This is a genomic window from Comamonas sp. A23, assembly GCF_004522605.1.
Lineage (GTDB): Bacteria > Pseudomonadota > Gammaproteobacteria > Burkholderiales > Burkholderiaceae_C > Comamonas > Comamonas thiooxydans.
The window spans coordinates 1-57,234 of sequence record NZ_RSDT01000011.1 but is presented as its reverse complement, the minus strand read 5'-3'; the positions used below and the strand labels follow the sequence as shown (position 1 = coordinate 57,234).

50 protein-coding genes and 1 pseudogene (1 of these 51 only partly in view) are annotated in these 57,234 nt (G+C 57.5%); 25 read left to right on the top strand and 26 right to left on the bottom strand.

Features of this window, described 5'->3' with window-relative positions:
- Positions 1-849 carry the 5' end (the start) of an alanine--tRNA ligase gene (gene alaS, locus EIC84_RS20835; RefSeq protein ID WP_003064872.1) on the bottom strand. Its footprint begins 1,776 nt before the window's first position, so 849 of the gene's 2,625 nt are visible here — the first part of the coding sequence; its start codon is at positions 847-849; the stop codon falls past the left edge of the window.
- A 210-nt stretch (positions 850-1,059) separates the two neighbouring features.
- On the opposite strand from alaS, the gene EIC84_RS20830 reads away from it, so the two are divergent.
- The gene (locus EIC84_RS20830) at positions 1,060-1,353 is read left to right on the top strand and encodes a hypothetical protein (RefSeq protein WP_003064870.1); all 294 of its coding nucleotides are present in this window, start codon (positions 1,060-1,062) and stop codon (positions 1,351-1,353) included.
- A gap of 52 nt (positions 1,354-1,405) precedes the next feature.
- On the opposite strand, the gene EIC84_RS20825 is transcribed toward EIC84_RS20830, so the two are convergent.
- A complete protein-coding gene (locus EIC84_RS20825) occupies positions 1,406-1,804 on the bottom strand; it encodes a DUF4259 domain-containing protein (RefSeq protein WP_003064869.1) in 399 nt (132 codons plus the stop codon).
- 103 nt (positions 1,805-1,907) lie between these two features.
- Positions 1,908-2,381: an SsrA-binding protein SmpB gene (gene smpB / locus EIC84_RS20820; RefSeq protein WP_003054725.1), complete on the bottom strand. Its 474-nt coding sequence runs from the start codon at positions 2,379-2,381 to the stop codon at positions 1,908-1,910.
- 159 nt (positions 2,382-2,540) lie between these two features.
- Here smpB and EIC84_RS20815 point away from each other — a divergent pair, with 159 nt between their 5' ends.
- Together EIC84_RS20815 and EIC84_RS20810 are read left to right on the top strand one after the other, a co-directional pair.
- Positions 2,541-2,993 carry a type II toxin-antitoxin system RatA family toxin gene (locus EIC84_RS20815; protein ID WP_003064868.1) on the top strand — a complete coding sequence of 151 codons (453 nt, stop codon included), beginning with the start codon at positions 2,541-2,543 and terminating at the stop codon, positions 2,991-2,993.
- Positions 2,986-3,348 carry an RnfH family protein gene (locus tag EIC84_RS20810; protein ID WP_003064866.1) on the top strand — a complete coding sequence of 121 codons (363 nt, stop codon included), beginning with the start codon at positions 2,986-2,988 and terminating at the stop codon, positions 3,346-3,348. The genes EIC84_RS20815 and EIC84_RS20810 overlap by 8 nt, the downstream gene beginning before the upstream one ends.
- Positions 3,349-3,429: 81 nt before the next feature.
- Here EIC84_RS20810 and EIC84_RS20805 read toward each other — a convergent pair whose 3' ends face one another.
- Positions 3,430-3,939, bottom strand: a complete 510-nt coding sequence (locus EIC84_RS20805; RefSeq protein ID WP_003064864.1) for a DUF4124 domain-containing protein — start codon at positions 3,937-3,939, stop codon at positions 3,430-3,432.
- A 97-nt stretch (positions 3,940-4,036) separates the two neighbouring features.
- On the opposite strand from EIC84_RS20805, the gene guaB reads away from it, so the two are divergent.
- The 4 genes from guaB to guaA all read left to right on the top strand — a co-directional run bounded on the left by guaB (position 4,037) and on the right by guaA (position 7,969).
- The gene (gene guaB / locus EIC84_RS20800) at positions 4,037-5,512 is read left to right on the top strand and encodes an IMP dehydrogenase (RefSeq protein WP_003064862.1); all 1,476 of its coding nucleotides are present in this window, start codon (positions 4,037-4,039) and stop codon (positions 5,510-5,512) included.
- Between the two features lie 97 nt (positions 5,513-5,609).
- Positions 5,610-5,882 (top strand): type II toxin-antitoxin system Phd/YefM family antitoxin, encoded by a 273-nt coding sequence (locus EIC84_RS20795; RefSeq protein WP_034355606.1) that lies wholly within the window; start codon positions 5,610-5,612, stop codon positions 5,880-5,882.
- Complete coding sequence (locus tag EIC84_RS20790; protein ID WP_003064858.1) at positions 5,879-6,319, top strand: type II toxin-antitoxin system VapC family toxin; 441 nt, start codon at positions 5,879-5,881, stop codon at positions 6,317-6,319. The genes EIC84_RS20795 and EIC84_RS20790 overlap by 4 nt, the downstream gene beginning before the upstream one ends.
- Positions 6,320-6,352: 33 nt before the next feature.
- Positions 6,353-7,969, top strand: coding sequence for a glutamine-hydrolyzing GMP synthase (gene guaA / locus EIC84_RS20785; protein WP_003064855.1), 1,617 nt, complete (start codon positions 6,353-6,355; stop codon positions 7,967-7,969).
- 702 nt (positions 7,970-8,671) lie between these two features.
- Here guaA and EIC84_RS20775 read toward each other — a convergent pair.
- The 4 genes from EIC84_RS20775 to pobA form a co-directional block, all read right to left on the bottom strand.
- Positions 8,672-9,664, bottom strand: coding sequence for a tripartite tricarboxylate transporter substrate binding protein (locus EIC84_RS20775; RefSeq protein ID WP_003064853.1), 993 nt, complete (start codon positions 9,662-9,664; stop codon positions 8,672-8,674).
- Positions 9,665-9,840: 176 nt separating this feature from the next.
- Positions 9,841-10,680, bottom strand: a complete 840-nt coding sequence (locus EIC84_RS20770) for a class III extradiol dioxygenase subunit beta (RefSeq protein ID WP_003064850.1) — start codon at positions 10,678-10,680, stop codon at positions 9,841-9,843.
- The gene (ligA, locus tag EIC84_RS20765) at positions 10,673-11,089 is read right to left on the bottom strand and encodes a protocatechuate 4,5-dioxygenase subunit alpha (RefSeq protein ID WP_003064848.1); all 417 of its coding nucleotides are present in this window, start codon (positions 11,087-11,089) and stop codon (positions 10,673-10,675) included. The genes EIC84_RS20770 and ligA overlap by 8 nt, the downstream gene beginning before the upstream one ends.
- Positions 11,086-12,303: a 4-hydroxybenzoate 3-monooxygenase gene (pobA, locus tag EIC84_RS20760; RefSeq protein WP_050788957.1), complete on the bottom strand. Its 1,218-nt coding sequence runs from the start codon at positions 12,301-12,303 to the stop codon at positions 11,086-11,088. Before pobA ends, ligA begins: the two co-directional genes overlap by 4 nt.
- A gap of 126 nt (positions 12,304-12,429) precedes the next feature.
- On the opposite strand from pobA, the gene EIC84_RS20755 reads away from it, so the two are divergent.
- Positions 12,430-13,359 carry a LysR substrate-binding domain-containing protein gene (locus EIC84_RS20755; RefSeq protein ID WP_003064842.1) on the top strand — a complete coding sequence of 310 codons (930 nt, stop codon included), beginning with the start codon at positions 12,430-12,432 and terminating at the stop codon, positions 13,357-13,359.
- Here the strand turns inward: EIC84_RS20755 and EIC84_RS26620 are convergent.
- Positions 13,356-13,595: a LysR family transcriptional regulator gene (locus EIC84_RS26620; protein WP_337459470.1), complete on the bottom strand. Its 240-nt coding sequence runs from the start codon at positions 13,593-13,595 to the stop codon at positions 13,356-13,358. The two genes, EIC84_RS20755 and EIC84_RS26620, sit on opposite strands and share 4 nt — an antisense overlap.
- Positions 13,596-13,792: 197 nt before the next feature.
- Positions 13,793-15,064, bottom strand: a complete 1,272-nt coding sequence (locus EIC84_RS20745) for a phospholipase D family protein (RefSeq protein WP_003064840.1) — start codon at positions 15,062-15,064, stop codon at positions 13,793-13,795.
- A 285-nt stretch (positions 15,065-15,349) separates the two neighbouring features.
- Between EIC84_RS20745 and EIC84_RS20740 the strand changes: the two genes are divergently transcribed.
- The gene (locus tag EIC84_RS20740) at positions 15,350-15,604 is read left to right on the top strand and encodes a hypothetical protein (protein WP_034361966.1); all 255 of its coding nucleotides are present in this window, start codon (positions 15,350-15,352) and stop codon (positions 15,602-15,604) included.
- Between the two features lie 430 nt (positions 15,605-16,034).
- On the opposite strand, the gene EIC84_RS20735 is transcribed toward EIC84_RS20740, so the two are convergent.
- The gene (locus EIC84_RS20735; RefSeq protein ID WP_003064834.1) at positions 16,035-16,835 is read right to left on the bottom strand and encodes an anti-sigma factor domain-containing protein; all 801 of its coding nucleotides are present in this window, start codon (positions 16,833-16,835) and stop codon (positions 16,035-16,037) included.
- A gap of 18 nt (positions 16,836-16,853) precedes the next feature.
- A complete protein-coding gene (locus EIC84_RS20730; protein ID WP_003064832.1) occupies positions 16,854-17,429 on the bottom strand; it encodes an RNA polymerase sigma factor in 576 nt (191 codons plus the stop codon).
- A 236-nt stretch (positions 17,430-17,665) separates the two neighbouring features.
- On the opposite strand from EIC84_RS20730, the gene EIC84_RS20725 reads away from it, so the two are divergent.
- A complete protein-coding gene (locus EIC84_RS20725) occupies positions 17,666-18,259 on the top strand; it encodes a ferritin-like domain-containing protein (RefSeq protein ID WP_003064831.1) in 594 nt (197 codons plus the stop codon).
- Positions 18,260-18,331: 72 nt separating this feature from the next.
- A complete protein-coding gene (locus EIC84_RS20720; protein ID WP_050788962.1) occupies positions 18,332-18,883 on the top strand; it encodes a DUF3455 domain-containing protein in 552 nt (183 codons plus the stop codon).
- A gap of 172 nt (positions 18,884-19,055) precedes the next feature.
- Here the strand turns inward: EIC84_RS20720 and EIC84_RS20715 are convergent, their stop codons facing one another.
- Positions 19,056-19,454 carry a YkvA family protein gene (locus EIC84_RS20715; protein WP_003064827.1) on the bottom strand — a complete coding sequence of 133 codons (399 nt, stop codon included), beginning with the start codon at positions 19,452-19,454 and terminating at the stop codon, positions 19,056-19,058.
- A 567-nt stretch (positions 19,455-20,021) separates the two neighbouring features.
- On the bottom strand, positions 20,022-21,227 hold the full coding sequence (locus EIC84_RS20705; RefSeq protein ID WP_003064825.1) for a hypothetical protein: 1,206 nt from the start codon (positions 21,225-21,227) through the stop codon (positions 20,022-20,024).
- A gap of 610 nt (positions 21,228-21,837) precedes the next feature.
- On the opposite strand from EIC84_RS20705, the gene EIC84_RS20700 reads away from it, so the two are divergent.
- Positions 21,838-23,994, top strand: a complete 2,157-nt coding sequence (locus tag EIC84_RS20700; protein ID WP_003064823.1) for a hypothetical protein — start codon at positions 21,838-21,840, stop codon at positions 23,992-23,994.
- Between the two features lie 720 nt (positions 23,995-24,714).
- On the opposite strand, the gene EIC84_RS20690 is transcribed toward EIC84_RS20700, so the two are convergent.
- Positions 24,715-36,087 (bottom strand): hemagglutinin repeat-containing protein, encoded by an 11,373-nt coding sequence (locus EIC84_RS20690; protein WP_134737339.1) that lies wholly within the window; start codon positions 36,085-36,087, stop codon positions 24,715-24,717.
- 9 nt (positions 36,088-36,096) lie between these two features.
- On the bottom strand, positions 36,097-37,740 hold the full coding sequence (locus tag EIC84_RS20685) for a ShlB/FhaC/HecB family hemolysin secretion/activation protein (protein ID WP_003064023.1): 1,644 nt from the start codon (positions 37,738-37,740) through the stop codon (positions 36,097-36,099).
- A gap of 823 nt (positions 37,741-38,563) precedes the next feature.
- Between EIC84_RS20685 and EIC84_RS20680 the strand changes: the two genes are divergently transcribed.
- Entirely contained in the window at positions 38,564-39,088 is a 525-nt protein-coding gene (locus EIC84_RS20680) for an isoprenylcysteine carboxylmethyltransferase family protein (RefSeq protein ID WP_237704428.1), read from the top strand.
- 715 nt (positions 39,089-39,803) lie between these two features.
- On the opposite strand, the gene EIC84_RS20675 is transcribed toward EIC84_RS20680, so the two are convergent.
- Positions 39,804-40,022, bottom strand: a complete 219-nt coding sequence (locus EIC84_RS20675) for a hypothetical protein (RefSeq protein WP_003064031.1) — start codon at positions 40,020-40,022, stop codon at positions 39,804-39,806.
- A gap of 285 nt (positions 40,023-40,307) precedes the next feature.
- Between EIC84_RS20675 and EIC84_RS20670 the strand changes: the two genes are divergently transcribed.
- Positions 40,308-40,490: a hypothetical protein gene (locus EIC84_RS20670; protein WP_003064035.1), complete on the top strand. Its 183-nt coding sequence runs from the start codon at positions 40,308-40,310 to the stop codon at positions 40,488-40,490.
- Between the two features lie 202 nt (positions 40,491-40,692).
- Positions 40,693-41,445, top strand: coding sequence for an SDR family oxidoreductase (locus EIC84_RS20665; protein WP_003064039.1), 753 nt, complete (start codon positions 40,693-40,695; stop codon positions 41,443-41,445).
- 174 nt (positions 41,446-41,619) lie between these two features.
- On the opposite strand, the gene EIC84_RS20660 is transcribed toward EIC84_RS20665, so the two are convergent.
- From EIC84_RS20660 to EIC84_RS20650, 3 genes are all read right to left on the bottom strand, one after another.
- Positions 41,620-41,799, bottom strand: coding sequence for a hypothetical protein (locus EIC84_RS20660; RefSeq protein WP_100086394.1), 180 nt, complete (start codon positions 41,797-41,799; stop codon positions 41,620-41,622).
- Between the two features lie 470 nt (positions 41,800-42,269).
- Positions 42,270-42,578 (bottom strand): hypothetical protein, encoded by a 309-nt coding sequence (locus EIC84_RS26035; protein ID WP_160162806.1) that lies wholly within the window; start codon positions 42,576-42,578, stop codon positions 42,270-42,272.
- Positions 42,579-42,807: 229 nt separating this feature from the next.
- Positions 42,808-43,671 (bottom strand): DMT family transporter, encoded by an 864-nt coding sequence (locus EIC84_RS20650; RefSeq protein WP_003064048.1) that lies wholly within the window; start codon positions 43,669-43,671, stop codon positions 42,808-42,810.
- Between the two features lie 397 nt (positions 43,672-44,068).
- Here EIC84_RS20650 and EIC84_RS20645 point away from each other — a divergent pair, with 397 nt between their 5' ends.
- The 4 genes from EIC84_RS20645 (at position 44,069) to EIC84_RS20630 (ending at position 47,125) form a co-directional block, all read left to right on the top strand.
- A complete protein-coding gene (locus EIC84_RS20645) occupies positions 44,069-44,320 on the top strand; it encodes a hypothetical protein (protein WP_003064051.1) in 252 nt (83 codons plus the stop codon).
- A gap of 339 nt (positions 44,321-44,659) precedes the next feature.
- Positions 44,660-45,862 (top strand): diguanylate cyclase, encoded by a 1,203-nt coding sequence (locus EIC84_RS20640; RefSeq protein WP_003064055.1) that lies wholly within the window; start codon positions 44,660-44,662, stop codon positions 45,860-45,862.
- A gap of 257 nt (positions 45,863-46,119) precedes the next feature.
- Positions 46,120-46,647, top strand: a complete 528-nt coding sequence (locus EIC84_RS20635) for an NUDIX hydrolase (RefSeq protein WP_003064057.1) — start codon at positions 46,120-46,122, stop codon at positions 46,645-46,647.
- 64 nt (positions 46,648-46,711) lie between these two features.
- Positions 46,712-47,125 (top strand): GNAT family N-acetyltransferase, encoded by a 414-nt coding sequence (locus tag EIC84_RS20630; RefSeq protein WP_003064060.1) that lies wholly within the window; start codon positions 46,712-46,714, stop codon positions 47,123-47,125.
- 161 nt (positions 47,126-47,286) lie between these two features.
- Here EIC84_RS20630 and EIC84_RS20625 read toward each other — a convergent pair whose 3' ends face one another.
- Positions 47,287-48,024, bottom strand: a complete 738-nt coding sequence (locus EIC84_RS20625) for a siderophore-interacting protein (RefSeq protein WP_003064063.1) — start codon at positions 48,022-48,024, stop codon at positions 47,287-47,289.
- Positions 48,017-48,253 carry a hypothetical protein gene (locus EIC84_RS20620; RefSeq protein WP_003064066.1) on the bottom strand — a complete coding sequence of 79 codons (237 nt, stop codon included), beginning with the start codon at positions 48,251-48,253 and terminating at the stop codon, positions 48,017-48,019. Before EIC84_RS20620 ends, EIC84_RS20625 begins: the two co-directional genes overlap by 8 nt.
- Positions 48,254-48,339: 86 nt before the next feature.
- Between EIC84_RS20620 and EIC84_RS20615 the strand changes: the two genes are divergently transcribed.
- Positions 48,340-48,969, top strand: coding sequence for a TetR/AcrR family transcriptional regulator (locus EIC84_RS20615; protein ID WP_179626208.1), 630 nt, complete (start codon positions 48,340-48,342; stop codon positions 48,967-48,969).
- An 89-nt stretch (positions 48,970-49,058) separates the two neighbouring features.
- On the top strand, positions 49,059-49,484 hold the full coding sequence (locus EIC84_RS20610; protein ID WP_003064073.1) for an NUDIX domain-containing protein: 426 nt from the start codon (positions 49,059-49,061) through the stop codon (positions 49,482-49,484).
- Between the two features lie 190 nt (positions 49,485-49,674).
- Here EIC84_RS20610 and EIC84_RS20605 read toward each other — a convergent pair whose 3' ends face one another.
- From EIC84_RS20605 to EIC84_RS20595, 3 genes are all read right to left on the bottom strand, one after another.
- Positions 49,675-51,192 (bottom strand): PepSY domain-containing protein, encoded by a 1,518-nt coding sequence (locus EIC84_RS20605; protein ID WP_003064076.1) that lies wholly within the window; start codon positions 51,190-51,192, stop codon positions 49,675-49,677.
- A gap of 11 nt (positions 51,193-51,203) precedes the next feature.
- Positions 51,204-53,390 (bottom strand): TonB-dependent siderophore receptor, encoded by a 2,187-nt coding sequence (locus EIC84_RS20600; protein ID WP_034361804.1) that lies wholly within the window; start codon positions 53,388-53,390, stop codon positions 51,204-51,206.
- A gap of 90 nt (positions 53,391-53,480) precedes the next feature.
- The gene (locus EIC84_RS20595) at positions 53,481-53,840 is read right to left on the bottom strand and encodes a DUF2946 family protein (protein ID WP_034361806.1); all 360 of its coding nucleotides are present in this window, start codon (positions 53,838-53,840) and stop codon (positions 53,481-53,483) included.
- Between the two features lie 132 nt (positions 53,841-53,972).
- On the opposite strand from EIC84_RS20595, the gene EIC84_RS20590 reads away from it, so the two are divergent.
- The 4 genes from EIC84_RS20590 to EIC84_RS20575 all read left to right on the top strand — a co-directional run bounded on the left by EIC84_RS20590 (position 53,973) and on the right by EIC84_RS20575 (position 56,771).
- Positions 53,973-54,785, top strand: a complete 813-nt coding sequence (locus tag EIC84_RS20590) for a hypothetical protein (protein WP_003064085.1) — start codon at positions 53,973-53,975, stop codon at positions 54,783-54,785.
- A 210-nt stretch (positions 54,786-54,995) separates the two neighbouring features.
- A complete protein-coding gene (locus EIC84_RS20585; RefSeq protein WP_231879666.1) occupies positions 54,996-55,163 on the top strand; it encodes a DUF6500 family protein in 168 nt (55 codons plus the stop codon).
- A 187-nt stretch (positions 55,164-55,350) separates the two neighbouring features.
- Entirely contained in the window at positions 55,351-55,767 is a 417-nt protein-coding gene (locus tag EIC84_RS20580) for a GNAT family N-acetyltransferase (protein WP_003064091.1), read from the top strand.
- A gap of 92 nt (positions 55,768-55,859) precedes the next feature.
- Positions 55,860-56,771, top strand: a complete 912-nt coding sequence (locus tag EIC84_RS20575) for a polysaccharide deacetylase family protein (RefSeq protein WP_003064093.1) — start codon at positions 55,860-55,862, stop codon at positions 56,769-56,771.
- 203 nt (positions 56,772-56,974) lie between these two features.
- Here EIC84_RS20575 and EIC84_RS20570 read toward each other — a convergent pair.
- Positions 56,975-57,234: pseudogene (locus EIC84_RS20570) on the bottom strand (hypothetical protein); the annotation flags it as partial.

The window sequence follows — 57,234 nt, the reverse complement described above, 5'->3', positions numbered from 1 at the left end:
CTTCAGCGAAGGAGTGCTCAGATCTTCAGTGTGGGTTTCACGGCCGGCAGCCTTGATCAATGCCTGGAACAGGTCGATCTCGTAGTTGCTGTGCACATGCTGCAGGATGGCAGCCAGGCGCTCCAGGCCCATGCCGGTATCCACGCAAGGTGCGGGCAGCTTCACCACGGAGCCGTCTTCCTTCATGTCGAACTGCATGAACACGTGGTTCCAGATCTCGATGAAGCGGTCGCCGTCTTCTTCCGGGCTGCCGGGAGGGCCGCCGGCAATGTGCTCGCCGTGGTCGTAGAAGATTTCGGAGCAGGGGCCGCAGGGGCCTGTGTCGGCCATCATCCAGAAGTTGTCGCTCTTGTACTTGCCGCCCTTGTTGTCGCCGATGCGGATGATGCGCTCGGCAGGCAGGCCGATGACGTTCTTCCAGATGTCATAGGCTTCGTCGTCTTCGTGATAGACCGTGGCCAGCAGCTTCTCGGCGGGCAGGCCGAAAACCTTGGTCAGCAGCTCCCAGCCCCACTCGATGGACTCCTTCTTGAAGTAGTCGCCGAAGGACCAGTTGCCCAGCATTTCGAAGAACGTGTGGTGGCGCGCGGTGTAGCCCACGTTTTCCAGGTCGTTGTGCTTGCCGCCGGCGCGCAGGCAGGCCTGCACCGAAGTTGCGCGGTTGTAGGGGCGCTTGTCCGTGCCCAGGAACACGTCCTTGAACTGCACCATGCCGGAGTTGGTGAACATCAGCGTCGGATCGTTGCCGGGAACCAGCGAGCTGGACGCGACAACCGTGTGGCCCTTGGAAGCGTAGAAATCCAGGAACGTCTTGCGGATGTCCGCAACGGAAAAAGTGGGTGTACTCATGGTGTTTGGTATGAAGACGCCTGCATGACGCCTGCGATCAGTACGGCCCGGCGCTGCTTTTTCAGGAGCTGCGCAGACAGGCAAATCAGCCGAACATTATAGGTTTGCGGCTACATACCCGCGCGGCCTTGTGCCGATAACAGCGATCATGAATTTTCATGCGTTGCATTAATGTCTTCATCATCGGCTTGCGGATAATCGGCAACCACTATGAGCGACACACCCCAAACCGAGACCTCCAAGCCCGCTGCCCCTGCCAAAAACCGCCTGGTGGTCTGGCTCATCGCCCTGCCCGTGATCATCTTTGGCGCGCTCATGCTCATCGGCCAGTTCATGGACGATCCGCTCAGCAAACAGCGCTGGACGGAAGCAGAAACCATCAAGATCTGCTGGAAACAGACGGCCAAGCCCGAGGCCGAGCGCAAGACCCAGGAGTTCAAAACCCCTCAGGACTGCGAACGCCTGGAGTTCGACTTCAAGACCCGCTACGGCGAAAACCCTTGAGGCAGCCGCGATGCGGCAAGCCCGGAGCAGGCGTCCTGGGTGACTGAGGGGCTTACTCTTCGCCCCAGTCTTCGTCCGCGCCCTCTTCCTCTTCTGCTGCAGCCAGCGCGATCATGCGATCGAAGGTCTCGATGATCGCGATGCGGCGGTCCTGCTTGTAGCCCTCCTCGGGCTCAAGCTCGTCGATACTCTGGTCCCAGGCCTGCAGATAAGTGGCTTTCCATTGCTCCAGCGTCTGCAGATCCGGCCACAGCGGATGCATGCCGCCCTCGGCCATGGCGCACAGCAGCTCGATGCGGCAGGGAACCAGATCGGACTCAGACTCGCCTGCCTGCAAGGCCTCGGGCGAGTCCAGGGCCTCAGCAATTTCATCGATGAGCTGGCCGGTGATATCGGCCAGCCAGTCCAATGCGGTGTCGTTATCGAAATTGCCGTGCGACCAAGTGCCCATGACCAAACTCCTTGCTGCGATATGTCGGTAAAGCAAGGCCCAACATAGCGGGCCTTGATGTCAGAACTGTGTCAGTGCGGAAGATCGATCCAGGCGCGGCAGGTCAACGGTTGCGGTTTTTCATGGCGCGCTCCACCTCACGCTTGCCTTCGCGGTCCTTGATCACATCGCGCTTGTCATGCTCGGCCTTGCCCTTGGCCAGGGCGATCTCGCATTTCACGTAACCGTTCTTCCAATGCAGATTGATGGGCACCAGGGTATAGCCCTTTTGCTCCACCTTGCCGACAAGGCGCTTGATCTCGTCCTTTTTCAAGAGCAGCTTCTTGATCCGTGCCGAGTCGGGATTGACGTGTGTGGAAGCCGTCTTGAGCGGGTTGATCTGGCAGCCCAGCAGGAACAGCTCGCCGTCCTTGATCAGCACATAGCCATCGGTGAGCTGCACCTTGCCGCTGCGCAGGGCCTTGACCTCCCAGCCGTGCAGCACCATGCCGGCTTCGTGGCGCTCCTCGAAGAAATAGTTGAAAGCTGCTTTTTTATTGTCGGCAATGCGCGACGATGTTTCTGGTTTCTTGGCCATGGAATATTAGTTGCAGGCGGACCGGAGATGAAAGCTCTCCCTACAATACTGGATTGCCGTCTCGCCTCTGAGCGATGATTTTAGTTTCGCATCGCGCCTCTGGGTGCATTGGCCTAGGCCAATTCCCTGCTCTTGCGCCCTGCTGATTGCTCTTTGTTCATGAAAAACGTCAACAAGTCCGTCCTCATCTGGTACAGCCCCGAAGAAATGTTTGCCCTCGTGACGGACGTGGCCCACTATGCCGACTTTCTGCCCTGGTGCGATCATGCCAAGATTCTGGAGCAGGACGACACAGGCATGACAGCCGAGGTGGGTATTGCGTTCAGCGGACTGCGCAAGTCTTTCGTGACGCGCAACACGAACAGTAGCATGGATGACGGTGGCAAGCAGGTCAGCATGCGTCTGGTCAAGGGACCTTTCTCGCGTCTTGAAGGCCACTGGCGCTTTCATCCTGTAGGCGACGGCACGCAACGCGCCTGCAAGGTCGAGCTGCAGCTGGACTACGGCTTCGAGAACGGTGCCGTAGCCGCCATCATCGGCCCGGTCTTCGACCGCATCGCAGGCTCCATGGTCGACGCCTTCATCAAGCGAGCCGAACAAATCTATGGCTGATGCTCTGCCCGAGGTGATCGACATCACGGTCTGCATATCGCCCTGCTCCGGCACCGTGCAGGAAGCCTTGTTGCAGCTTCCCGCAGGCAGCACCGTCCAGCAAGCGCTGGACGCAGTGACCGCTTCAACAGCCTTGCCGGACCTGCAACTGCCCGAACCCTTGACCGGCATGGTCGGTATTTGGGGCAAGGTCGCGAATCCGGGCCAGGTTCTCAAACATGGCGATCGTCTGGAGGTCTATCGACCACTGACCGTGGACCCCAAGGTTGCCCGACGCGAACGCTTTGCCCGCCAGGGCGCGCGCGGCGCCGGACTTTTCAAGCGTCAGAGAGACGGAGCCAAGGCGGGCTACTAGTAGCCAACAGCCAGCAGGACAAAAAAAGCGCCTTCGGAAGGCGCTTTTCTTATCGAGATTCTCCGGCGAAGACTCCGGTGACTATTGCGCCGGCTCGGCCATCGGCCCGCAATCGGAAGCAATCACGGCATCGGCGCGCTTGATCTCGGCATCGCGCGCGGCCTCATCCATGAAGCCACGCTCGCCCTTGGCATTCACATGAGAGAGCAAGCGGCCTGACGCCAGGGTTGCCTTGGCCTGCCTGGCACGATTGCAGTTGTCCTGGCGCTGCCTTTCCTTCTGCAGCTTGTCGGCCTGGGCCTTGGCTGCTTCCTGCTCCTGCATCTTGCGCTTTTGCTCTTCCAGCCCTTTGTCCACACCGACACCGGCGTCTGCCACGGGCTTGGTCGCGCCGACCTCCGGCACCGCAGAAGGTGCTGCGGGCCTGGCACCGCCGGGGCTGCGCAAAACATTCTTGGCTGGGATATCGGCCGGCGGAGCCCTGTCGCTGAACACCTTGCGCCCCTGACCATCAATCCATTGCCACTGTGCAATTGCGGGGACCGTGCAGCAGGCAATGGCTGCAAACAAAGCGAACTTGATGGCGTGCATGGAGTCAATAAGTCTTGGACTGGCGTTGGGGATTCTGGGTCACGAGCCCACATTGTGCGGCAAGTCACAGGTACAATCTTTCTTTTGGAGCCATCACATGCGCCTTCTCGGAAAAGCACTGACCTTTGACGACGTCCTGCTCGTTCCCGCCTACTCCGAAGTCCTGCCCAAGGACGTTTCCCTCGCCACCCAATTCACTCGCAATATCCGCCTGAACCTGCCCCTGGTGTCTGCCGCCATGGACACGGTCACAGAAGCGCGTCTGGCCATCGCCATTGCGCAAGAAGGCGGTATCGGCGTGATCCACAAGAACATGACAGCCGAGCAACAAGCCGCTGAAGTGTCCAAGGTCAAGCGCCACGAATCCGGTGTGGTGCACGACCCTGTGGTCATCACCCCCGAACACACCGTGCTGCAAGTGCTGCAGCTGTCGGAAGAACGCGGCATTTCGGGCTTCCCCGTGTGCGACGGCGGCAAGGTGGTCGGCATCGTGACCAGCCGCGATCTGCGCTTCGAGACCCGCTACGACGTCAAGGTCAGCCAGATCATGACGCCCCGCGAAAAGCTGATCACCGTCAATGAAAAAGACGGCACCAGCCCCGCCGAAGCCAAGGCACTGCTGAACAAGCACAAGCTCGAACGAATCCTGGTGGTGAACGACGCCTTTGAACTCAAGGGCCTGATCACTGTCAAGGACATCAACAAGCAAACCACCTTCCCCAATGCCGCGCGTGACGCATCGGGCCGCCTTCGCGTGGCTGCCGCTGTCGGCGTGGGCGCTGGTACCGAAGAGCGCGTGGAACTGCTGGTCAAGGCCGGCGTGGACGCGATCGTGGTGGACACGGCTCACGGCCACTCCAAGGGCGTGATCGATCGCGTGCGCTGGGTCAAGCAAAACTACCCCCAGGTGGACGTCATCGGCGGCAATATTGCCACCGGCGCTGCCGCCCTGGCTCTGGTGGAAGCCGGTGCCGACGCGGTCAAGGTCGGTATCGGCCCCGGCTCCATCTGCACCACCCGTATCGTGGCCGGTGTGGGCGTGCCCCAGATCATGGCCATCTCCAATGTGGCCGACGCCCTGAAGGGCACCGGCGTGCCCCTGATCGGTGACGGCGGCATCCGCTTCTCCGGCGATATCTCCAAGGCTCTGGCCGCTGGCGCATCCACCATCATGATGGGCGGCATGTTTGCCGGCACCGAGGAAGCTCCTGGCGAAGTGATTCTGTACCAGGGCCGCTCGTACAAGAGCTACCGCGGCATGGGCTCCATCGGTGCCATGCAGCAAGGCTCTGCCGACCGCTACTTCCAGGAATCCTCCACCGGCAACCCCAATGCCGACAAGCTGGTTCCCGAAGGCATCGAAGGCCGCGTCCCCTACAAGGGCTCCATGGTCTCCATCGTCTATCAGATGGCTGGCGGCGTGCGCGCCTCCATGGGCTACTGCGGTTGCGCCACGATCTCCGAGATGAACGAAAAGGCCGAGTTTGTGGAAATCACCGCAGCCGGCATCCGCGAATCTCACGTGCACGACGTGCAGATCACCAAGGAAGCGCCCAACTACCGCGCTGACTAAGCAAGTCCCTTGAAATCTGACCAGATTGAAAAATCTGGTCAGAATGCTAAAATCTGGCCTGAACTACTGGTTCTAGCCAGATTTTTTGTTTTCCGCCATGCAATCTATCGGTATCTACGAAGCCAAAAGCCGCTTTTCCGCCCTGGTCGAAATGGTCGAGCAAGGCGAAGAAGTTCGCATCACGCGCCATGGCAAAGAGGTCGTGCGCATGCTGCCCATGCGCCGCAAGCCAGTGATCACCGATGAGCAGATTGCCCGCGAGCTGGAGCAGATCTCGGCCCTGCAGCAGACAGTGAAAGCTCAAGCAGCCACAAACCCGGCGGCGAACAGCATCACCGGTTTGCGCCACACAGGACGGAGCCAGGCATGAGCGCCACCGCTTTTGTGCTCGATGCATCCGTCACCGCTGCCTGGTTGCTGCCTGACGACGCCAGCGAGCACACCAGACGCCTCTACACCCGTATCCGCCGCGATGAAGTGGACCCGCAAGCCCCCAACCTCTGGCAGTGGGAATGCGGCAACCTGATTGCATCGGGCGTGAATAATGGCCGTATCCCGCAGACTTCGGTCGAAGGCCTGTGGGGAGTACTGGAAGCCATTCGCCACCGCGTGGAGCTGCACGACCTGGCTCCTGCACAGCACAAGGCCGTGCTGGATGTGGCGCTGGACACCGGCCTGCCCACCTACGATGCCGCATACCTTTGGCTGGCGCAGTCGCTGCGCCTGCCACTGGCCACATTCGATGCAGCCCAGATCGCGGCCGCCCGCAAAAGCGGCGTCACTGTCTGGGCTCCCGAAGATTTCTAATCCCTTTTTGCCACCCTCTTGCCCTTGATCACCATGCAACACGACAAGATTCTTATTCTGGACTTCGGCTCCCAGGTCACGCAGCTGATTGCTCGCCGCGTGCGCGAAGCCAATGTCTACTGCGAAGTTCACCCCTGCGATGTGAGCAGCGACTGGGTGCGCGAGTTTGCCGCCGACGGCAAGCTCAAGGGCATCATCCTGTCCGGCAGCCATGCCTCCGTCTACGAAGTGGACGACCGCGCTCCCGACGCCGTGTTCGAGCTGAACCTGCCCGTGCTGGGTATTTGCTACGGCATGCAGACCATGGCCACCCAGCTGGGCGGCAAGGTCGAAGGCTCCAACACCCGTGAATTCGGTTACGCCGAAGTGCGCGCCCATGGCCACACCAAGCTGCTGGAAGGCATCGAAGACTTCGCCACGGCCGAAGGCCACGGCATGCTCAAGGTCTGGATGAGCCACGGCGACAAGGTCACCGAGCTGCCTCCGGGCTTCAAGGTCATGGCCTCCACACCCTCCTGCCCCATCGCCGGCATGGCCGACGAAGCACGTCGCTACTACGCCGTGCAGTTCCACCCCGAAGTCACGCACACCGTGCAGGGCCAGGCACTGCTCAACCGCTTTGTGCTCGACATCTGCGGCACGCAAGCTGACTGGATCATGGGCGACTACATCGAAGAAGCCGTGGCCAAGATCCGCGAGCAGGTAGGCGACGAAGAAGTGATCCTGGGCCTGTCCGGCGGCGTTGATTCGTCGGTGGCTGCAGCCCTGATCCACCGCGCCATCGGCGACCAGCTGACCTGCGTGTTCGTCGATCACGGTCTGCTGCGCCTGAACGAAGGCGATATGGTCATGGACATGTTCGAAGGCAAGCTGCACGCCAAGGTCGTGCGCGTCGATGCCTCGGCTCTGTTCCTGGGCGAGCTGGCCGGCGTGTCCGAGCCCGAGCAAAAGCGCAAGATCATCGGCCGCCTGTTCGTGGACGTATTCAAGGCAGAGGCCGAAAAGCTCAAGGCTGCCAACGCCGGCTCCAAGGGCGCCACTTTCCTGGCCCAGGGCACCATCTACCCCGACGTGATCGAGTCGGGCGGTGCCAAGAGCAAGAAGGCCGTCACCATCAAGAGCCACCACAACGTCGGCGGCCTGCCCGAGCAACTGGGCCTGAAGCTGCTGGAGCCCCTGCGCGATCTGTTCAAGGACGAAGTGCGCGAACTGGGCGTGGCCCTGGGCCTGCCCCGCGGCATGGTCTACCGCCATCCCTTCCCCGGCCCCGGCCTGGGCGTACGCATTCTGGGCGAAGTGAAGAAGGAATATGCCGACCTGCTGCGCCGCGCAGATGCCATCTTCATCGAAGAGCTGAACAACTGGATCGACGAAAAGACCGGCAAGAGCTGGTACGACCTGACCAGCCAGGCCTTTACCGTGTTCCTGCCCGTCAAGAGCGTGGGCGTGATGGGCGACGGCCGCACCTACGACTACGTCGTGGCCCTGCGCGCCGTGGTCACCAGTGACTTCATGACTGCCGACTGGGCCGAGCTGCCCTACGGCCTGCTCAAGAAGGTCTCCGGCCGCATCATCAACGAAGTGCGCGGCATCAACCGCGTCACCTATGACGTGAGCACCAAGCCACCAGCAACCATCGAGTGGGAATAAAGCGCTGGCGTGAACTGACACGCAAGCTTTAGACCTTTTCTCATGCAAGCCCGCGATATCGCGGGCTTTTTTCATTTCTATCTAGCTCTATCTGGAACTAGCCGGTCTTACGAAGTCGGCGGGTTTCGATGGCACTTTGCATGGCACCGAGCATCGCCAATACCATCCGCCTCGTCGATACCATCAGCCCTGCCTTCTGCAGTTGATGGCATCAAAATCACCTAAGTATTTGATTTTAAAAAATACCACGCACAAAAACGCGCTTGTTTGCTGGTGGTCTCGCGCATATGCCCGCGAACAGTCGCCGCAGGAGCGCGGGCAATACGAGTTTGCAGAGCAAGAGGCCAAGGCTCGAAAAGTTGGACTTTGGCGAGAGGCCGAGCCAATCGCGCCATGGGATTGGCGCAAAGCCTTATGCGTGCCTCGGCACAACCTAAGTCCGTAAACAACCCATTGCTGTCGTTTGAACTATGCCGCTCTATGCTTGCTATGCAGCGGTTGCTGTCCATCGGGCTCTTTAAATGAATGACTGCTCTATACCTATGAGTGGTCATTTAAGTCATTGATTTTTTTGAGCAAGCATGAGCGATGCAACATCAAAAACCGACGCATCCCACACGAAGCTGCTATACAGAGCAACGCTAGGCCTTATTGGCTTTTTCAGCTTTCCAAAGCCTTTAAAGCCAGATCGCCTGCCAACATTTATTCTGCGCGGATGCCCTGGCGCTTGACCACTTCGCCAAAGCGCTGGTGATCCTGCCGGATTTGGGTACGCAGCCGTTCTGGAGACAGCACCTGAACTTCGGCCCCTAGAGCATGGATTTGAGAAGTGACCGCAGGCGTTTGCACAATGCGATTGATTTCTTGGTTCAGGCGCTGGACGATAGGCTGAGGGGTTCCTGCTGGCAGGTAGAACGCATGGCTGGTGCCAGCATCAAAGCCCTTGAGACCTAGCTCATCCAGCGTTGGCGTTTGGGCAAACAGGCTGGAACGCTTGAGGCTACCCACGGCGATCAGCTTGAGTTTCTTGCTCTGAATATGGCTAATGGCAATGCCCGGGTCAAAGAAGACGTCGACCTGTCCTGCGAGCACGTCCTGCAGCACATTGGCAGCTCCCCGGTAGGGCACATGCAGCAGGTTGATCTTGGCCTGCTCCTTAAGCATTTCGCCGGCGATATGGGGAGCCGTTCCGTTTCCGGGCGAGCCATAGCTCAGGTGGCCTGGGTTGGCTCTCGCATAAGTGACCAACTCATCGAAACTGTTGAAGGGCGCATTGGCGCGTGCAACCAAAAACAGCTCTATGCGCGCTGCTGCGGCAACGGGGGTCAAGTCCTTTTCCGTGTCGTAAGGAAGCTTGCGATAGACATGGGGATTTATAGAGATAGCACTGCCCGAAGAGGCTAGCAGCGTATAGCCGTCGGCGGCAGACTTGGCTGCGGCATCGGCGCCCAGGCTACCGCCAGCGCCCGACCGGTTGTCGATCACAAAAGGCTGGCCCAGGGCCTGTGCCAGGGGCACGGTAATCGCCCTAGCGACCACATCGGGCGAACTTCCCGGCGGGAAGTTGACAATAACCCGTACAGGCTTTTGCGGCCAAGCACCGACGTTGGATGCCATGGCCGGCGAGGTCAGTGCGGCCATGGCAGCAAGCGCTACGAGAATCGGGCGGCATGTGAGTTTGAAGTGGATGAACATGGTTTGTCTCCTTGTTGTTTGAAATTCAGTGATCGCAGCGGTGCTTAGAGTTGTGTGAGCAGGCCCTCGCTGTTAAGGGGAACACCTACTCAGTACCCAAGTGCCCAAAACTAGCTCCCCACTGAGGGACATCGAGCAGACTGTCCCCCTCCAGCCCTGCAGACAGCTCAAGGGAGTCATTCGTTTTCCAGCACCACGAGTCCATAAGCGGTGTTGGAGACGGGCACGTGGTAGAAGCGGTGCAAGGTCTTGACTCGGGCGTCGAGGCAGCCGCGCATGACCAGCCACATGATGGCTTCCACCCCTTCCGAGCCCGTCTCGCGCAGCATCTCGGCAACGCCGATTTCTGCAACCCGCTCGGGCTCGTGTACGAAGAGGTCCAGCCAGTGCTGGTCATAAGCCGCGTTGATCAGGCCGGCACGCTCTCCCTGCAATTGGTGCGATAGCCCGCCTGTGCCGATGACGGCGACCTTGAGGCCGCTGGCATGGCTTTCTATAGCGGCGCGCAAGGCCTTGCCTAGCGCATGGCAGCGCGCGGCTGTGGGCAGCGGGTGCTGTATCACATTCACGCACAACGGAATCACCCTGCAGGGCCAGACCGAAGGCTGGTCGTAGAGAATCGACAAGGGCACGGTCAGACCGTGGTCTACGCTCATCTCGCTGACCAGGGTGAGGTCGAAGTTCTGGGCGATCAGGGACTCGGCGATATGCCAGGCCAACTCGGGAGCGCCCTGGACCTCGGGCACGGGCCGGGGGCCATAGCCTTCGTCATGCGGGGCGAACTTCTCGCCCACACCCAGCGCAAAGGTCGGCGTCAGCCTCAGGTCGAAGCAGGATGCATGGTCGTTGTAGACGATGATGCAAACATCGGGCCGGGTCTTCGCTATCCAGTCGCGCGCGGCCTGCATGCCCTCAAACACAGGCTGCCAGTAGGGCTCGTGGCATTTGCCATGGTCGACGGCCGCGCCAATGGCTGGCACATGCGATGTGCCCACGCCTCCAATGATCTCAGCCATGGCAAGCCTCCTTGCGGCTGCGCCAGCCTTCTATGCGCCGGCCTCCGCCGAGCATCATCTGGCGGAATTCCTCCACGCTCATGCCCGTGCCGGACATGGCCGCTCCCGCGTGCTGCATGCTCCATCCATCGAAGATGGCCAGCTTGAATAGGTAGTAGATATTGCCGCCCAGGCTCAACATGGCCAGCCAGTCGCGAGAGCGCACGGCGGTCAGTTGTTCATCGGACAGGGCATGGCCTGCAAGATATTGCTCGGGATCTTGGCGAAAGCGCTCACGGTTGTGTTTGTCGTCCAGGGACTTGCAAAACATGTTGAGCCTCAGGCCCAGGCGGTGTTGGGCACCGTCGAAGACATAGGTGCCAGGGATGTCGGCCAGGGCAGCCTTTGTCTCCATAAGTTGCTCCTTCATGAGCCTTCTCCTTTCGCTTTAGTTGCAGCTACGCCTGAGGTTTCCTCGAACGGCAGGCCTGCGTATTGCTCGGCCAAGGCCAACTGGGCCGAGGGGTTGGCGCGCAGGTATTCGAGCTCGTACTCCTGGGCGCGCTGGTCGAAGGCCGAGCTGTCCGGAAAGCGGTGCAGCAGATTGGTCAGATACCAGGAGGTGCGCACCGAGGCCCAGACGCGGCGCAGCGCCATGTCGCTGTAGCCGTCTATGAGCTCGGCCGAGCCCGTGGCATAGAAGCTGGCCAGGGCCCTGGACAGGTAAAACACATCGGAGACGGCGAGGTTCAGCCCCTTGGCGCCCGTGGGCGGCACGATGTGGGCCGCATCGCCGGCCAGGAACAGGCTGCCATGGCGCATAGGCTCAGCCACGTAGCTGCGCAAGGGGGCAATCGATTTTTCGATGGACGGGCCGGTGACGATGCGCTCGGCCATCTCCTTGGGATAGCGGGCCTTTAGTTCTTCCCAAAAGCGCTCGTCCGACCAGTCTTCCAGGCGCGTGTCCAGGGGCACTTGTATGTAATAGCGGCTCAGCATGGGGTTGCGCATGGAGGCCAGCGCAAAGCCACGCGGGTGATTTGCGTAGACGATGTCGTCCAGCGGCGGCGTCTCCGACAGAATGCCCAGCCAGCCAAACGGATAGACCTTCTCGAACTCACGCAGCACATCGGCGGGGATGGTCTTGCGCGAGACGCCGTGAAAGCCGTCACAGCCCGCGATGAACTCGCAGTCCAAGCGTTGTGCGCGGCCTTTGTGCTCGAAGGTGACGAAAGGCGCCTGGCCGTCCACATCGTGCAAGCTTACATTCATGGCCTCATGCAGTATGCGCGCCGAGCGCGCATCGCTGGCCGCATGCAAGTCCTCCTGAATCTGGGTCTGGCCGTAGGCCATGAAGCGCTTGCCCAGGTGCTTGTGCACATCGATGAAGAAGCTCTCCTGGCCGGCCCAGGCGATTTTCATGCCGTCGTGCAAATGGCCTTCTTTGTCCATGCGCTCGCCCAGACCGCAACTGCGCAGCAGATCGACCGTTCCCTGTTCGAGCACGCCTGCGCGTATGCGTGCCTCAACCTGGGCGCGACTGCGGTGCTCCAGCACCACGCTGTCCACGCCGGCCTGGTACAGCAAATGGGATAAAAGTAATCCGGCGGGTCCGCCTCCAATGATTGCAACCTGTGTTTTCACTTTGAAACTTCTGAATTAAATGAGATGGCGAAAAGTGTTTTTGCGTAGTCGATGGTAGGGACAAGCGCTGCGCCGGATAAGCCAGGAGAGGCTTATAGTGATCAGGTTTTCTTATCGGTAAAGGCCATGACGCTGCAACAGTTGAGAGTTTTTCTGGCCGTGGTGGAGTGCGGCGGCTTCAGGGCGGCTTCGCGCCAGTTGGATATTTCACAGGCCGGGATCACGACCAGCCTCAAGGCGCTGGAAGCCACGCTGGGCGTGCAACTGCTGCGCCGTTCGGTGCAGGGCGTTGCGCTGACGGCCGAGGGCGAGAGGCTGCTGCCGCGCGCCAAGCTCATTACGCGCGAGGCCTACAAGGCCGAGGAGGATGCGCGCCAGGCCCTCACTTCCGAGGGCGGCAGCCTGGCCATTGGCCTGGGGCCCACGCCTACGGCGGTTTTGCTGCATCTGGTGGTTCCCGAGTTCCACCGACGCTTTCCCTCAGTGCAGCTGCGCTTGTTCAGCGGCTTTTATGAGCAGTTGCTGCCCGAGTTACAGCAGTCGCGCATACAACTGGCGGTCACCGCCGTGCCCGATGCAGGAGTGGCCGCGGGCTTTGAAGTGCGCAAGCTGTTTCGCAGCGCCCTGGTGGTGATAGCCAGGCGCGGTCACCCCCTAGCCGGGGCATGCCGTCTCAAAGCCTTGCAAGGCCAGGAATGGGTGCTGCTGGGCCCGCCCGGCGGCCCCGGGGGCACAGTGCTGCGCTTTCATGCCGAGCAAGGCCTGCCCATGCCGCGGGTGGCCGCCACCTGCGAGTCTTTCTCCCACCTCACGCCCCTGCTCCGAGGCACGGACTGGCTGGCCATGGTGCCCGTGGTCATGATGGACAACAATTTGCTGGGCAACGATGTCGTGGCCCTGCCCATAGAGGAGTCGTCGCCAACCTTCGACAACTGCCTGATCTACCGCAGCGACAGCCCGCTAAGCGCCAGCGCGGATACTTTCGCCGGCATGTGCCAGTCATTTTCCCGGGTACTGGCACGCGGGGCCAGCGATGCGGTGATAGGGATAACCTAGCTACATGTATGGGCCTCGGCCAGTTGGTTGTACTCGCTGCAGCTTGTCCAACGTCCACTGCAGTAGTGTTTGGAATGTTCAGTGAGCGGCGGCTGTGACATGTTCAACCGCTTGGCAGCACGGTCGAAATGCAGTTCCTCGGCAACGATGAGAAATAGCCTGAAGCCGACTTCTGACCACCTAAGTCGGCTTTGCAGCGGTCGCTGCCGGTCGTAATCAATACGTTTGGCGGCCACTTTCGCGACAGAAGCCGACACTGCCCCTACTATCGGGCCGTATCCCGAATCGCATCGTTCGCGAATGCAGATGCCGTCATGATCAGCTTGAAAACGCCTGGTCCGATCGACAAGCACAGCGAAGATGAACCGAACTTCTTGCCTTTTAGAAATCAATCAGGGCAGTCGCACAACTGATACCACTACGCAGCGGCAGGTCAGTGGATCTGTCGAACTCTGGATCCCAAGTAGCGCAGCACTTTTGTCGTTCGGCTATTAAGGATGGGGAGTTCTTCCTTGTTGCACCAGCCGATGAGTTCCTGAACGTTGGCCTTACCGAAAGCCTTAATCTTGCCGTCGCCATTGACCGCATCAGCCATCCTGTCTACTACGTCCCCACGCCCGAACACCAAATGCGCAAGCGCTTCTCTAGCGCGTTCGGGGTCGTTGCTATTGATGAACTCATCTCTCCAAGTTTCTTTCCCGCCGCGATAGAAGCGGAGGCGGTCGCCGAAACTGTGCAGAGTGGATAGGGCGTCAAACAGTTCATCGTCCGAGGCCGCGAGAATTGTCTCCTTTGACTTGAATACGCGCTGCAGGCGTGGATAGGTCTCGCCGACGATGGTGTTCTCGAAGTAAGGCCATGGTATGGATGACCACTCGTCAATGAGTGGTCGCAGGATGGTTCGCTGCTCCTCGACGGTTCGGTAGGGGGACTTCTGCCAAGACTCCCCGGTGGCGTGTTTTTGCCGAATGAAGCTCATGAAGGAGTCAACCTCGAGACGGAGTGGAACGTCCTGCTCGCTGACCTTCCTATAGCCGCTCGCTGCGTATGCATCTCGCACAATGTTGAATGCCGACACGCACTCTTGGTAGGACTTTCGAAAGCTTGAACGAAAGAGAGAATCGGACCTGGGCTTTGGCTGTCCGCGGGCGATGTTGTTCGGTGCGGTCTTGCCGAGCAACTCTGCGACCTCGTCAGCAAGCAATTCTGCAGCGTTGCTGTGCTGCTCGTACTTGCGGTACAACATCCTGTACTGTGCCAACATTTCGCCTGTGGGAACGTCGGCGCTTTCCCAGTAGTCTTGGAATATCGCTGCGAGCTCAGGCAAACGTTCGTCACTATCGTCAAGTCCCACAACGATTTCTTGATTCGCTGTGATGGCCGCTCTTGTTAGGTTGGCCGATCCCACCAAGGCCTTGTCATCGCCGAAAAGATAGAGTTTTGGATGGAATGAACGCGCCGTATAGACGCGAAGTTGGACATTCGGGTGGCTCATCGCCCACTCGACAGCAGCAGGACAGGTCGGAAAGCCCAGTCTTACCACCAGCCAAACCTTGCAGCCGTGGTCTAGAAGTTGTTGGACAACATTGGTTTCAGTGAAGAACGCTACGGCAATGAAGACGTCACAACCCTGAACATCTCGCCGAGTAAGTTCGTTGATCAGGAAGTCCCTGTGCGCCGTCCGATTGGCAAATAGGTTATCCATCTTGGTGCCTCCCTTGAATGTAGTGGGCGCGACTCTACATGTACGCAAGTCGATCCTAACTATTGTTGCTCGTCGGTCCACGACGTTGGAGTGGAACGACTAGCTGCCGGTTAGGCCAGCGGGGCTCAACGGCTGCTCTTGGCAGGAGCGGTCGCCTAAGACCTGAAGCGCGAACGACTCAATCCTGCCTTTAGCGTTCGCGGGAGACAAAGCACTCAAGGGCTGCTGCTGGCCGTTCCCAGTCATACGCGCCGGAGCTGCACCCTCCTCTGAGACAATCGCGCGATGACCGATGAATCACCGATCCACACAGTCCACAAGCGCGTTTGCCACACGTTCCTGAGGCACTGGAAGGCCCATAACAACGCCTACCCCAAGCTGATCAAGATGCCGCCCGAAGAGCTGCGGCAGTTCAACATCGTCAACTCCTTCGGTAAGCCTGATGAACTCTGGGGCGTCCCAATAGAAGTCGACCCCAACACCACGGGCGTGATGATTGCGGTCGATGGGACTGAAATGCCTTTGGTCGAAGGCTACTGATCAAGCACCAGACGCAAAGACGGATATCGCCTTCTGCGGCCAAGGTGGCGTCCTGGCCAGCAGTGATCTCCGAGCCGCGAACCAGGATGGAGCTGTCCGCCCCGCCCTTGACGCCGAACTTGCCCGCATCGTTGCCCACACTGACATTGACTCCCACGGCCTGGCCGTCATGGTGGGCGCTGTTGCGCAGGTCGCTGGTGGTGAGCACCCCTGCGGTGCTAACCTGCTCCAGCGCCGTCTGGTTACTGGCGATGGCGGCGCTCTTGAAGTCGGGCTTGTGCACTTCGGGCCGGGCCCGACAAGCGTGGTTCGCTCCCCTACTCCTTCCTGAGCGAAGAGCACAGGACTGCTAGCGACCCAGAGCAGCCATTGAGATTCAACAGATTCGAGCTGCCTCAGTAGATTGCCTTCGTGTTTGCAGATGCCTGAGTCAAAGATCCCTGCGAATGAGTGCACCCTTGAATAGCACCGGGCCAGTCGGCCCAGTTGAACTGGGTACACCGCCTTTGGGCTCCAGGCTGATGGCCAGGGCCGGGATTGCTTTCACATCGGTCTCTTGCGCAGTGAGTTGCTCAAGCTTTCCATCACCCATGACCCCCAGGGAGCGTGGCGCGCCCTGCTGAGGCAAGGCCCACAATTGCAGAGACTTGTTATCAGCCTCCTTGAAGCCGCTCACGCGTTGCAATACCAGTTGCTGGTGCCGGGGATCGAAGGTCACCAGCATGGACGCATCAGCCTTGCCATCGGCGAGCACCGCCACATATTGAATTTGGGGGGCCGCCTGCAATTCAGCCTGCGCCATCTGGAGTTGAGTCTGTAACGCAGACAATTTCTGCTGCGAGGTATCCCTGAGCCCTTGATGCGACCAAAGCCCCACCGAGATAGCCGCCACCGTGGCCAAACCGCCTGCCAGTGCCAGTCCACGCCACCACGCGAGTGTCAGCCATGCCGACTTCGATGCGGCTTCACGCTGTCGGGCCAACTTGGCTTTAGCTGTTTCGGCCTGCAGCAGGTTGGCAATGCGTGTCCAGACCACCGCGTCGGGCTGCACCGGAGTCTGGACTTCGGAGAAGGCCGACCAGCGGCCTTGCCACAGCAAGGCTGCCGCACGCACCTGAGGATATTCGCGTGCCAGTTGCTCAAACCGACGGCGTGCCCCTCCGTGCAAAGTTCCCAGTGAATAGGAGGCAGCCAGGCGGTCAAGTAATTCAGGGTTTTGGGTCAGATTCATGATGTCGACTCCTGGCACTCAGACGTGGCGCGCCATGCATTTGCGCAACTGTTCCAAGCTTCGGCGCATCCAAGTCTTGACGGTGCCCAGCGGCAGCTTCAGACTGCTGGCCAGTTCGCTATGACTTAAATCATTCAGATAGGCCAGGCTCACCACCTGGCGCTGTGGCTGCTCCAGCTTTTCTAGACACTGATGCAAGACCACGGCTTGTTCACTGGCCTCCACCAATTGCATTGGTCCTTGCGCGTCCTTGTCCTGGGGCAACTCCTCAAAGTCCTCAATCGGTAAATTGAGATGCAGGCGCTCGGCTCTGCGCCGGCGCAAAAAGTCCAGGGCCCGGCTGCGCACCAGCATGCCCATCCAGGCCAGGGGTGGGCTGAGTGAGTCCCGGTAGGCCCCCGCACTGCGCCAGATTCCCAGAAAGCTCTCTTGCAGCACATCCTCGGCCCACTCCTTGTTTCCGAGTATGCGCAAAGCTAGGCCATACAGACGCGAGGCGGTCTGGTCGTACAGCAGCTTGAGAGCAACCTCATCCCGGGCTGCTACGCGGTCGATCAAGTCCATCAGTTGGTTGTCCGGTGTTTGGGCGCTCATGCAGCCATTTTGATCAGTAGGACCTGCTTCATGTTGTGCTGTTGGATAACTGCCAAGGCATGTTGCAGTTTCTGGTAATCACCTATACGCAGCAACCCAGCCACTGGATTTGGAGAACGCGCGAAATGGCTGAAAAAAATTTTCAGAAACTTGAATCCACCGCGCCAAAGGATGCGTATTCCAAGTGTCGGACATCGCAAAGGCCGACAGATCCCCACATCCAATTAGGAGTCATCATGAGCATCCATCTGTTTGAAGGCCATGCCTCGCCCAGGGCCTCGCGTCGCGGATTTCTTGGCGCCACCGGCACTTTGTCGGCCGTGGCGGTCGCCATGTTGGCAGGCAACGAGGCTCTGGCCCAAGGCATGGGCAATGATCCAGCCAAGGATGTATCCATCCTCAATGTGGCCCTGGGGCTGGAGCATGAGGCCATCAACGCCTACCAGTTGGGTGCTGGTAGCGGCCTGCTGCAAAAGCCCGTGCTGGATGTGGCCCTGCTGTTCCAAAGCCATCACAAGGCCCACCGTGACGCTCTGATTGCCACCATCCAGAAGATGGGCGGAAAGCCGGTGGCCGAGGCCTCGATGCAGACCTATGCCGACTCTCTCAAGGCCGCAACCCTCAAGAGTCAGGCCGATGTGCTCAATCTGGCCGCAAGACTGGAGCTTGGCGCGACCAATGCCTACCTGGGCGTCATTCCAGCTTTCGAAAACCGTGACCTGGCCAAGGTCGCAGGACGCCTGGCCGCCGATGAAACCATGCACTACACGGCCCTGATCTCGGCTCTCGGCCGCCCCTTGCCAAGCAATGCCTTGTCATTTGGCAGCTGACTTGGCGAAGCCCCGAGTACCGGGCAGTCTCGCCCGGTGCATTTTTTCATCTTGTTTGAGGGAATACTCATGATGCATCGACACACACTTTCGCTGACCGCTCTGTGCCTATCCGCGCTTGGCCTGAGCGCTTGCTCATCCATGGGCTCTCACTCCATGTATTCACAAGCCGAACTTCCGGCTACCGTGCAAGTGCCCGCAGGGCACAAAGTGGCCATGGAGACCGTGGGTGTTGGCCAGATCACCTATGAGTGTCGGGCCAAGAAGGACATGGCAGCCGAGCACGAATGGGTGTTTGTAGGCCCTGATGCCAAGCTGCAAACGCGAAGCGGTACGGTCATCGGCAAATACTGGGGTCCGCCAGCGACTTGGGAGAACAACGACGGCTCCAAGGTCACTGCCACGCAGCTTGCCGTGGCTCCTGCCGGAGCGGGCAATATCCCGCTGCAGCTGGTCAAGGCAAATCCTGCCACCGGCATGGGAGCCATGCAGGGGGTGACCTATATCCAGCGTGTTGCAACCAAGGGGGGCGTCGCGCCGAGCATGGCCTGCGGAGCTGCGAATCTGGGCAGCAAGCAGATCGTGGAATATCAGGCCGACTATATTTTTTGGAAAGCGGTTTGACGGTAAGACTAGGAGCGCACCTTACCTGTCAGCGATTGATTGGGAGGTGCGCTTTTTTTGTATTGATCACTCGATACCGCGCAAGCGCAACACGCTCTCGTTGCATACGACCGTACGCCAATAGCCGGTAGCAGCCAGCCACCGAGGGCTGGTCACGACGCCTAGCTGCCAGTCATGGCCGCATTTGAGGATTCAACCAAATCCATGCCGCGATCCCTAGGGCGATCCACAACACGATGATCATGACCGCCCCTGCGCGACTACTCGGCTTCGACCCATTTTCAGTCATCCATGCATCGGCTTGAACGCGGCATTCAGCCAGAACTGATTCGGGTAGCATCTTGACCGTCAGCCAAATCAGCGCTGGAAGCAAGAGGATATCGTCCACATATCCAAGAACCGGGATGAAATCAGGAATCAAATCGATCGGACTGAGCGCATAAGCCACTACAAACAACCCCAGAGCCTTCGCATACCAAGGCGTACCAGGGTGTTTCCCTGCAAACCAGAGTGTCACTCCATCGCGCTTGATCCGCCTTGCCCAAACCTTTAGGTGTTCACTGATATTCATGGAAGCTTCTCAGGATGAGCCATGATTTTCTCATCAATACCAAGACCGCTTTTGGCCGTCCCCAGTCATACGCACCGAAGCAGCACCCTCCTCTGAGTCAATCGCGCGATGACCGATGAATCACCGATCCACACAGTCCACAAGCGCGTTTGTCAAACCTTCCTGAGGCACTGGAAGGCCCACAACAACGTCTACCGTTGTGCGCTCCCCAGCACCCTTTTGACTTCCGAGCACTGGTCCGCTAACGAACTCGGCTTTGGGTCCGTGGCGGGAGTCACCCGACCACTTCTCTTGAATGGAGTCCTGCTGAGCGGTTCGTATCTGGGGCCTCGGTGAACACCACCGAAACAAGCCCGCCTGTAGATGTGCAGTCTGTCCTTACCTGGTGAATGCTTCAAGGTTCGCGCCCACCAATCGCTGGTTACACAACGACGGAGGCAGAGATATGCAAGGTCAACGGTTGACTTGCCGGAAAGTCCCTGTAGACCCAAAGCAGACATCCACTAACACCTGAGATAAGCGGCTTGCCGCAGGAAAGTCCGCTTGATTGAAATGTTAGGTTTCTGGCTACTGAGCTTCATCGACCATAGCCTCAAATCTTCGCGCAACGTGCTCGTCTGCGAGAGCCAGTTTCATTCGCGCAGACTTTCGCAGCGACTCCATCTGTTTCGCGATAGGCCGTTTGGACTCCTTGATGATGTCACGCACAAGCGGAGCACCTACGTTGCTGTAAAAGACTTTACGGTTGTAGCCTGCGCCGTAGCCACCTGCCTCACCGATGTAGCAGAGCAGCAGCCACTCCAAATATTCGGGGAGCAGTTCGTCAGGCACGTGCTCCAGGCCGCCCAACTCTTGAAGATTGCGGAGCAACTCTCCGTGTTCCGCATTCTTGCGCCATTGGTATCCGACCTGCTTCATTCGTTCAAGATACGCGGCGAAGAGCTCTTTCACTTGCGCTTTGCGAAGGTAGGGGAAAAGCCCCGCCGCAAGCGCAACACGCGCCACTCGTAGTTCTGGTGCTTTCTTACCAATTTGATCAACCAGTTCTTTCGATGCATCGAGTAGCACCTGCGTGTGGGTATGTGGCCGCAGGGTGAACAACGCATTGAACGAGTTTTGCTGAACGATGTCGGGTTGCGCTTTGTTTAGAGCAGTACTGATAAGAAACTTGAATATTTCGTGCTGCCGCGGCTGTGGTGCATGTTTGTATTCTTCGGTAAGGCTCTCGTTCAGCGCAGCAGGAGACGGCTGCTCGATGATCTGTTTGACATCTGTGAGCTTGATTAGATGGAGCGGGTCTTTTGAGAGAACCACATCGATGCATGTGGCGAAGATGTAAACACAGTCCTCTATTCCAGCCTCGTATTCGTCGTCTTCGTGCTCCAGATCTTTTCGGATGTCGTACGCCCGAAGCAGCCTTTTGTACTCCGGTCTGGAAAGGATGCCCATGCGGTACGTGAGATCGATAAGCCGAAGTACAGAGTAATCCTCAACGTCTTCTGCCTTCGTTATGGGCGGTAGCTTGTGCTGCTTTGCAGCCTCGGACGCTAAGTCAACCCCAGCAACTATGACCTTTTCTCGAAGATCGTGAATGCTCGCATTGAAGATCCGCTGACACGCACTGCTCGGATCGGTAGCGAGCAGCCTTTCAACGCGGTGAACAAGTTGCTTTCCCTTCCAATGCGGGCGGATGCGCTGCATCCACGTAGACACGCCTGCAGCCTCAACAAGTTCGCTATTTGGGTTGATGACAACCAGGTTGTTCTTTGACATGGCTAGTAGCAGGGTCTGTGTTTCTGAAACTCAACTAGATTTAGACGCCAGCAAAGTAGGAGCGTCGTTCTAATAAAAATGAATCTATCTGCAATTTTGAGAGTGAGCAATCGCAAGCAAACTTTTTAGGCAAACCTAAAAATTTCCAGATTGTTGCAAGGAGTCCAAAGACCAATGATGGAATGACTGCTTCTGGCCGATCTGTGACTGTCGCCGACCGAACCGCTGCTGCCGTTCGAGCCTCGATGGCCAACGCCTGCTACGCAGCGGATTACAGTCGCTCGTCATTGGCCGTGCGATGACGGCTTGATGCCAAGCAGCAGTTGTGCAGTTCACAGTTGCATGGAATTGGTAGTTATCTGCGGTGGGCTAACGCCGCCCCAAATCCAAACTCTTGCAGTAGAACCAGAAAGGCTATAGAGAATCAGAACGATACAGATACGAAAGCACAGAAATCTAATCAGAGTGGGGCTGATGTCACCCAAATATAGACATAGCAGATGGAATCTATGATGATAGTGAGAGTATGTGAGGCGGCTGTACATCTAGGTGCGCCAACTAGCTGAAAAAAGTTGACAACATATACATTAGAAAATTCCTAGGAGGGGAAATGAAGCTGAACGTAGATTTGAAGAACTGCTATGGCATAAGTGAGTTGAATCACTGTTTTGACTTTACGAGTAGCAGCGGGTACGCAATCTATGCACCCAACGGCTTCATGAAAACCTCAATGTCAAAAACCTTTGATGACTATGCAAAAGGTCAAGATTCTGGAGATCTGATTTTCCCAGATCGTGTGACGACAAGAACACTCACTGATGGCGCTGGAACTGCGATCTCGGCAGATTCGATCTTCGTCATAGAGCCATACAACCAAGAATTTTCTTCAGAGCGTACTTCACTCCTGTTGGTGAACGCGGCTATCAAAAAACAGTATGACGATGCTCTAAAAAAGATTTCGGAGAAACTCGGAACATTGCTTGGTAAGTTAAAGCAACTCTCTGGACTCACAGGTCGAACGATCACGCCAGAGACTGAGATTTTAAAGGTATTTGGATCTAAAGGTGTAGCCGACCTCCTTGAGTCATTGGAGCAAGCGGTTGGACAGACCCAACCTAGCAAACTTGCGGATCTTGTCTATGGTGAAATTTTTAATGATAAAGCCCTTGCCCTGCTTGAGTCTGGGACGATCAAAGATCAAATTGAGGAATACATTAAGCGATATAACGACTTGGTATCCAAGTCGGATGTGTTGAGCAAGCAGTTCAATCACTACAGTGCAGGCGCTGTCAATAAAGAACTTTCCATCAACGGATTTTTTGCCGCAAAACATAGCATTAATCTTCAAACAAAAGACGGAAAGAAAGAGATCACTTCTGCTGCGGATCTGACACAGACGATTGAAGATGAGCGTCAAAGAATTTTTGCAGACAAAGAGCTCACAGCAAAGTTCGATGCGATTGACAAGAAAATTCAGAACATTGAGCTTAGGAAGTTCAGGGATTATTTATTTGAAAATCAAGACATACTGCCAGAGCTAAAGAATTACAAACAGCTTCAGAAGGATGTCTGGATCGCATATCTGGTTAGTCAAAAGACTCTTTATGACGATTTCCTAGCTGAATTCAAGGAAGGAAAGGTGACGATTGAAGATGCAGTAAAGCAGGCCAAAGAAGAGCAAACAGATTGGGAGAAAGTCGTTGAGACATTTAACAAGCGATTCTTTGTTCCCTTCAATATGTCTGTTTCCAACCAAGACGATGTTATTTTGAAAGGAGTGAAACCCTCCATTACCTTCAAATTCTCAGACGGCGAGCGAGAGGGCGAAGTGCCGCGTGACTCGTTGCTCAAGGTGCTCAGTCAAGGAGAGAAAAGGGCGCTCTATATACTGAATATTCTTTTTGAAATTCAATCCAGACAAAAGCAAGGTGGTGTAACAATACTTATTGTGGACGACATAGCAGACTCTTTTGACTACAAAAATAAGTATGCCATCATTGAGTATCTTAAAGACATAATTCACTCTGGAAAATTCTATTGCATCTTCCTTTCTCATAACTTTGATTTTTATCGAAGCATAAGCGGAAGACTTAATTTGAAACGCGATTTCAAATTAATGGCGTCAAAGAGTGGGCGCAAGCTTACTCTCAGTAAAGAGCTTTATCAGAATAATCCATTTTTGTTTTGGAAAAACAATCTTACAGGGCCCGCTTATTGTATTTCAGCAATTCCTTTTGTCAGAAACCTTGCTGAGTACTGCGGTCATCAAGCTGACTACTCGACACTAACTGCGCTGCTTCATGTTAAAGCGAACACGGACACCATTACGCTAGATGATCTGTGTGGGATATATAAGCGCATCTTGGTTGATAAGGCGGCACTAGCACTTACACCTACCCATCGCACAGTGATAGATGTACTTACTCAGGAAGCAGAGACTATTGCCGCGGGAACCGATGATCACATAGAGTTGGAAAAAAAGATCGTCATTTCCATTGCGATTCGCTTGCTAGCAGAGCGTCATATGATCAAGCGAATCAATAACCAGGTATTTGTGGATGCAATAACCACGAATCAGACGGTTGAGCTTCTTAAGGAGTACAAGCGCGCAGCCCTGGGCAGCGCAGAAGAGATTGAAAAATTAGAGCAAGTGAACCTCATCACGCCAGAGAATATCCATCTAAACTCTTTTATGTATGAACCTATACTTGATATGGGTTCTGCCCACCTTAGAAGTCTTTACGTAGATGTGAAGGCATTACCTTAGACCAAACGGATGTAGAAAAATGGATTTCCCCTTTTTATCGGAAGGGGTGAGGCTACTTGGTAATCTCACAAGAATCGAGTTCTCTAGAAATAGAACTACGCTGCCATGACCAGCCATTGTTGAGGTGGCTGCAGTCAAATCAATGACTGCTTTGGGAGACCTTAAGCATTGATGTTTCGGTGGTGAATGACTGTAACCGGTCTGTACTTGTCTTTCGCGGCCAGGCATTGGATGGCAGTTCTTGGCCGTTCCCAGTCATACGCACCGGAGCTGCACCCTCCTCTGAGACAATCGCGTGATGACCGATGGATCCCGATCCACACAGTCCACAAGCGCGTTTGCCAAACCTTCCTGAGGCACTGGAAGGTCCACAACAACGCCTACCCCAAGCTGATCAAGACTAACGCTTGCTGCACATCGATTTATACAATGACGTCCTTTTAAGCAAGAACACTTTTGTAGATATATCCAGCACTAAAAATGGCAATAATACCCCATGACACCACGTACAAGAAATATCTAGCCTCGTGACTTCCATTAATTCTCACATTCTCTATCATCTTCGGAATGGAAATCATACTTCTCCCATTTAGAAATGCATATATATTCCATGAAAACAGAAATAAAAAACCCAAATATCCAATAAAATTCTCCCACCCTTTAAAGAAATATACAGAAATAAATAGACCAGAGAATATAACAATTATATGAATATTTTTTTTAATTTTCACTTTTCTTTCTCATTCCTAAAATATCAACTTTAAATCTCTCGACGAATGCACTCCATCCTCCAGATAGATCAATAATGGCAATTGCTCTTGCTGCATTTGCAGGAGTATGCCCAAGAATATCCACAAATAATTTTTCCCCTCCTTTCTGCGATCCATATTTCAGCAACTCATCAAGAGCATTGCTATCAGTAAACGCGCTCCCCGCCGATGCAGCTAGCCCAACAGCCGCAAGTGTTTGACCTGAAGCCCCAGCGGGAGTCATCAGAGTTGCATAGTTAGCGCCTGTACTAATGTCTTTAAATATCTGTGCATCCATAGCCTTGATATACGCCTTAGTTCCAGGGTCGGAACTATCCAAATTAGACCCCAAGCACTCTGGTTTCGCGCATGGAAAATATTTTGGTTGGTATTTTTTTCCATCTAAAATGAAGATTTGACTATAGCGGCCCTGCTCATCCAATGGAGCTCCGGTCAGCCGATCTCTTGGCGTCGAGGCAAGTTCATTACCATTTGACGATGGCGTATACCAGTCATATTGACCTGCAGTACTGCTTTGGATAAATTGCAATAAATCAACTGCAGGTTGCTTCGGTACGACTTGAACCATGTGGCCTGTGCTACCAATGGTCCATACAGCCCCACTGTCATAAATCGCATCGCGCTCACTGGGATCAACAACCATACCCGCCACGATACTTTCCCCAGTTTCAGTATTTCCCGCGACTCGCAAGGCATCTTCTATTTGTGTCACTGTGTATTTCCCATTGCTTCTTGCGGCGAGAGTACGAGCCAACAGACGTTCACTTGGATGCAACTGCCGATTGTTCATGTCCGAATTAAAGGCCGTGGCCGCACCTGCCGCAGCCCCACCGCTCACTACTGCACCAATCGTCGTGGCTGTTGCGCCGCCCGCCAAGCTAGCAAGCACCTTAGCGGCGCCCTCTCCCAATCCTGCATTTTGAAGCGCGCTCTGGAATCCCTCCTGCAGTTGGTCAATAAAAGGAGCCGCTGTACTGGCCGCAGTGGCGCCCATTAAGCCCTGTACTCCTCCTGACAGCCCTCCTACCACAGCATGCATGGCGACACGGTAGGCTCCCCCCTCGCTCCACTTCTCCGCTTCTACGGGGTCCGAGTCCTTGAGTTCGTTGTACTTCCGGCCTGCATAGTCCCCCACGGCTTTGCTGGCCTGCTTGCCAAACTCCGCGGTGATCGCCACCTGCGCATCGATCTCGCGCTGCACCTTGTTCTGATCAAATATCCGCTCGATACCCGTGGCATCGCCCGTGCGCACGCTCTGGTCGCCGGCGATGCCGGAGATACCCGCCGTGGTAGTGCCTTGGGCACTGCCGCTGTCCTGGCCTACGCCGGCTCCCACGCCCTTGACGCCGAACTTGCCCGCATCGTTGCCCACGCTGGCATTGACCCCCACGGCCTGGCCTTCATAGCTAGCTTGGTTCTGCAGGTCGCTGGTGGTGAGTGCCCCGCCGGTGCTGAAGCGGTTCTTGTCCTGCTCCACCGCAGTCTGGGTGCTGGCGATGACACCGCCCTTGAGGTCGGTGTCGCCCTTGACGCTGACCTGGAAGCCGCCGTCCCCTGCCTTTATGCCGCTTTGCTCCGTGACGCTTTGGTAGTTGCTGTTGACCTTGCTCCGGCCGGCATTCAATCCGCCGCCAATGGGCACGCCTGCGGGGCTGATGGTCAGGCTGCCGCCCGCCGACTGGTTGCGGCTGGCGTAGCTGCTGCTGTCCTGCAGGCTTTCGATATTGAGATTGCCACCCACATCGGCCACGACCTGCTTGCCGTTGACCATGGCACCCTTGAGGCTGGAGTCGCCACCGGACTGGAGTGTGACGCTGTTGTCTGCCGCTATATGGGTGTTGGTGTGGGTGAGGTCGTCACCGGCCTGATTGCCACGGCCTTTGCTGGCACTGACGGTAATACCGGTCTGCTGCCCCACGCTCACGCCGATGCTGCCGGAGCTTGAGCTGCTGCGGCCGCTGAGACTGGCCGTATTCTGAGCAGCCTGCAGACGGATATCGCCTTCTGCGGCCAAGGTGGCGTCCTGGCCGGCAGTGATATCCGAGCCGCGAACCAGGATGGAGCTGTCCGCCCCCGCCCCCTGGGCAAGGATGTTGACATTGCCACCGGCTTTGACGGTGCTGCCACGTGTGCCGTCGCTGGTTTGTGCCGTGTTGCTCTGGCTTTTGCTGGAGCCCAGGCTGATGGAGATGGAGGCTGCCTTAGAGGGATCGCCGCCAGCCAGCGCCTGGGCAGCGCCCTGCAGCTCGCCCGCAGAGTTCTTGACGTTCAACGCCGTCGCCGCTGCAGCCAGGGCCTGCATGCGGCCGCTGCTGGTGTTGCGGGCGGCATCCGCCATGCTGTCGGCTGTCTGTATGGCGCTGATGACGGGGCTGCCGATGCTGACGCTCAAGCCGCTTTGCTTGAAGCGTTGCTCGGTGGCGGAGTTGCCGGTTTCGCGGGCCTCGACGATCTGAACCTCTTTGGCCACGACATTGACATCACCGCCCGGGGCCATGACATCGCTGCCGACCTGCTTGTAAGCATTGCCAGCAACGATGTTGACATCGCCGCCCACGCTGCCGACCGTAGATGCAGCGGCCGTGGTGCGGGTGCCCGTCTGATCGGCACTTTGCATACGGCTGCCGATAGTGAAGCCGATGCCTCCGCCGCCGCCAAAGATGCCGCTCTTGGTTTCCTTGCGGTAGTGCTGTTCGCTGGAGGTTTCCTGGGCAGCGGCGATGGTGACGTCTCGGCCCGCCAGCAAGCTGGTTCCGGCGTCGGAGACAACATTGCTGCCGGTAACCGCGATATCGCGGCCGGCGTTGATAGCAACCGTATCTCCCCCCAGATTGCTTCCAACTGCCGTGGTGCTGTGCAGTTGCTCCCGCGTGGTGACGGTCTTGCTGGAGAGGAAGCCTTTGTTGGTGTGCTGATGCGCCTCGTCCAGACTCTGGCTTGCCTGGCCTGCACTGATCCGGATGTCGTTGCCGGCGGACAGGCTCAAGGCCTTGCCTGCATCGATGGTGGCTGCCCTGGCATTGATATCCTGACCTGCGCTCAGGGTCACGCGGCCAGCGCCGGTGATCTGGGTGCCCACATCCAGCGTGCTCGACTGGCGCAAGTAGTTCTTGCTGTCCCAGTTGATATCCTGGCTGCTGCCGACCGCAACCGTGTTGAGGTTCAGCTTGTTGCCAGCGGTGAGCACGGTGGCGCCGGTACCCGCATTCTGTATCTGCGCCGCCGTGAGATTGAGGTTGTTGCCCGCACTGGCGACAAGCACGCCGGCCGGCCCGGATACATAGATGCCCGCGACACGATCGATCCCTGTCTGGGTAAAGCGGTTGCCGCCCGCCTGGTTTGCACTGCTTTGCGTGGTGGTTGTGAGGTTCAGGTCACGCCCTGCGGACACCGTGGCCGAGTCCACGCCCTTGATCATGCCTGCGAGATTGTCAAAGTCCTGCCGGGCGGCAAGCTTGACGTCGTTGCCGGACATCTGGCCGCCCAGATTCTGGATGTTCTCGGCGGTGATGTTCAAGGTGTTGCGGCCCGCAATGCTGCCGCTGTTGACGACATTGCCAGAGAGGTTCAGGTTCACATCCGAGCCAGCCAGCAAGGTGCCTGTGCCGTCCAGGTCGCCGGGCTTGACCCTTACATACACTTGCGGCACCAGAACGCTTTGCTTGGAGCCATCGGGTAGCGTCACTTCCTTGGTGACCAGCCAGACGATGTCGCTGGTCAGTTGCGCCACCTGTGCCGCACTGAGCTCTATACCTGGGCGCAAGCCTTGCGCCTGGGCGAAGGTTGCGCCGTTTTGCAGCAAGTCTTTGTATTGCTCGTCGTTGCTGGTGTAGTTGCCCAGGAACCGGCGGCCCGTGAGTTGCCCGATTTGCTGCTGCACCAGTTGCTGCTCATAGAACCCGTCGCCCAGTCGCTTTTGAACGGTGCCGGGGTCCATCTGCAGAGCCTGGAGCATGTAGTCCGAAGACAGCCAGTTTTTATATTGCGTGAACCTGGGGTCTGTCTCGACCAGGTATAGCGCGCCTGCTTCAGGGCGCTGGCGATACAGGGAAGTCCCAGGTATCTGGGTATTGGGCGGCGTGGTGCGAATATTGACCTGAGAGGACGCTGATTTGGCATTGGATGCATCCGCCGCCGTACTCTCGGGGGTCGCGGCTGCACCAACCTTGGCAGCGGCCTGCGCTTGAGCGCCGCCCCCTTGCGCCGCCACGCCCGCTAGCGTATAGCTTGTGATCTGCCCCTGGGTCTGCGTTGCAGTGGCGGCACCGGCTGCCGGGCCTGCCTGCGTTCCCTGAACGGCTCCAGGAGCCACGGAATGATGGATGGCATCCACGGCACCCGCAGCAGATGCCTGTGCCTGCACCGCTGAAATGGCGCTGGCTCCCGGCGCTGCGCCGGTCGAGGGGTTCGCAGCGTGCTCCGTATATGTGTAGGAGGCCAGTGCCTGCGTCTTGATTGCGCCTGCAGGTGCATAGTCCGAGCCGCTGTACTTGCGGTTTGGAGTGCTGGAGCCGCCCTTCCATGTGCTGTAGACATAGCCTTGGTCGACGGATTTGACATCCACGGTCGTAGCTCGGTTGTCGAGTGAGCCGCCCGTCGCATTGATCGATCCACCCGCCAGGATGGTGCTGTCCTGATTCAGGAGCTTGCTGGATGGATTCGATCCATTCCATTGCAGATTGCCGCCTGCCAGGATTTTTCCGGGGGAGGATTGCGTCACTTGCGCACTTTGCTCGGTGCGGCTGTAGTCGTAGAAGACAAACTCGCCAATCCAGCGATTGCGAATATCCTGGTAGAAGGCATCCAGCTTCGCGTCCAAGGCTGCATCCGCTGCATTGCGCGCGTCCAGCAGCGGTTTGTAGACGTTGTATTCGTCTACGTGAGCCTGGGTGACCTGGACATACCGGCCCCCGCTATCCCAGCTTTCGATGGTGTGATAGCCCACTGTGCAGCGTGCCAGAGCGGCGCAGGGATTGGTGCTGCTTAAAACAGGCGCAGGCCCGGTATAGGGCTGCACGCCAAAGTCGCTCCAGATTCGATGGTCGGCTGCGTAGTGCGCTCCTTTGATGATCCGAGGCTCGACGTTCATGAATCCAATGATTCGGTCGCCGCTGTATTGCATATAGCCCTGAACCCGCTGGCCGTTGTCATCGACATAGCTGGGGTTGTAGTAAGGCGCATATTTTTCGAACGGATATCGCTCAGAAGGCAAGAGCAAGCCTTTGTAATACTGATCGAAGGCTGTGGTTTCACCGGTAGTGAATGAGCAGGTTTCTCCGCCCATGCTGCAACGCCAGTCGTTGCCGCTGACCACGAAACTAATGTCCTTCAACCCAGAGCCTCCCACATTGCCATTGGAGATCAGCAGAACGTCGCTGCCCTTGTAGCGCTGACCGTTAGGTGCTTGAAATTCAACAATCTTTTGAGGCTGGCCGTCGACCAATGTCCACTGCAGATGCTCATTGGTATTGCGAACCTGGTCATGTCCCAGCACCATGCTGCCGCCAGACTCCAGCGTGGCGCTGTTGTTGTTGAGCGTCTGCCCTGCGCCTGTGGCATGCCAATTTGAATCGAGCGCCCCACCCGTGAAGAGATTTCCTGCGCTATAGATCAGTGCGTTTTCTCGGCTGGTGATGTTTTGAACGCCCAGGTCCATGCGCTCTCGCGCAGCAATCGTGGCAGCCTGGGTGATGCCTGCAAGGGTTTCTTCCTGGTTGGTCAGCGCGTTGGCTGCAATCGCTACCCGGTCACCATAGATGCGGCCGGTGCCAACGTTGTGGACATTGCCAGCCTGAATGCGGGTGTCGGCACCGTCGATCAGCCCGCGGTTGGTCAAGGTGTCGGAGATGGTGAGCTGCGTTGTTTGCCCACTCAGCAGCTCGCCCGTGGCCTGGTTGTCCAGGTTGCTGGCGTTGACGGTCAGATTCTTTCCGGCCTGGACGGTGACAGGGTTTGTCAATGTGCCCGTGGTTTGCAGTTGCAAGTTGCCGCCAGCCTGCAAGGTGCCCGCCAGGGTATGGTTGCCTTGCAAATGCAGGCTTACGTCACTGCGCGAGGCAATCTCTCCTGCGCCATTCAGGCTGCCTGTGCGAAGGTCCACATTCTGATCGGCAACGATTTGACCCGCGTTGTTGCTGATGTTCAGTGTGGGGGTGGCAGCCTGGTCGGCGGCAATCTTCAGTTGCTTGCCGGCACTGAGCTCGCCACGATCATTGATCAGTTGGCCGTCGCTCAGAATCGTCAAGTCCTGGCCTGCACGCACAGCCCCCTGGCTGTTGTCCAGCTTGGCAGCTGTCACGGAAATCGTGCTGGCTTCCAGGCCTAGCGCTTGTGCGCTCCCATCGCCGTTCAAAGCCAGGGTGTTCTGGTTATCGATATTTGCGGCCTGAACCGTCAATGCCTGCCCTACCCGGATCAGCCCTGCCTGATTGGTCAGAGTGCCGCTACCGAGGTTGATACCTGCTCCTTGCACCGCAAGAATCTGACTGCCCGAGTTGTCGATGCCTGTTGATTGCAGATTGAGCTGTGCACCGCTGTAGATCTGTGCAGCCAGCGCATTCTTCTCGGTGCTGTCGATCGCGCCGCTGCTTGTGATGTTCAGGTCGGTCTGAGCACTGATCAGACCGCCCTGGTTGTTCAAGGTGCTGCTGTGAATGTCCAGTTGTGCGCCGGCGACCAGGCCCAGAGCACCTGTGCTGCTGCGGCTTGCCTGGTTGCTCAGCGATTGCTGGTGGGTGTCAATGCCGAGATTGCGACCTGCAGCCACCAGGCCTGCATCGTTGTCCATCTGGCCGGTTGACAGGATGGCGTCTCGTCCCGACACGATCTTGCCTTGGCCGTTGTGCAGTTGATTGCCTGCACCGTCCAGTGTGAGACGAATATCGTTTTCTGCCTGGATCAGGCCTGCAGCGTTTTTGACGGCATTCGTTGTGGTGTGAAGATTGAGGTCGCCCTGAGCTGCAACCAAGGTGCCCTGGCTGTTGTCCCAAGCCGTGGCCGTTGCCGTCACGCTCTGCTGCCCTGCGACCATGCCGCCGGTGTTGTCGACATCTGCAGAGCTGGTGAGCGCGGTTGCCCCGTTGCCGATGATTTTTCCGCGTGTGTTGTGGAGTCCAGCCGTATCCACGCGCAGCTGGCCGGAGCCGGCATGACCGATCATCCCATCCGTGTTGTCAAGCACCCCACTGGAGACCACAGCGAAGTCCTGCGCATTGGCAATGATGCGCCCCGCGTTATTGTTGATGGCACCAGCGCTGTGAATGCCTGCAACGGGGTTGGCGGCTCCTGAAGCCGTATCCGCCTGCTGGATGACGCCTTCGGTATTGTCTATCTCGCCGACATCGATGCTGAGCTGCCCACCACTGAGCTGCGCCTTGGAGCTGTCGAGTTTTTGTCCGGCGGTGCTGGAAATACTCAGCAATCCGGGTGTGCTGATCCTGGCCTGAGCAGCTTGAATATCTCCCCTCTTCGCGCTCAACGTCACGTCTGCACCGGTGCTTCCGGTGGTGCTGCCTTGAAGATCGAGGCTGGCGGCTTTCAGGTTCAATGAGCCCGTCGCCAGTGCCTGCCCATTGGTTTGCAGGCTGCTGGATGCCACTGCCGTCAATGCGCCGCTGCCACTCAGTTGTCCACTGGCGGCCATGCCGGCTGCCAGAACATTGGCAGCACCGCCAGCAAAGCTGTCTGCAGTGAGCGACAGATTTTTGGCCGCAGCAATGGTGCCTTGATTGCCAACCGCGCCGGCCACATCCAAGGTCTGTTCACCAGCCGCGTACAGCGTTGCGCTGTTGTCCAAGCTGGTGGCCGTGGTTTTGAGATCCTTGGCAGCATAGAGGTTGCTGCTGTTGGTGAGGGCTTGGGCATTGACCGTGAGGTTGCCGCCTTGGCTTTGAATGCCTGTGGCGCTTCCTGAGGTGCCTGTACGGGTGTTGCCCAGGTCTGCGCTTGTCAGCTGCAGGTCGCCATTGGAGGAGATCAGCCCATCGCTGTTGGTGACATTGCCGCTGCTGGCCAAAGACAGGGTTCCGTTGCCAAGGATCTGTCCACGGGTGTTGTCAAGGCTGGACGCATGCAGTGCTCCGTGCCCTGAGCCGGCATGGCTGATCAGTCCATCTGTATTGTCCAGCGCACCGGATTGAAGCTTGAGATTTGCAGCGTTAACAACAATGCGCCCGGCGTTGTTGTTCAGTGCGCCGCCCCTCAGATTGATGTCCAGATCAGCGCCCCCGGACTGCTCAATGCTTCCTTGATGGTTGTTTAGCTGCCCAACCTGGATTTGCAATTGCTGGCCAGCCAGGCGGCCTGCGGTGTTGTCCAGCGTTTGGCCGGCAACCGTGTTGGCGGTAATGGACAGCTTGCCTGGCGTGCTGACTTTGGAACCCGCCGTGACAATGCTGCCCTGGGCGGCACTCAGATTCACATCTGCATTGGCACTGCCTGCCGTTGCACTTCCCAGATCCAGGCTGGCGCCGCCGAGGTTGACATTGTTTGCAGCCAATGCCTGGCCGGCTGTCTGCAATCCACCCGAGGTGGTGAGGTTCAAAGTCCCGGGATTGACGAGTTTTCCGTCGGCCGCCATGCCTGCAGCCAGCACATTGCTGCCAGCGCCTGCAAACGAGGCGGCTGTCACGTTCAGGTCCTGGGCAGCGGCAATCGTCCCGCTGCTCGTGATTGCACCGCTCGCATTCAGCGTCTGCGCGCGTCCTGCGTAGAGGGTCCCACTATTGCTCAGACTTGAAGTTGCCGCAATCAGGTTCCTGGCGGCCTGGATACTGCCGCTGTTATCGAGTTGCTGAACGTTCAGGTGAACATCGCCTGCCTGGCTTTGAATGCCTTTGGCCGTGCTTGCCGCAGGGGTGGCGCCATTGATCAATTGAGCACTGGTAATGTCGAGTTGCTCGACCGCAGAGATCAATCCATCTGTGTTGTCGAGCTTGCCCGTCTTGATGCTGAGCTGCGTTGCGCTGATCTGTCCAAGGGTGTTGTCCAGGCGCTGGCTGCTCGAGCCGTCGGCTCGGATGGCCAAAAGACCTGCGCTGCTGATGCGGGCGCCGCCCGTCTGGATGTCGCCGCTTTGAGCCGTCAGGCTCATATTGCCTGCTGTGCTTGCCGCGCTGCTCTGCCTGAGGTCCAGGCTTGCGGCATCAAGACTGACGTTGCCTGCTGCCAGAATTTGCCCGGCGCTCTGCAAATGTGCGGATGCAGTTGCGGTCAGGACACCGGCTCCGGCAAGCTTGCCATCAGCAGCCATGCCCGCAGCCAGTACATGGGTGGCTGCGCCATGGAAGCTGCCTGTTTTCACCGTCAGGTTCTGGGCTGCGCCAATCGTTGCGCTGCTGGTCATGCCGCCATCAACTGTCAGTGCCTGGCTGCCTGCCGAATACATGACTCCGCTGTTGTTCAGGGTCGAGGCATGTGTCTCAAGTGCCTGCGCCGCATGGACGCTGCCGCTGTTGCTCAAGGCCTGGGCTTGCGCATGCAGGGAGCCATTGCTCACAATGCGCGCACCATCCGCGACAGCCGGTTGATTGCTGCTTCGGGAGTCATTGAGGAGCTGGCCTTGGCTGCTCAAGTTGAAGCCTCCGCCACCGGCATGCAGCAGCTGGCCTGCCGTGTTATCGATGTTCCGGGCCGCAATGTTCAGGTTATCGGCTGCTGTTTGAATCAGGCCAGCTCTGTTGTCCAGATCCTCTTGCAAAGCGATTGTCTGGTCACTGCCGCCGCTTTGGATGATCTGTCCACCGACATTGCTCAGAGCATTGGCATGGATGCCGAGACCGGATGCCTGCACTCGCGCGCCATCTGTCGTGAGTGTCTGGCCCGTTTGCAGATTCATTGTCTCGGTTGCCAACAACTGACTGCCTTGGGCTTGCAAGTCACCTGTTGTGGCTTGCAGTTGCAAGGTTTTAGCCTGCTGACGAGACGAAGACAGGTCAAGGCTTGCAGCTCGCATCTGCACATTGCGGGTGGCCAGCGCCTGGCCTGAGGTCTGCAGCTGTGCATCTGCATGCACGCTCAGATTTCTATCCCCGAGCAACCGGCCATCCGTTTGCAAGCCAGCCGCCCAGACTGTTGCATCTCGGGCTTGAATCTGCGCTCCAGCCCCTGTAGCCTGAATGACCACATCACCCAATGCAGCCACTGTGCCGCTGTGTGCCTGGCTCGCCTGCGAACTCAATTGGACATTGCCGCCGCCATAGATGGCACCGCTTTGCTCTACCGCGCCACGCGTGTTCACGACAACATCGGAGCTGGTGGATTGGATGGAGCCGCTGTTGTTGAGCCAGCCTTCGCTGTTCAATGTGAGTGATCCACTGCTGGCCTGAAGCAAACCAGAATTGCGGACACCCAGTCCAGACTCGGTGCCTACGATAAAGATCTTGCCCGCATACATGCCGCCCAATTGAGCGACGTCCAGGGCGAACTGGGGTTTCGCAGGCTCTGCACCTGTCGCACTGGGCTTGCTTTGCTGGACATTGCCATCGGCGGCAATCTGGTTGACGCCTGTGACGACCTTGAGGTCTTGAGCCCACAGCCCGGCGTTCAGCGAGATGGCTCTTGCAAGGATGTTGGCGTAATCTGCCTTGGTGGCATCAAGCCCTTTGCCCTGGATGCTGATGAGACCGCCTTGCACGTTCAGGCCGTCAACCGCTCCATTGGCTCCGTACAGCGGTCTGCCCGTCGTCAGGGTCACGCCTGCTGCATTGATGAAGGACAGGCCATCGACCACCAGACCCGAAGGGTTGGCGATGATGACGTCGGCCCGCTGGCCTGCCACTTCCAGCGGTCCCATCAGGCGGGATTGGGCAGCTGAATTGACTTCGTTGACGATGACTCTGGCGCCGCCGTTGGCAAGCCATGGATTGCCTTGCACCCAGCCACCAATCTGGGTTTGCACATTGCTACGGCTGTTGTTGAGGATGGCGCCTTTTTGCCCGATGTCGAACTGCTGATAGGTGTTGCGGCTCACGCCACCCGCAGAAGGGGTCAGGATGTTGACCGTGGGCGTGCCGTTGGCTGATTCCAGAACCGTGGGGCGCTGACGGTTGGGGGCCGAGGGATCGGCAATGATTTGCGCAAAACCGGCCGGAGCCCCCAGAGCCAGGGCCAGCATGCCTGCTGCTTTGGCTGCAGCAGAGAACGGGAAATCGCTGAGGAAGGACTTGGCAGTGCGCAAACTGCCTGCCGACGAGGCACCTGTGTCGGCAGCTCCTGTCTGTGTGCTGCCATTGCCGGCCTTGCCTTCGCTGGAAGCTGTTTCCTGCACCACCATCCGGATGCCACGCGCTTTGTTGAAGATAACGCGATGAAGATTCTTGTTCATGACGACGCCTCAGAAGCTGTAGGCCAGGCTCAGAGCCAGGTTGGTGTGGGAGGTTCGGAAGTGCTCCGGCTTTTTGACAGGCGTTGCCACAAAGACTTCATAGGAGAGCTTGCGCCAGGCCCCGCGCAGGCCGATGGCCGCGCCGGTCAATGACTGGCCCACCAGGTACTTCGCAGAAGGCCCGCTGACATGGCCGGTGTCCAGGCCCACAAAGGCCTCGGTATTGCCCGCAGCGCCCAGATTCAAGGGGGTGCTGAGTTCGTTGCGCCAGTACCAGCCTCGCTCTGCCAGCAAGGTGCTTTCTCCATCGAAGCCCCGTACGGTGTAACGGCCGCCAATGCCAATGCGGTCCTGTGGCGTCAGCGGCGTCTTGTTCCACTGGCCATGCCAGTTGCTGCTGAATCTGAGTCTGGTGCCGCCCAGCTCGAAGGGCTTGGACAATGCCAGATCGGCAATGAAGAGCTTCATGCGCGAAGTGCCTTCACCAAAGGGCTCCTCTGGCGCGTGCAAGGCCGCAAAAGCACCTGTGCCTCGCTTGTAGGCCAGATTGGCATCCAGGATGGCATTGCCCAGATAGCTGCGCTGGTTCAGGCTCAGCTCAAAACCCGAGGTGCGCCTGCGCTGGACATCGATTTCCACATCGTCGATGTAGTTGTTGGAGGTCCGCTGGAACGCCTTGATGCCAACCGTTGTCTTCGATGAGGCATTGCGAAACACTACGCGGCTTAGCTTGAGGTCCAGGTTGCTGGATTCGCCGCTGTAGGTGTAGTTTTGATAGGCACCGGCCACGCCTTGGTGGTACTTGTTATAGGAGCCGGACAGGGCTGCCAGCCAGTACCCCAAAGGCACGGAATACTGCGCTGCACGGGTCTCGGTGCCACGGTTGCCACCATTACCGATACCACCGCCGAAGCTGAAATACATCAGATCATTCAGGCCCAGCGGGTTGTCCCAGGACACGGTGCCCGTGCCTTGGACTTTGCCTGTGGATTTGGTGCCGCCATTATCCAAGGCGACGTTAAAGCGCAGCGGGTTTATTTTTTGATAAGTAATCATCAAATCACTTTGGCCGGGTTCTACATCCTGGCCTTCGGCGGGAGTGATTTGAATATCGGCATCTGCCGTTGGAACACGCTTGAGGTTTTCCAAGCCTTGCTCAATATCACGCAGTTGCAGCAGCTCGCCAGGTTTGGACGGCAGCGCTGCAATCAGTGAAGTGTCTCCTGTGCTGTCCGGGGTAAATCGGATGGACCTGAGAGTGCCGGGAATAAATACAACGGTCAGCACCCCGCTTTGGAGGTTTTGCGGAGCCACCATGACCCGGGAGGTCACGTAGCCATGCTCAAGCACTGCCTGCTGCAGCCGAGCCAGGATGACTTCGACACCCTTGGCCCCAACGCAAGGCCTGGCACTCAGATCAATACCCGCTGCCGCCTTGAGCCACGGCACTTGATCAAGTTTTTCTCCAGTCAATTCAAGGGAGTGCAGCGCAAAGCAGGGAATCTCGCTTGTCGGCATCTCCAGCGCAATTGTCTTGGTCCGCGGTTGCAAGGCATCGGCATTGGGAGCCATGCGCTCACGCAGTTCCCGTTCGCGCTCTTGCTGTCGTTGCAACTGCTGCTGTTCAATGGCTGAACCGGACAGTTGCGCCATGGCAGGAGCTGCAAAGCTCAGTACGACAACAAATAGTGAGGTCAATTGAAAACGCTTGCCAGGCGTTGTCTCCCTCATAAAAGACCTATTTATTTCTTGTGTCATTATTTCTCGCATGAAAGCAGCCACGTTTATGGCTGATGACCACCATAAAAAATCACAACAGCAGCATATTTAACGAATAAAAAGTTCTCTGCAGAGAATTACCTCCAAGGCAGTAGAAAGAGATTTCACTGTTTCCGCGATCAGGCCATGTGGGAAATTTATTTTGCCCCTGTAACTTTTTGAGTTGATCGAGACGTAGCTTCGCCAAGGGAGAAATCCAGATTTATCCACCTGCTGCCAAATTCCTTGAAAGCCGGGGTTTCGGACTGAAACACGCAGCTGCCTCGATTCCCGCCCACGCCAACGATGTCATGCCAGTCAATGCACTTTGGCCTGGATATGAAAATGGGGTATTTACCGCCTCCCGGTTATCAAGCAAGCAAAAATAAGAAGGCGCTCTCGGCGATCAACGACGGAATATGAAGGTGGACTCAAGAAAGCATCAGACGATTGACAACATGCTAATCAAAGCAGTCAATGACAGGGATAAGAAAATTCTTATTTTTCGGAGCCGTAAACTCAGCAATACCGTTCATACGCTACGAAAAACTGAATGCCAGGTTTGATGCATCCGTGCTTATCGTCCTGATCTGCCAACATCTGGGTAATGCAAGCCCGCAATATTGCGGGATTTTTTTAGCATCAGAAGTCATAGCCCCGCTTGCATTCAATGGCGTGACGCACAGCCAGTTCATACAGCCAGGGCATGCAGCAGCACATGATTGACCATGAAGTCACTTTAAGCTTTAGGCTTGAATGCATGACATCTCAATCCCCACCGCAGAACAAATCCTCTTTACTCATGCTGCGGGTGCCGCCGATGGCGCTGGTCGCTGTGTTTGCCGTGGCAATGTGGCTTCTGCCCGATATCCTGCCGGTCAGATTCACTGCTTCATGGATGGCGGCCCTCATGCTCGCCGCCTTGGGCGGAGCGTTCTGCCTCGCCGGTGTTCGGGCATTTCAGCGTGCCCGGACCACGGTGAACCCCATCAACCCGGCAGCATCGACGGCGCTGGTGGTCAGCGGGATCTATCGGGTGACACGCAATCCGATGTATCTGGGCTTTGCGCTTTTATTGCTGGCACTCGCCATGTATTTGGGCAAGCTATCAGGATTGCTGCTTGTGCCGCTGTTCATGGCCTATCTTCAGCACTTCCAGATACGACCAGAGGAAAGAGCGCTGCAGGCGAAATTTGGTGCCTTGTTCGTGGCCTATTGTCGGCAGGTACGACGCTGGCTATAGAAGGATTTGAGCCGGCCCGGGCCACGCCGGCTGGTATTGACTGCGCATCCGGCGCCATGCACCGCTGCCTTGCAAGCAGATAGACAAGGTCAGGCAAGCTCATTGGCTGTATCGATGCTGGCGCGGCCCAGAACTCCATTCAGCCCGGTCATCCAGAGATTGCAGGGCATCCATGCTTGCCACGGACAGATCAGCGGAGCACATAGGCCACTTGCCCACCGGACTCTTCGCGCTCGATCACCAGCAAGTGACTTGATCGAGCGGCAGAGGCTCTCTGCCGCCGGTTTTTTACGTCCAATCGTCTCTGACTTCGTAAATGACCCAGGCCACCAGCAAGACGACCAGTTGCAGACCAATCAGTTGAATCATGAGAGTAGACATCGCCGCTCTCCTTGAGTGCATCGATGCAGTCATGGTCCCACTTCGGATGCTCGCCAGCAAATGAAGACAGCTTGCACTTCGCGGGCTTTAGCAGCTACACATTGGGCTGCTCTATCGGATCGCCCGGCAGCTCTTCAGGCGGCTGATCATTGGGCGGATCAATCGGATCCGGCTTGGGCTCCGGTTCTTTGAGCGGGTTCTTCTGAAGAGTCATGGCGGCCATCTCCTTGCAATGATGAAGCCGGTGCCGAACAGATTGGCGAATGGGTCGCAGACACAATGGGCAGCAGGACCATAAATCTCTGACGAGCTGCGGGCAGCATCCGGATGAGACTCAGGATATCTCGAAGATGTCGCCATCCGACAATGCAGCACTCTCATGGTAGATGTCATAGAGGTACTGAGGCAGCTCCTCATGAGTGATCTCGGGAGGAACGACCAGATCCACCGGGCCAAGCTTTCCATCGAGTCCCACCGCAAAGCAGCGCCATCCCGAGTTGCTGCGCTCTATGGCCAGGATGTCGCCAAACACATTGAATCGGTACTTTTCCATTTCTGCTCCACTGTTGAGCCTTGCATGCTAGCCGCATCTGCTCGCCAGTCTCGGACAGCCTGTGGCACCTGAATTGCCGAACCCGTGCATCAAGAGCCATCAGCCCGAAGCCTTGTCAGAGCCGATGGAAACGAGGCATCGCTGCTTTTCCTGGCGTTCGCCCCCATCCTGTTTATGCACCAAAGCTGACGTTTTACTTAATGGATAGGGCTTCAAGGTTATTAAAAAGAGTACTGTGGAGCTCGGCGATCAATCTTGATTCGTCATCCAGGACTGGAGGTCTATATGCCAGATAGCCGTATTCCCCCGCCAATCCAGAAGTTCTGGGAAACCACCAAGGAGCTGTTCTCCATGGACAAGGATTTCCCTGCGCCGCCCCAACTAGACCCGCAAGAGCCCACAGACATGGAAAAAAAGCAGGAGGAAGAGAGACTGCTGCGCATGCGCCACAACTACCGATACTGGTAGCCCTGTCTCTTGAATCCAGCCTTGCGATTGGTTTTCAACCACCTCTACAGGTGGTTTTTTGTTGCCTTGAGATACAAAAGCATGAGCACTTGGACCGGATCAAGCCTAGGCCGCAGAGGAAATGCGGCGATAAGATGAATCGAGAACCGTGAAGCTGGAGACGAGACTCGCGGCAGAATCAAATGGATCACCAAGGAGCCCCATGAAAAACAAAGTTGTGCTCATCACCGGAGGCAGCCGAGGCATTGGCGCAGCCACCGCCCTGCAAGCAGCAGCGGCAGGCTGGGATGTACTGCTCAGCTTCAATACAGACCAGACGGCAGCCGATGCGGTTGTCTCGCAAATCACGGAAATGGGCAGGCACGCCATGGCCATTCAGGCGGATATGGGCTGCGAAGAGCAGATTCGCCGTCTTTTTGCCGTGGCAGATGTACAGTTCGGGCGCCTGGACGCCCTGGTCAACAACGCAGGTATTGTGGACACGGCACAGACGCTGGCCGAGTTCAGTTTGCAGCGCCTTGAGCGAATGTTTCGCATCAACACCATAGGCGCTTTTCTTTGCGCTCGCGAAGCGGTGCATCGCATGAGCACTGCCAATGGCGGCCATGGTGGAGCCATCGTGAATGTGTCCAGCATTGCGGCAAGACTTGGCGCGCCACGCCAGTATGTCGACTACGCGGCATCCAAGGGTGCTGTGGATGTGATGACTCTGGGACTGGCCAAGGAAGTGGCTGCGGAAGGCATCCGTGTCAACGCTGTCCGTCCCGGCCTCATTGAAACGGATATTCATGCCAGCGGGGGGCAGCCGGACCGGGTTCAGCGCCTGGCCGCCGGCGTTCCCATGAAGCGCGGAGGAACGGCTCTGGAGGTTGCCAATGCAATCGTATGGCTCATCTCGGACGAGTCGCCATACACCACAGGTAGCCTGATCGAGATTTCGGGCGGCAACCTCTAACCGGGCACAGCCGCCCAACCACGGCCAGCCCTTTCGGCCAGCCCTCTGGTAGTCACGCCAGGTGACACGGCGCTTTGCGTCAGCCCGGACGTGTTGGCTTGCTGCCCCCTGACCTGGCAAACCTCGGCGTTATCTGTTTCTCAGCCTTCGCTCGACCGCGCCAGTCGAGGCCCGTCATTCAGCGATGGCCGTGACCATGACCGCCACCCGGGCGATGGCCTCCATGCGGTGGACGGTGATTTCCATGCCCTCCGTGGCCTGGATGCGGCCTGTGGTTCGGTGGGCGATGCGCGTGATGATGGTGGTAGTAGCCAGGCCCATATGCAGGCCGCCCGTAGTAGTACGAGCCGCCATAAGGCTGATAGATGTAGGTATCGCTATACCCGTAGCTGTATCCTGGGCCTGCCGCGTAGCAGCCCGACAAAAGCAAGACGAGCGCAGAGACTCCAAACAGTTTCTTCATGTGCGAAGTTTAGACGGACCGAATTCGCGCGGTTTTTCAATGTGTAAGCCCGGATTTGTGCAAACAACTGCCGGCATCTTGAGGGATTTTCTTCTGACATGCCCCACAACGTCCGCCAGCTGGCGTAGGCGCACCGGTTGCATCCGGGGAACGCATGCAAATGGCCAAATGGCCGCTTGACGGCAAGCCGGCCTGCTTTTGCAGCTTTTGCCTGGGCGCCGCAGCTGTGTGGGATGGCAGCTGCGCCCTCCTCCGTTCCGGCCAAGGCGCCGCGCAATGGGGTCGCCCGACCAGACATGCATGCCCGGCTGCCGGGTTGCAGCACTGCGGCACTGCGTGATGGTTGACGCGTGACGCTGCGCTAATAGCCCCAGCTTTGGCCTCCCGGATAGGTGCGCCCGCCACTCAATCCGGAGCCTGGCCACGGCCACAGGCTGCCTTGATTTTCATGGCCCTCGTTTCCGCGGTCACGAAAGTGATCCCGGTCCCAGTCGTTTTCAAAGTCGATCGAGCGATCCCGCTGTTGAATATCGTTGTTTCGAAGATCCTGATCCGCATTCTTCTCGACCTGGTGGGAACCTGGATCCACTCCTTGCCCATTGACCGGCCTCTGCATCACGCATCCAGTCAATATCAAGGCGAACGCAGTCAGTGCAACTAGCTCTTTCATGGCAGCCCTTTCTACAAGTGGCACTGCCAGCCTATTCCTGCCGACAGATACCCATGTAAAGCGATGTTCTTCGGCACGGCGGCAGGCTCGCGCATGGGAGCCTCTGCATCGAACAGGTCCTGCATCGACCTGCCCCTGCATTCAGACTCGTGACATTCGCAGCAGTGCAAAGATGCTGGAAGCATTGTTCTCCCGGCTCCTGGAAGGCTCCCGGAAAAAGATCGCGCGACTACTCTTTTGCCACGGCAGGCCTGCCGCCAGACCGGGTCACCACAACCAATGAGATACCGCCCAGTATGGCGGCGCCAGCCAGAGTCAGCCGCATGGTCCAGGGCTCTCCCAACAGGGAAACGGCACCGATGGCGGCCAGCAAGGGAACGCTCAGCTGTATGGATGCAGCAGCCCCCGCCTTCAGCTGGGGTAGCGCCGCATACCATGCGACGTAGCCCAACCCGGAAGTCAGCATTCCTGAGCACAGCGCATACATCAATCCTGCAGTGCTCAGTGAGGCCTGCCCCTGCACCATCACGAGCATCAGCAGCGAAAGCGGCACCGTCCGTATGAAATTTCCTGCCGTCACGCCAACCGGATCGGTTGCGCCCTTGCCAAGCAAGGAATACAGCCCCCAGGCAACCCCTGCCAGGAGCATGAGCAAAGCCGCCCCCAGGGGCGGTGCCGAGAGTCCGGGTCGCAGCAACACCACCAGGCCGCCGAAAGCCAGCGCCAATCCGCCCCATTGCCGGGTCGAAAGTGCCTCGCCGCGACAAAGGCCCACGCCCACCATGGTCGCCTGCACCGCGCCGAAAAGCAGCAAGGCACCGACACCGGCCGACAGACTCCCGTAGGCAAAGGAAAACAACGCCGCATAAGCGAACAACAAGCCCGCCGACGTCCAGTTGCCAACGCCAGTAGAGGGAGCGCGTTTCAGGCTCACGACCAGCGCCAGCATGGCCGCGCCCGAAGCCAGGCGCACTGCCGTAAAGCTCGCAGCATCAATGGAGTGGGATTGGAGTGCAAGGCGGCACAGCAGCGAGTTGCCGGCAAAGGCCAGCATCGCCAGACCAGTCAACACAGTGGTGTGAAACAAGGGCATCACAACCTCGTAGATAGACCAACCCCGGTATTTTTCCATGTCATCCGCCCGTGACCAAGCAACTGCTGTCTTGATGGAGATAGCCCCGCCTTGCTGCCGGTGCCGGCCCTGTACCGGAGGATCGGAGATTCAGCCCGGCAGACTGGAAGAACGCGGCTGGGCGCAGCAGGCGCCATCAATTTCACGAGGTGTCTTGAAGAGCCAAGCCCCGGTCGCCAAAACAGCGGGCCTGAGGTCCGGATTCAGGAATCAAGCCACACCACGGCCTCTGTGCATCAATTGCACACTTCCAGTCACTTTCTGTGGCTCGGAGAACGAGGGAGGTGAAATTTCCGCGACAGCTACCGTCACCATAATTCCTCAAACTTGACACACATCATGAAAGAGGAAGGGTTGGATGGAGTTCCTAGGCAATCAAAGCGCCCAGCTGAGGATGATGAACGGCCAGATCTTGGCGCAAGAAGCACTTCTCATTGCCCTGATCGAAACGCTGGATGACAACAAAAAAAGCAATCTGCAACACAACTTCAGCCAGCGCGCCGAAGAAATCAAGGCGGAGGTCTTGAACTCGATGGCGACAGATGAGCTCTACGAGCGTCTGCTGGAGCACCTGGACAGATATTCAACGACCGTCAACTTGCGCCCTTGACTTGTTGCGCAACAAAGACCTGCCCGCCATGACGCGGGCTTTTTCTTTGGTGGCTTGCATGATGCCGGCTGGGTGGATCACGGCGCCAAATCATCTTCCCAGGCCCGATGGCAGCCGACGACTCCAAGGACATGAGTTCAAACGCGGCCATCGCCTGAGCGGACTTGCCGGCTTGCTCACATTCGAATCCGGATGACGTGGACCAGACACAAGGCATGGCAAGGACTTGTGAGATCACACACCAGGATGTATGAATGCTGGCTGCTGGTTGTCGCTTTGCAATCCAGGAACAGGCAATGCTGCTCCGTTTCGATCTTTGATCGAGGAGGCTCTGGTCAGATGTTCTCGAACAATGACTTCATCTTGGTTCTGACGCCGTCGCTGGCGATACTGGTCCTGGCTGCCATATTGATCGTTGCCTGGCTTGTCCAGCGATCACAGCGCTTTCTGCTTTGGCAAGCTTGCGCCTATTCACTCACAGCATTGCCTCTCGGGGCGCAAAGCCTGCTCCCTCTCGAAGAACTCAACCGCTACGCCCTGCTCATCGGCAGCTTCTACCTGCTGAGTGCGTGGTGTCTTGCCAGAAGCTGGGCAGAGCGCTGGCGTGTCTCCACCCAACCGCATGCAGCATTGCTCATCGCCATAGTCACCCTGGCTGCGCTTTACCAATTCAGCCGGGTCGAGCCGAATGTCTGGGCTCGGGTGAGCTCTTTCAGTGTCGGTTCCGGTCTTGTTTTACTGCTGCCTATTTTGCAGATCCGCTCAAGGAGGAACTCATTCGACTGGCTCGATCAATCGCTGCTCTGGCTGAGCATCCTCTTCACCGCCTACACCTTCACTCGACCCGTCTTGATCTGGCTGCTGGGATATTCCGATCTCCGTTCCCTGCCAAGCTCGCCCTATTGGATCCTGACGCTGCTGAGCATTCTGAACTTCTCGCTGCTCTTCACCGTGGTGATGACCGCGATTGCCGTGAAGGAAACCGTCGGCAAGCTGCGCAAGGAACGTGACATTGATGCTTTGACGCAGATACTGAATCGCCGCTCCTTTCAGGAATATGCCCAGGGACGTCTTGCCGACCTGAGGCTCTATCCCATGGCAGTGCTGGCCTGCGATATAGATCACTTCAAACGCATCAACGACGCCTGGGGCCACGAGCGCGGCGACAAGGTGCTGCAGCTTGTCTCGGCGATCCTGCAAAGCAATATGCGAGAACACGACCTTGTCGCCCGGTTTGGCGGTGAAGAGTTTGTGATTTTGCTGACGAACATTGCACTGAAGGATGCCGAAGCCATTGCCAGGCAAGTCCAGCGCGACATCGGCTCAAGCAATGACATTCTTCCATCCGGCACCAGAATGACCATGAGCTTTGGGCTTTCATCGATCACCCAGGCTTTTCAATTTGAGCGGGCCCTTAAGGAGGCGGATCAGCTCCTCTACCAGGCAAAGAATGCCGGGCGTGATCGGGTACATGTGTCTGGAGTGGACTATCCGGATATACCGATCGAAAGCCCCCGGCAGTCGGACAAAATTGCGGCTTGATCCGCCGCGGCGATTCCTGATCCCCCGAAATAAGGGGTTCTCACTTGGCCCTCGGCCCTCGGCCATCGCCACATGCCGCAGCCTGCCGAGCAGCAAAGAGAATGCGGCGCGGTCCGCATCGCTCTCCAGCCCTTTCCAAACAGCCGCGTATTCCATTTGAATCGACCGCCGGTGCCGGTAGCTGCCGGCCAGAAGCAGTCCTTCGTTCAGGCATGCACAATGCACGCAACCAGATTCGGCTTATTCAGAGACAAAGTATGTACACAAGCAAATGGAGGCCTGCCGCATCCATAAAAGTCAAAGCGCTTGGACTTCACTGGCGAGAAGGCAAGTTGCTGGCTGTCGAGGTATTGGATGACCAGGGCCACCTGAAAGGTGTTCGCCCCCTGGGAGGCAGTATCGAATTCGGCGAGCACTGGCAATCAGCGCTGATACGTGAGTTCAAGGAGGAGCTGGGCGTCGACGCTGAAATAGTGGGTACTCCACTCGTGATGGAGAACATCTATACCCATGAAGGGGAACCCGGCCACGAAGTGCTGTTCATTTGCGAGGTACTGTTCAGCATCGCGAATTTTGAAAATCAAAGCAGTATTGAGTTTCATGAAGACAGTGGAACGCAATGCACCGCCAGATGGTTTGATTTGGCCGAACTCGACCTGCCTGAAGGGCCAGCACTCTTCCCTGTGGGTCTGAAGAAAGCTCTTCAGGGCAAGCATCATTGCCAGGCAGATACTGCCACTCGCAGCCCTGTTTGCGCTGAAGCGCATTGCACTGTCGCTGAATGACTGAAATAGGCCATGCTCTAGCTCTGCTGCGGTCAAGAATTCTCCCTTGAAGGAATGCTCCAGCATGGAAGTCAACACATCACATATTCGCAGATATTCAACTGCCGATCTGGGCAGCGCATTTCAGCTTCTGGCAACCAATGGATGGTCTCACCGTATCCCGGACCGCCAATTTCTTGAGCGCCTTGTCTCAGCATCTCAACGAGTGGTCGTGGCCGTCTCTCAGGACCGGGTGGTCGGGTTTGCGCGCGCAATCACTGACGGACTGTCCAATGGCTATCTATCGATGGTTGTGGTGGCTCCGGAATGGAGAGGCAAGGGAATTGGCAGAAGCCTGGTCGAAGAGATTGTGAGCGACGACGAAGGCATCACCTGGATGCTGCGAGCCTCTCGCTCTCAAGCGCCTGCATTTTTTTCGAAACTTGGATTTGTACCCTCGATCGATGCGATGGAGCGGGCCCGGAAACGCACAAGCTAGCAATGCCGCCAATGCCCGGCCTGGGTCCGCTGCAACCGCTGCTGTCGGCGCAAATAGCAGACAACCGATAGACAGGATTGCAGGCCGTCGGATGCGCATCTGGGATGTAAGCGCGGCTACCCGTCATCAGCCCCGCTGACAGCAGGTACTCGAGAAACACATCACGCTTCCCGGTGGTCGGCCGCCCCGGACTTCCAGTATCCCTTCGCGCTCACGCCGTGCCTGGGCAGCTCTCGCTCTTGAAAGTAATGATGCTTCAGGCTACGGATGGCCGCAGACTCTCCCGCAATCCAGATGTAGCCAGGCCCTGTCGGCAAGGGGCGGTGCAGCAGTGCCTGACACAGGCTCAGGCCGGGTTCCGGCTGGGCATTGATCCATTGGACGCGCAGCTTGGCCAGGCTGTCTATAGGCTGATGCTCACTTGGCGACAGCACTTCCGCATAGACCTTGGCATTGATGTCGGCGGGCAAACGGCTGGCAATGCTCTGGATGCCGGGCAAAGCGGTTGCATCGCCTGCCAGCATGACCCACTGTGTATTGCCGGGGAGCAGGAAACCGCCGCTGCGAGGCCCTGCGATTCCGATGTGTTCGCCAATCAAAGCCCGAGATGCCCACTCAGAGGCCGGACCGGAGTCGGATCCTATTCCATGCAGAACAAAGTCCAGATCCAGCGTTCCTGCCTTGAAGTCGACACTTCGTATCGTGTAGGCACGCCCTTCCCCGGTGGGAAGAAAGACTTTGACCCAGGCGGCTGGTTCATCGACTCCCGGCACTTGAAGAAATGCTGCGATCTCGTCACCGCCCACCGTGATTCGCCGCATATGTGGAGTGATGGAATGAACTGCCTGCACGACTCCCACGGCTCTTGCTGTGCGCGGCTTATGGTCGATTTCATGCATGGCGCACTCCTTGGGGCAAGAAGCTCAGCAGCCGCACTGCGACCAGCAGGGATGGGGCGACAAAGATGCCGAACCATGCCCGAGACAGCAAGGCCGCCACAGACTGCGTCCCGATGATCGGGAATCCGATGAACACTGCCTGTGTGACTGGCAGCAGCTTGATTAATGCATTGACGGCGGGCGGCTGACAGGCCGCTGCTGCCAACGCTTCATGAGAACGAATGGACATCGATCACTCCAAATATGAGCATTTGCTCGATATGTGAAAGAATATGAGCCATTGCTCGCATTGAAAACTCGCGTTCGGACAGACCTATGCCGCCCCTGCCTCAACCACGACGAATCCCTCGCCAGAACCGCTCACGGGCCTTGGTCGATGCAATTCTTGAAGCTACGGCTCGCGTTTTAAGCGAGCGCGGCTATGCAGGAACCAATACCAATCTGGTTGCCGAACGCGCTGGGGTCAGCGTCGGCTCCGTCTACCAGTACTTTCCCAACAAGGATTCCCTGATCACGGCCCTGCATGAACGACACGCGGTAGAAATGCACGCGGCCATGGAAACCGTCCTGGCGGGCACCACGTCGCCAGGCTTGCTGGAGCGGCTGGCAGCTATCGTGCATGCATGGCTGGCGGCGCATCAGGTTGCTCCCGAGCTGCACCAGGTGCTGGAGAAAGAGTTTCCGTTCTTTGATGCACCATCGGATCAGAGCGAGGCCGATCAAAGCATTCATTGCCGCATTCGTCAGCTGCTGGAGGAGCACCGGGATGAAGTCGTCCAGGAAGACCTGAATCTCGCCACCTGGATTGTGTTGCGGACCATGGAGTCATTGATTCATGCCGCTGTCATTCCTCCCGGAACACCTCACCCGATCCAGAAGACCGAGCAGGCCATCGTGGAGATACTGATTGGCTATCTCTGTGGCGGCTCGCGGCGCACCGCATGAAGGTTGGGCTTTAGGTACAACCGGCCTTGGCTGGCTTCAGTGCGTGGTACTCACGAGAGCAGCCAAGGCTATGGCATGAAAATAGTTTGATGAAATCGGAAACTCCATTGCGCCCAAGCAAGGCCTGTCCAGTGGTCATTCGGAACCGAGGCGCCATCGAAATATTGGCATTTGAGCACCCGCTGGCAGGTCTGCAACTTGTCAAAGGCACGATTGAACCGGGCGAGAACTCCAGAGAAGCGGCATTGCGCGAATTGCGCGAAGAAAGTGGACTTGAAGCATCTGAAGTCTTGCTGGATCTGGGAGTATGGGCATCTGGCTACGAGGACCAGATCTGGGCATTCCATCTGTGTGCTGTGGAAAGTTCACCCGAATCCTGGACATATCGGACCGGCGATGATGGCGGTCATGACTTCAAGTTCTTCTGGCATCCGCTTGCACAGCCGCCAGATGAGCGATGGCACCAGGTGTTTCAAGGTGCGCTGAAATACATCGCAAGCAAGTTATCCGCGTGACGTAGTCCGCTGCTCTGAGGTGGATTTTTCCCGCAGTCGGCCTCATTGCAGACTGCGAGACAAGGCATCGGATGGAAGCCGGATGAGGCAATTTCCTGCCTGGCTTGCGTCCGATGCTACGCGAGGCAAGCTCGCTCGGGTCTTGCAGCAGGCCGTAAAGCGACGCTCTTCGATTGCACCATCCCCAAGATCAAAATCGGCGCCTGTGCCCGATGAATACCTTCAGTCTCCTGTAGCCCAGCACGATGCCGGTCAGTGCCAGAGCCAACGTACCAATGCTCAGCAAAACGAGAATGGCATCACGCGGCCAGGCGTGGCGCAGCATCCACGGCAGATCCCAACTGTGCAGGAAATTGAACAGCCACCGCCCTGTACGCTGGCTTTGGTCCAGGCTCAGCACAACATCACCAGAGTACGGGCTGATGTATACGATGGTGTTTCCCGGATCTTCAAACTGCATCCGGAGCACGGGTAGATCACGCGCCGCTGCTGAATACATCGAGGCCTCACCCCGACGGTAATAGTAGGCGTCGTACTCGTTCAGCAACGTGGTCGAGCGAATGGCAAAAGGGAACAGCTTCTGCGCCGCCTGCTCTAGTTTCGAACGGTCAAGTTCCCGCTCTACCTGGGGCGCAGCAAGGCTTGCGGACACGATGCGGGTCTGCCCCACTCCATTGAAGGCCAGCAGATAGGGCTGCCCATCCAGTACTTTCCATTCGACCTCGCGCGTGTCAAACCCCTCGGCGCTGAGCAGTGTCAGCGCTTCGTGCGTGGTGAGCCTGAAGGGATTGCTTCCTGGACCTGCATGCTGGTAGGCATGCAGATCGGGACGAGGTCCTTGCGGGCTGAAAATCCCCAGCGGATTCATGGACATCAGGCCGCTGAAGATCCAGCAGATCATCATCGCTCCAAATACGAGGCCGGTGATGTGATGCCAGCGCATCTGGAACTCCCGATACGGCGTCCTGGCTCCAGATTTGTAGCGACCGTTGAAGCGCCATCGCCAGATGCCCACCAAGGCACCGGCAATGGTGGAGACGGTTCCCAATGCCGAGAGCCCGATCACCAGCCAGCTCCATACAGGGTCTTTGGAGCCTTCACGCACCATATACACCCAGTGAAGCCAGGCACCCACGTAGTTCCAGTAACGTTGATGGCGCGGTACATCCATGACCACCTCGGCAGTGGTCGACGAGATGTACAACAGGCTTGATGCGGAATCGTCCATCAGGACCTTGATGAGAGGCCGATGGGGATCGAGCGAGGCGGAATGTGTCCAACGGTCGTCTTGCGTGCAACCTTGCAGCGCCCCATTTGCTCCGGACAGGAAGGCCTTGGCGCTGCGCAAGGTCGCTGCGTCGTCGGGCGGCTGCGCAACAATGCCCGTGCCGGCATCAACCACCCGCAGCGTGCCATCCGCCTCCTTGAGCCGGTAGCTGGGGCGGCCCGCAATGGTGGTGAGCACGATCTGCTGCACTCTGTCGGCAGACTGGCTTTGCTTCAGAGCTGCCTCAACAGGCAGGTAGCTCTGGCCAGTGCTCAGGAAAGGCAATGCCTGCAGGCGCTCCGTCGGCAACAGCTTGGGGTAACCGACAAAGAGCATCATCACTCCGCTGAAGAGCCAGAGCGCCATCAGCACGCATGCAGCCACCCCGGTCCATCGATGCACCAGAAACACAAGCCGTTTGGCATAAGCAGAAGTCCACATCGGCGGCCCGCTCAGAAACGATGGTTCAGTGTCAGCTCAACACGTCGCCCTTCCCCGACGAGCCACTGCGTGTTGGTGTAGTAGGAGGTCGTGAAGTAGTGCTTGTCGAAGATGTTGAAGCCGCGCAGCGTGAACGTGGTGGCCTTGGTAGCCTTCCATTGCAGCGCCAGATCTGCCGTGGTGTAGGCAGGCAGCTTCAAGGTGTTCGCATTGTCTGAATAGCGCTTTCCCACATGGCGAAGGCCGCCGGACAGCGTCCAGTCAGGCACGACTTTCCAGCTCACCCAGACATTGGCAACACGCTCCGGCACGTCGGTAGGAATATTGCCATTGCGTGAAACAGCGATGCCGCCCACGGACTCGCTGAAATCGTCATAGCGAGCCTTGAGCAGCGCAAAGTTGGCATCAATCTGCACGGCCTTGCTGACTTGCATCGACAGGGTCCCCTCGATGCCCTTGGAGGAGCGTTCGCCAACCTGTATGCGCAGAGCGGGGTTTGCAGGGTCTCGCGTCAATAAGTTGTTTTTGGTGATGGAGTACGCCGCAAGCGTCCAGTCACCCTTGCCGTCCCAGAAGGATTGCTTGATACCGACCTCAAACTGTTTACCGCTCGATACGTCGAAGGCGGAATTAGCCGCCGACAACATCAGCAGGCCGCTCACCGGATCTGCGGCCTTGGATGCCTGCGCATACAGGGACAGTTGAGGACTTAGCTTGTAGACCGAGCCAAGTCGCCAACCGGTATTGGAGTAGCTGCGTTTGAAAGCCTGATTGCCCGCCACCAGATCCTGGCGCGACAGGTCCGCATGGTCGAAGCGCGTGCCCGCCACGACAGACCAGCGATCCGTCAGTTCAAGCCGGTCTTCCGCAAACAGCGCATATTGCTCGGCCTTGTTTTGATAGCGGGGAATGAAGGGTACGGAGCTGCTGTAGTAGCCCGGGACGGGGTTGTAGGGATCGACCGGACCGGAGCTGCCGGTGTAAGTGTTGTTGGTGTGCTGAAACGATGCGCGGTTCACGTCGAAGCCCACGGAGAGCTGGTTTGGACGTCCGAGCAAGCTGCCATGGAAGCTCACATCCGTGGTGTTGCCTGTCTGCGTCTGGTCGTGACCGATCTCGGTGTTGTCCGAGCGGTCAATCAATCCCGTAGTGGCGTTGTACCGATACGCTTCGGCATTGCGCCAATAGCGGTCGCTGCCAATGTGATAGAGCTTGCTTCGTACGACGATATTGCTGCCGGGGGCCCACTGAGCAGCCAATTCGGTCCAGCGATCCTTGAACTGGATGCGGCTGTCGGCAACGTTGTAGTTGCGCTCTCGGAGCGCCGGGTCTTGTACTCCGTTGATCAGCGGTGTACCGAAGTAGCGCATGGGCTTTTGCCGGCCTTGTGCGTGCGAGAGTTGCAAGTTGAAGTCAGGTGTCACATCCCAGCGCAGAGCGCCGGAGATCGTCCGATTGCTGGAATCGCCACGATCCACCCAGCCATCCGATTGGTCGCCACTGACATCGAGTCGGTAGGACCATTGCTCATTGATCGCGCCTGCGCTGCCAAAGGCCAATGCACGTTTGCCTCTGCTTCCCACCGTGGCCTGGACTTCATTTTGAACAGGTCCGCGCGTGGGCTTTTTGGGGATCACATTGACCACGCCACCAATAGCGCCGTCACCGTAGATCACGGATGCGGGTCCGCGCAGCACTTCTATGCGGTCGATAGACCAGGTGTCGAAGGGAAAACTCACACCGACTCCCCCGTATTGGCGCGTACCGTCGTATAGACGCATGACCGAGGTGGAGTCCGTGAAACCTCGTGCCGAGAGTGCGCTGCCACTGTTGCCCGGATGTCCCAGGCTGGTGATGCCGGTAGATCGCGTGATTGCGTCAACCAGAGAAGTGTCGCCGCGAGCTTCCAGTTGCTCGCGCGTGGTCACCTCGACACTGGCCGGAGTGTCGCGTGCATTGAGGTCGAGCCGGCTGCCGGTGCCCACTGAACGCTCCAAAGGGGTGTCCCCCGATGAACGTACGGTAACCGTGTCCAGGGTGACGTCGGTTTGCGCCCAACTGGCAGAGCTCGCTACTGCAAGAGGAACAGCCAATGACAGATGGGCCACAGCCAGGGCCACGCTGTTGCGTTGAAAAAAGGCGAGCGAAAGAGAACTCGCGTTGCCATTGGGCATCGCGCCATAAAAGGGATGGGTCATGAACTATCTGCGTGCAAGTGAGATCGGCCGGGCAGGACTGGGCCCGACGGCGATAGGCTGTATCCGCCATCGATTGGCGGCACAGTGGACTTACACGAGCGTTGGCGGCCCTCGCGGGGGCAGAGGTGCCCCCACCAGCGCGGCAATGCGCGCTGAAACTACAGGCTGTAGCGCCAAGCCGAGCGGCTGTGGCTGCTCAAGATGCGGTGATGAATAGCTCGGCGGTGTCGTGATGGTCAGACACAAGGGACAGTCCAACGAATGATGAAGCCCCGGCGCGGCCTGGCCGTCCTCATCAAGCATGATCACCTGCATGCTGCCATTTGAGGTACAGACCACCTCGATGGCTTTTGGATGCACTATGGGCGAAGCCATTGCAATACTCAACGTCAGCATGAACCACGCCAGAACCAGGCGGGTCAGTGACAGGGAGTTACGCAGCGCTTGCATGGTTGCGCATTATGAGGCCTCCGACGAAGGCCGAGACTTGTCGATTTATCGCTGCTTCGCGCGACATCGACCATTTGGGACAGCTGCAAGCAGCCCTCAGTGGCCGGCTACTGCCGACCGGGCGGCATTCGAATGAACCACTGCGCTATTCTTGAGCTGATGAAAAGCTGTCGTGACGCCGCCCCCACCTTCATCAAGACTCTCCCGGTCAGACCTCTACAACCCGAGTTCGTCAACCTGATTGACGAGGCGCGTGACAGTCTAGTGCAGGAGCTCGGGGCAGTCCTCGACAGTCTGTATCTGTACGGCAGCGTGCCCAGAGCGATGGCCCAACCCGGAAAGTCGGACTTGGATTTGACGTTGGTGCTGTCGAGGCCGCTTTCCACACCAGAGGCTGAATCTCTTGAGCGCGTCCGTTCCAATCTGGAAGCTGGTCATCCTGAAGTCACCAAGATCGATTTGGATATAGGTGTACTTGAGGATGTGCTGAACCCTGCCAATTTGCATAGCTGGGGCTACTGGCTCAAGCATGAGTGCCGCTGTATTCATGGTTCAGATCTGGCACTTCGGTTTCAGGCATTTCAGCCCTCACCCGCAATTGCGAAAGCAGTCAATGGAGACTATGTCCAGATTCTCCGTGACTACATGACCCGTATCTCTCAAGCACATGACGAAGACGCAACGAGACGGCTGAAAAAAGAGGCTGCAAAAAAGCTGGTTCGCGCAACCAACGTCCTGCGCCTTGAGGCAGACCGTCTATGGCCTGAATCTCTGGAGGAATACGCCAGGTTTTTCTCGGGTCGATTTCCAGAAATGGCCGAACAAATGGAGTTCTTTCTTGAACATGCCAGAACGCCCTCGGCAACGAGCGACGTTTTCAATCAGAGGCTGGTGTTCTTTGTCGATTGGATGCAAGGGCTCCAGTGCTCATCCGCGTCTGCATAGGCTGAACAGCGACGGCGGCAACCGGCCAGCAGCCGACTTTGAGATCCTGTGTAATACGGTGATGCAGATCTCCAAGATAGACGGAGGCAGAGAAATTTATGTTGAAGTCTCTAGCCTAGATGACAATTCTTTTTTGAAAATTTGAGAATAAAAATTAGTATGAGATCGAGCTTAAGAGCCAAGGCTATTGCTATCTGCGATGAGAAAATCATGAAGAAAGGGGAAACTGTAGGCCTTTCGTTTTACGCTTTCTTCGCCAATAAAAATGATGATCCAGACCTGCTGATGGAGGCGGCTGAATGGTGGATCAAGCAACACAAGCTTGATCACTTTGAAAAAGCGACAAAGATTCGCCGCATGATTTCTTCTGGCGAATAGCTTCTCACTCATATGACCCGAAATGGGAAGACCCGGTATGGGTCGAACAGAGACAGCGGCTCCCGGCCACAAGCAGTCCACGTGTTTCAAGCAGAATGTGCTCTCGCCGTTGGACTGTCAGAAATTGGAGACAGCAGTGAGAACACCCTACTGCCCTAGCGCCGTGAATCAGATATCTATCCGACCAATGAGCATTGGGGACTACGACAGCGTCACCGCAATGATGAAGAAAACAGATGGGGTTACTTTTCGGGATGCCGATTCACGGGAAGCTACCCAGCGCTACTTGTTGCGCAACCCTGGTTTGAGCTTCGTTGCGTTAGAAGGCGAGCATATCGTCGGATGCATCATGTCAGGCCACGATGGTCGCCGCGGCTACTTGCAGCACCTTGTAGTCCTGCCTACACACCGAAAACGCGGCATTGCCTCCCGCTTGGTGGAGCTCTGCCTGGAAGGACTTGAAAGACTCGGCATTCATAAGAGTCACATTGATGTTCTTCAGGAGAACCATTCTGCCCACGCTTATTGGGAAGGCAGAGGATGGGAGCTGAGGACGGACATTCGCCGGTATTCTTTCGTGCGCTCCGGCAGTGATAACGCCTAGGGTCAAGCAGCAGACATCCTCGAACGTCTGCAATGGGTCGATTCACAGTCAACGACTTGCAGGTTCACTGCACGCGTGTTTCATAAGCTCTCATGACAACCATTCTTCGCGCTATTGCATCCCTGGCCGCTCTGCTTTTTTCATCTCCGGGCTTTGCCCAGACGTTGAGTTTGACCTTTGATGATGGACTGAACCCCGACAGGCAGGCCCATGCGCAGGTTTGGAATCAGCAGATCATCACCAGCCTCAAAGACTCTGGCATCACAGCGATGGTGTTCCCCTCACTCATTCGCATAGGCGGTGATCGAGGAATGGGGCTCATCATGGATTGGGCCAAGGCAGGTCATGCCGTAGGCAACCATACGGCGACACACCGCAGTCTTGCCTCCACCGAGACGACACTGAACGAATTCATTGCGGACGTGAAAAAGGCCGATGCAGCTCTGCGTCACATTCCGACTTGGGTGCCGATGCTTCGTTTTCCTTACCTGAAAGAAGGTGACACGGAGGAAAAGCGTGACGGCATCCGGTCCTGGATGAAATCAAATGGATATAGACCCGCTCCAGTCTCCATCGATGCCAGTGATTGGTACTACAACCAGATCTACTCCTCGCTTCTACGATCTGGTTCACACGACAAGGCTGTCCGGGTCAAGTTGGCCTACATTGAACACCTGCTTGACCGGGCTGCTTACTATGAAGGCCTGGCCAAGCAGGTACTTGGTCGAAGCCCTGCGCATGTGATGCTGCTGCACACCAATGAGATCAATGCGGCAGCCTTGCCTGATATCGTTTCGGCTTTTCGCAAGCGAGGCTGGACGTTCGTATCAGCAACAACCGCATTCAAAGATCCCATCTACTCTTCGCAGCCAGACACATTGCCTGCTGGCGAAAGCGTCGTATGGGCAAGCGCGAAAGCTCGCGGCATTTCTGGCCTGCGCTATCCCGCCGAGGACTCGGTCTATGAAGAACCCAAGCTCCGCCTGGAGTCACTAGTACCTTAGCAGTCCTCTTAGACCCGCCAACACCACCCTTGATACGTCGTTGTTTCGCCTTGTCGTACTTTTGTACTGCCTGCGGCTTCACGTCTCGTCTCAATCGCAAACCTACGGTTTGCTGGGTGGCGTTAGCGGCTCTTAGGGGGCGCTCCGAGACGGTCGCCTGCCGGCCAGAAGCAGTCGTCAGGATTTTTCGCTGGCGTGGCCGCTCACCGAAACACGCCAATCGCTTCCACGAGATTTTTCACCTGCCATTGCATGCTGCTGGAAGCCTGCGCCCCTTGGGTCACCAACTGCGCGTTCTGCTGCGTCAGATAGTCCATGTCCGCCACCGACTTCCCGACCTGGCTGATCTCCTCGCTTTGTTCGCGCGTGGCCTTGCTGATCTCGGCAATGAAGTCCGCCACGCTGCGCGCCTGGGAGACAATGTCGCCGATATTGCTCCCCGCATCGCTGACCACCAGAGAGC

Coding starts and splice junctions, on each gene's coding strand:
- EIC84_RS20830 (WP_003064870.1), top strand. CDS start 1,060: ATGAGCGACACACCCCAAACCGAGACCTCCAAGCCCGCTGCCCCTGCC.
- EIC84_RS20825 (WP_003064869.1), bottom strand. CDS start 1,804: ATGGGCACTTGGTCGCACGGCAATTTCGATAACGACACCGCATTGGAC.
- smpB (WP_003054725.1), bottom strand. CDS start 2,381: ATGGCCAAGAAACCAGAAACATCGTCGCGCATTGCCGACAATAAAAAA.
- EIC84_RS20815 (WP_003064868.1), top strand. CDS start 2,541: ATGAAAAACGTCAACAAGTCCGTCCTCATCTGGTACAGCCCCGAAGAA.
- EIC84_RS20810 (WP_003064866.1), top strand. CDS start 2,986: ATGGCTGATGCTCTGCCCGAGGTGATCGACATCACGGTCTGCATATCG.
- EIC84_RS20805 (WP_003064864.1), bottom strand. CDS start 3,939: ATGCACGCCATCAAGTTCGCTTTGTTTGCAGCCATTGCCTGCTGCACG.
- guaB (WP_003064862.1), top strand. CDS start 4,037: ATGCGCCTTCTCGGAAAAGCACTGACCTTTGACGACGTCCTGCTCGTT.
- EIC84_RS20795 (WP_034355606.1), top strand. CDS start 5,610: ATGCAATCTATCGGTATCTACGAAGCCAAAAGCCGCTTTTCCGCCCTG.
- EIC84_RS20790 (WP_003064858.1), top strand. CDS start 5,879: ATGAGCGCCACCGCTTTTGTGCTCGATGCATCCGTCACCGCTGCCTGG.
- guaA (WP_003064855.1), top strand. CDS start 6,353: ATGCAACACGACAAGATTCTTATTCTGGACTTCGGCTCCCAGGTCACG.
- EIC84_RS20775 (WP_003064853.1), bottom strand. CDS start 9,664: ATGTTCATCCACTTCAAACTCACATGCCGCCCGATTCTCGTAGCGCTT.
- EIC84_RS20770 (WP_003064850.1), bottom strand. CDS start 10,680: ATGGCTGAGATCATTGGAGGCGTGGGCACATCGCATGTGCCAGCCATT.
- ligA (WP_003064848.1), bottom strand. CDS start 11,089: ATGAAGGAGCAACTTATGGAGACAAAGGCTGCCCTGGCCGACATCCCT.
- EIC84_RS20755 (WP_003064842.1), top strand. CDS start 12,430: ATGACGCTGCAACAGTTGAGAGTTTTTCTGGCCGTGGTGGAGTGCGGC.
- EIC84_RS20745 (WP_003064840.1), bottom strand. CDS start 15,064: ATGGATAACCTATTTGCCAATCGGACGGCGCACAGGGACTTCCTGATC.
- EIC84_RS20740 (WP_034361966.1), top strand. CDS start 15,350: ATGACCGATGAATCACCGATCCACACAGTCCACAAGCGCGTTTGCCAC.
- EIC84_RS20735 (WP_003064834.1), bottom strand. CDS start 16,835: ATGAATCTGACCCAAAACCCTGAATTACTTGACCGCCTGGCTGCCTCC.
- EIC84_RS20730 (WP_003064832.1), bottom strand. CDS start 17,429: ATGAGCGCCCAAACACCGGACAACCAACTGATGGACTTGATCGACCGC.
- EIC84_RS20725 (WP_003064831.1), top strand. CDS start 17,666: ATGAGCATCCATCTGTTTGAAGGCCATGCCTCGCCCAGGGCCTCGCGT.
- EIC84_RS20720 (WP_050788962.1), top strand. CDS start 18,332: ATGCATCGACACACACTTTCGCTGACCGCTCTGTGCCTATCCGCGCTT.
- EIC84_RS20715 (WP_003064827.1), bottom strand. CDS start 19,454: ATGAATATCAGTGAACACCTAAAGGTTTGGGCAAGGCGGATCAAGCGC.
- EIC84_RS20705 (WP_003064825.1), bottom strand. CDS start 21,227: ATGTCAAAGAACAACCTGGTTGTCATCAACCCAAATAGCGAACTTGTT.
- EIC84_RS20700 (WP_003064823.1), top strand. CDS start 21,838: ATGAAGCTGAACGTAGATTTGAAGAACTGCTATGGCATAAGTGAGTTG.
- EIC84_RS20690 (WP_134737339.1), bottom strand. CDS start 36,087: ATGAACAAGAATCTTCATCGCGTTATCTTCAACAAAGCGCGTGGCATC.
- EIC84_RS20685 (WP_003064023.1), bottom strand. CDS start 37,740: ATGGCGCAACTGTCCGGTTCAGCCATTGAACAGCAGCAGTTGCAACGA.
- EIC84_RS20680 (WP_237704428.1), top strand. CDS start 38,564: ATGATTGACCATGAAGTCACTTTAAGCTTTAGGCTTGAATGCATGACA.
- EIC84_RS20675 (WP_003064031.1), bottom strand. CDS start 40,022: ATGGAAAAGTACCGATTCAATGTGTTTGGCGACATCCTGGCCATAGAG.
- EIC84_RS20670 (WP_003064035.1), top strand. CDS start 40,308: ATGCCAGATAGCCGTATTCCCCCGCCAATCCAGAAGTTCTGGGAAACC.
- EIC84_RS20665 (WP_003064039.1), top strand. CDS start 40,693: ATGAAAAACAAAGTTGTGCTCATCACCGGAGGCAGCCGAGGCATTGGC.
- EIC84_RS20660 (WP_100086394.1), bottom strand. CDS start 41,799: ATGGCGGCTCGTACTACTACGGGCGGCCTGCATATGGGCCTGGCTACT.
- EIC84_RS26035 (WP_160162806.1), bottom strand. CDS start 42,578: ATGAAAGAGCTAGTTGCACTGACTGCGTTCGCCTTGATATTGACTGGA.
- EIC84_RS20650 (WP_003064048.1), bottom strand. CDS start 43,671: ATGCCCTTGTTTCACACCACTGTGTTGACTGGTCTGGCGATGCTGGCC.
- EIC84_RS20645 (WP_003064051.1), top strand. CDS start 44,069: ATGGAGTTCCTAGGCAATCAAAGCGCCCAGCTGAGGATGATGAACGGC.
- EIC84_RS20640 (WP_003064055.1), top strand. CDS start 44,660: ATGTTCTCGAACAATGACTTCATCTTGGTTCTGACGCCGTCGCTGGCG.
- EIC84_RS20635 (WP_003064057.1), top strand. CDS start 46,120: ATGTACACAAGCAAATGGAGGCCTGCCGCATCCATAAAAGTCAAAGCG.
- EIC84_RS20630 (WP_003064060.1), top strand. CDS start 46,712: ATGGAAGTCAACACATCACATATTCGCAGATATTCAACTGCCGATCTG.
- EIC84_RS20625 (WP_003064063.1), bottom strand. CDS start 48,024: ATGCATGAAATCGACCATAAGCCGCGCACAGCAAGAGCCGTGGGAGTC.
- EIC84_RS20620 (WP_003064066.1), bottom strand. CDS start 48,253: ATGTCCATTCGTTCTCATGAAGCGTTGGCAGCAGCGGCCTGTCAGCCG.
- EIC84_RS20615 (WP_179626208.1), top strand. CDS start 48,340: ATGCCGCCCCTGCCTCAACCACGACGAATCCCTCGCCAGAACCGCTCA.
- EIC84_RS20610 (WP_003064073.1), top strand. CDS start 49,059: ATGAAATCGGAAACTCCATTGCGCCCAAGCAAGGCCTGTCCAGTGGTC.
- EIC84_RS20605 (WP_003064076.1), bottom strand. CDS start 51,192: ATGTGGACTTCTGCTTATGCCAAACGGCTTGTGTTTCTGGTGCATCGA.
- EIC84_RS20600 (WP_034361804.1), bottom strand. CDS start 53,390: ATGACCCATCCCTTTTATGGCGCGATGCCCAATGGCAACGCGAGTTCT.
- EIC84_RS20595 (WP_034361806.1), bottom strand. CDS start 53,840: ATGCAAGCGCTGCGTAACTCCCTGTCACTGACCCGCCTGGTTCTGGCG.
- EIC84_RS20590 (WP_003064085.1), top strand. CDS start 53,973: ATGAACCACTGCGCTATTCTTGAGCTGATGAAAAGCTGTCGTGACGCC.
- EIC84_RS20585 (WP_231879666.1), top strand. CDS start 54,996: ATGAAGAAAGGGGAAACTGTAGGCCTTTCGTTTTACGCTTTCTTCGCC.
- EIC84_RS20580 (WP_003064091.1), top strand. CDS start 55,351: ATGAGCATTGGGGACTACGACAGCGTCACCGCAATGATGAAGAAAACA.
- EIC84_RS20575 (WP_003064093.1), top strand. CDS start 55,860: ATGACAACCATTCTTCGCGCTATTGCATCCCTGGCCGCTCTGCTTTTT.